General features: G+C 55.4%; 54 protein-coding genes and 1 rRNA gene (1 of these 55 running past the window's edge). 26 read left to right on the top strand and 29 right to left on the bottom strand.

The features are described 5' to 3' along the window. Positions 1–113 (top strand): 5S ribosomal RNA (gene rrf / locus WFO70_RS16110); the annotation flags it as partial. 101 nt (positions 114–214) lie between these two features. On the opposite strand, the gene WFO70_RS16115 is transcribed toward rrf, so the two are convergent. The 7 genes from WFO70_RS16115 to WFO70_RS16145 all read right to left on the bottom strand — a co-directional run bounded on the left by WFO70_RS16115 (position 215) and on the right by WFO70_RS16145 (position 9,591). Next, positions 215–973, bottom strand: coding sequence for an amino acid ABC transporter ATP-binding protein (locus WFO70_RS16115; protein WP_337017483.1), 759 nt, complete (start codon positions 971–973; stop codon positions 215–217). Positions 974–980: 7 nt separating this feature from the next. Further along, positions 981–2,084, bottom strand: a complete 1,104-nt coding sequence (locus WFO70_RS16120) for an amino acid ABC transporter permease (RefSeq protein ID WP_337017484.1) — start codon at positions 2,082–2,084, stop codon at positions 981–983. Between the two features lie 9 nt (positions 2,085–2,093). Next, on the bottom strand, positions 2,094–3,275 hold the full coding sequence (locus WFO70_RS16125) for an amino acid ABC transporter permease (RefSeq protein ID WP_337017485.1): 1,182 nt from the start codon (positions 3,273–3,275) through the stop codon (positions 2,094–2,096). A 68-nt stretch (positions 3,276–3,343) separates the two neighbouring features. Beyond that, positions 3,344–4,369, bottom strand: a complete 1,026-nt coding sequence (locus tag WFO70_RS16130; protein WP_337017486.1) for an amino acid ABC transporter substrate-binding protein — start codon at positions 4,367–4,369, stop codon at positions 3,344–3,346. Positions 4,370–4,786: 417 nt separating this feature from the next. After that, positions 4,787–5,008 carry a lipoprotein gene (locus tag WFO70_RS16135; protein ID WP_106994889.1) on the bottom strand — a complete coding sequence of 74 codons (222 nt, stop codon included), beginning with the start codon at positions 5,006–5,008 and terminating at the stop codon, positions 4,787–4,789. A gap of 319 nt (positions 5,009–5,327) precedes the next feature. After that, the gene (locus WFO70_RS16140) at positions 5,328–8,441 is read right to left on the bottom strand and encodes an efflux RND transporter permease subunit (protein ID WP_337017490.1); all 3,114 of its coding nucleotides are present in this window, start codon (positions 8,439–8,441) and stop codon (positions 5,328–5,330) included. A 10-nt stretch (positions 8,442–8,451) separates the two neighbouring features. Next, the gene (locus tag WFO70_RS16145; RefSeq protein ID WP_337017491.1) at positions 8,452–9,591 is read right to left on the bottom strand and encodes an efflux RND transporter periplasmic adaptor subunit; all 1,140 of its coding nucleotides are present in this window, start codon (positions 9,589–9,591) and stop codon (positions 8,452–8,454) included. 393 nt (positions 9,592–9,984) lie between these two features. Between WFO70_RS16145 and envR the strand changes: the two genes are divergently transcribed. Then, positions 9,985–10,632 carry an acrEF/envCD operon transcriptional regulator gene (gene envR, locus WFO70_RS16150; protein ID WP_337017493.1) on the top strand — a complete coding sequence of 216 codons (648 nt, stop codon included), beginning with the start codon at positions 9,985–9,987 and terminating at the stop codon, positions 10,630–10,632. Positions 10,633–10,646: 14 nt separating this feature from the next. Here the strand turns inward: envR and WFO70_RS16155 are convergent, their stop codons facing one another. The 14 genes from WFO70_RS16155 to acuI form a co-directional block, all read right to left on the bottom strand. Beyond that, on the bottom strand, positions 10,647–12,728 hold the full coding sequence (locus tag WFO70_RS16155) for a putative bifunctional diguanylate cyclase/phosphodiesterase (RefSeq protein ID WP_337017494.1): 2,082 nt from the start codon (positions 12,726–12,728) through the stop codon (positions 10,647–10,649). Between the two features lie 127 nt (positions 12,729–12,855). Continuing rightward, the gene (locus WFO70_RS16160; RefSeq protein ID WP_337017496.1) at positions 12,856–13,020 is read right to left on the bottom strand and encodes a DUF2556 family protein; all 165 of its coding nucleotides are present in this window, start codon (positions 13,018–13,020) and stop codon (positions 12,856–12,858) included. A 200-nt stretch (positions 13,021–13,220) separates the two neighbouring features. Further along, entirely contained in the window at positions 13,221–13,517 is a 297-nt protein-coding gene (gene fis / locus WFO70_RS16165) for a DNA-binding transcriptional regulator Fis (protein WP_000462905.1), read from the bottom strand. A 23-nt stretch (positions 13,518–13,540) separates the two neighbouring features. After that, entirely contained in the window at positions 13,541–14,506 is a 966-nt protein-coding gene (gene dusB / locus WFO70_RS16170) for a tRNA dihydrouridine synthase DusB (protein ID WP_231313580.1), read from the bottom strand. A 330-nt stretch (positions 14,507–14,836) separates the two neighbouring features. Further along, entirely contained in the window at positions 14,837–15,577 is a 741-nt protein-coding gene (locus tag WFO70_RS16175) for a carbonic anhydrase (RefSeq protein WP_337017500.1), read from the bottom strand. Positions 15,578–15,711: 134 nt separating this feature from the next. Next, entirely contained in the window at positions 15,712–16,611 is a 900-nt protein-coding gene (gene prmA, locus WFO70_RS16180) for a 50S ribosomal protein L11 methyltransferase (RefSeq protein ID WP_337017502.1), read from the bottom strand. 11 nt (positions 16,612–16,622) lie between these two features. Continuing rightward, positions 16,623–18,074 (bottom strand): sodium/pantothenate symporter, encoded by a 1,452-nt coding sequence (panF, locus tag WFO70_RS16185; protein WP_337017504.1) that lies wholly within the window; start codon positions 18,072–18,074, stop codon positions 16,623–16,625. After that, on the bottom strand, positions 18,064–18,309 hold the full coding sequence (locus tag WFO70_RS16190; RefSeq protein WP_337017506.1) for a YhdT family protein: 246 nt from the start codon (positions 18,307–18,309) through the stop codon (positions 18,064–18,066). Before WFO70_RS16190 ends, panF begins: the two co-directional genes overlap by 11 nt. Before the next feature lie 108 nt (positions 18,310–18,417). Further along, positions 18,418–19,767 carry an acetyl-CoA carboxylase biotin carboxylase subunit gene (gene accC, locus WFO70_RS16195; protein WP_337017508.1) on the bottom strand — a complete coding sequence of 450 codons (1,350 nt, stop codon included), beginning with the start codon at positions 19,765–19,767 and terminating at the stop codon, positions 18,418–18,420. A gap of 10 nt (positions 19,768–19,777) precedes the next feature. Beyond that, complete coding sequence (gene accB / locus WFO70_RS16200; protein WP_307762981.1) at positions 19,778–20,248, bottom strand: acetyl-CoA carboxylase biotin carboxyl carrier protein; 471 nt, start codon at positions 20,246–20,248, stop codon at positions 19,778–19,780. A gap of 22 nt (positions 20,249–20,270) precedes the next feature. Then, entirely contained in the window at positions 20,271–20,723 is a 453-nt protein-coding gene (aroQ, locus tag WFO70_RS16205) for a type II 3-dehydroquinate dehydratase (protein ID WP_337017511.1), read from the bottom strand. Between the two features lie 233 nt (positions 20,724–20,956). Next, the gene (gene msrQ / locus WFO70_RS16210) at positions 20,957–21,556 is read right to left on the bottom strand and encodes a protein-methionine-sulfoxide reductase heme-binding subunit MsrQ (RefSeq protein ID WP_337017513.1); all 600 of its coding nucleotides are present in this window, start codon (positions 21,554–21,556) and stop codon (positions 20,957–20,959) included. Next, positions 21,557–22,558, bottom strand: a complete 1,002-nt coding sequence (gene msrP / locus WFO70_RS16215; RefSeq protein WP_337017515.1) for a protein-methionine-sulfoxide reductase catalytic subunit MsrP — start codon at positions 22,556–22,558, stop codon at positions 21,557–21,559. It abuts the gene before it with no gap. Between the two features lie 77 nt (positions 22,559–22,635). Next, entirely contained in the window at positions 22,636–23,610 is a 975-nt protein-coding gene (gene acuI, locus WFO70_RS16220) for an acrylyl-CoA reductase (NADPH) (protein WP_337017517.1), read from the bottom strand. Between the two features lie 183 nt (positions 23,611–23,793). Here acuI and csrD point away from each other — a divergent pair, with 183 nt between their 5' ends. The 8 genes from csrD to tldD all read left to right on the top strand — a co-directional run bounded on the left by csrD (position 23,794) and on the right by tldD (position 36,057). After that, positions 23,794–25,734, top strand: coding sequence for an RNase E specificity factor CsrD (gene csrD / locus WFO70_RS16225; RefSeq protein ID WP_337017519.1), 1,941 nt, complete (start codon positions 23,794–23,796; stop codon positions 25,732–25,734). Positions 25,735–26,013: 279 nt separating this feature from the next. After that, positions 26,014–27,057 (top strand): rod shape-determining protein MreB, encoded by a 1,044-nt coding sequence (gene mreB / locus WFO70_RS16230; protein ID WP_000913396.1) that lies wholly within the window; start codon positions 26,014–26,016, stop codon positions 27,055–27,057. 62 nt (positions 27,058–27,119) lie between these two features. Further along, positions 27,120–28,136, top strand: coding sequence for a rod shape-determining protein MreC (gene mreC, locus WFO70_RS16235; RefSeq protein ID WP_337017520.1), 1,017 nt, complete (start codon positions 27,120–27,122; stop codon positions 28,134–28,136). Further along, positions 28,136–28,624, top strand: a complete 489-nt coding sequence (gene mreD / locus WFO70_RS16240) for a rod shape-determining protein MreD (protein ID WP_333853502.1) — start codon at positions 28,136–28,138, stop codon at positions 28,622–28,624. The genes mreC and mreD overlap by 1 nt, the downstream gene beginning before the upstream one ends. A gap of 9 nt (positions 28,625–28,633) precedes the next feature. After that, positions 28,634–29,227 carry a Maf family protein gene (locus WFO70_RS16245; protein WP_307762985.1) on the top strand — a complete coding sequence of 198 codons (594 nt, stop codon included), beginning with the start codon at positions 28,634–28,636 and terminating at the stop codon, positions 29,225–29,227. Further along, positions 29,217–30,686: a ribonuclease G gene (rng, locus tag WFO70_RS16250; protein ID WP_142487291.1), complete on the top strand. Its 1,470-nt coding sequence runs from the start codon at positions 29,217–29,219 to the stop codon at positions 30,684–30,686. The genes WFO70_RS16245 and rng overlap by 11 nt, the downstream gene beginning before the upstream one ends. 44 nt (positions 30,687–30,730) lie before the next feature. Further along, on the top strand, positions 30,731–34,525 hold the full coding sequence (gene yhdP / locus WFO70_RS16255; RefSeq protein ID WP_337017527.1) for an AsmA2 domain-containing protein YhdP: 3,795 nt from the start codon (positions 30,731–30,733) through the stop codon (positions 34,523–34,525). A gap of 86 nt (positions 34,526–34,611) precedes the next feature. Continuing rightward, complete coding sequence (tldD, locus tag WFO70_RS16260; RefSeq protein WP_337017529.1) at positions 34,612–36,057, top strand: metalloprotease TldD; 1,446 nt, start codon at positions 34,612–34,614, stop codon at positions 36,055–36,057. 37 nt (positions 36,058–36,094) lie between these two features. On the opposite strand, the gene aaeR is transcribed toward tldD, so the two are convergent. Continuing rightward, a complete protein-coding gene (gene aaeR, locus WFO70_RS16265) occupies positions 36,095–37,018 on the bottom strand; it encodes an HTH-type transcriptional activator AaeR (protein WP_337017531.1) in 924 nt (307 codons plus the stop codon). A 177-nt stretch (positions 37,019–37,195) separates the two neighbouring features. Here aaeR and aaeX point away from each other — a divergent pair, with 177 nt between their 5' ends. The 5 genes from aaeX (at position 37,196) to WFO70_RS16290 (ending at position 42,172) form a co-directional block, all read left to right on the top strand. Continuing rightward, a complete protein-coding gene (aaeX, locus tag WFO70_RS16270; RefSeq protein ID WP_032614553.1) occupies positions 37,196–37,399 on the top strand; it encodes a p-hydroxybenzoic acid efflux pump operon protein AaeX in 204 nt (67 codons plus the stop codon). A gap of 7 nt (positions 37,400–37,406) precedes the next feature. Then, positions 37,407–38,339, top strand: a complete 933-nt coding sequence (gene aaeA, locus WFO70_RS16275; protein ID WP_337017532.1) for a p-hydroxybenzoic acid efflux pump subunit AaeA — start codon at positions 37,407–37,409, stop codon at positions 38,337–38,339. Positions 38,340–38,344: 5 nt separating this feature from the next. Further along, entirely contained in the window at positions 38,345–40,312 is a 1,968-nt protein-coding gene (aaeB, locus tag WFO70_RS16280) for a p-hydroxybenzoic acid efflux pump subunit AaeB (protein WP_337017534.1), read from the top strand. Between the two features lie 87 nt (positions 40,313–40,399). Next, a complete protein-coding gene (locus WFO70_RS16285; RefSeq protein ID WP_337017536.1) occupies positions 40,400–41,854 on the top strand; it encodes an NAD-dependent succinate-semialdehyde dehydrogenase in 1,455 nt (484 codons plus the stop codon). Positions 41,855–41,899: 45 nt separating this feature from the next. Then, complete coding sequence (locus WFO70_RS16290) at positions 41,900–42,172, top strand: barstar family protein (protein WP_032614547.1); 273 nt, start codon at positions 41,900–41,902, stop codon at positions 42,170–42,172. A 61-nt stretch (positions 42,173–42,233) separates the two neighbouring features. Here the strand turns inward: WFO70_RS16290 and yhcN (WFO70_RS16295) are convergent, their stop codons facing one another. From yhcN (WFO70_RS16295) to argR, 3 genes are all read right to left on the bottom strand, one after another. Then, complete coding sequence (gene yhcN / locus WFO70_RS16295) at positions 42,234–42,500, bottom strand: peroxide/acid stress response protein YhcN (protein WP_032614544.1); 267 nt, start codon at positions 42,498–42,500, stop codon at positions 42,234–42,236. 117 nt (positions 42,501–42,617) lie between these two features. Beyond that, positions 42,618–42,881: a peroxide/acid stress response protein YhcN gene (gene yhcN, locus WFO70_RS16300; protein ID WP_337017538.1), complete on the bottom strand. Its 264-nt coding sequence runs from the start codon at positions 42,879–42,881 to the stop codon at positions 42,618–42,620. 377 nt (positions 42,882–43,258) lie between these two features. After that, positions 43,259–43,729 (bottom strand): transcriptional regulator ArgR, encoded by a 471-nt coding sequence (argR, locus tag WFO70_RS16305; RefSeq protein ID WP_032614540.1) that lies wholly within the window; start codon positions 43,727–43,729, stop codon positions 43,259–43,261. A gap of 404 nt (positions 43,730–44,133) precedes the next feature. Between argR and mdh the strand changes: the two genes are divergently transcribed. Beyond that, a complete protein-coding gene (gene mdh / locus WFO70_RS16310) occupies positions 44,134–45,072 on the top strand; it encodes a malate dehydrogenase (protein ID WP_032614538.1) in 939 nt (312 codons plus the stop codon). Between the two features lie 69 nt (positions 45,073–45,141). Here mdh and degS read toward each other — a convergent pair whose 3' ends face one another. The 3 genes from degS to zapG all read right to left on the bottom strand — a co-directional run bounded on the left by degS (position 45,142) and on the right by zapG (position 48,231). Continuing rightward, entirely contained in the window at positions 45,142–46,209 is a 1,068-nt protein-coding gene (gene degS, locus WFO70_RS16315; protein ID WP_337017539.1) for an outer membrane-stress sensor serine endopeptidase DegS, read from the bottom strand. Between the two features lie 88 nt (positions 46,210–46,297). Next, the gene (gene degQ / locus WFO70_RS16320) at positions 46,298–47,662 is read right to left on the bottom strand and encodes a serine endoprotease DegQ (protein WP_337017541.1); all 1,365 of its coding nucleotides are present in this window, start codon (positions 47,660–47,662) and stop codon (positions 46,298–46,300) included. A gap of 170 nt (positions 47,663–47,832) precedes the next feature. Beyond that, a complete protein-coding gene (gene zapG / locus WFO70_RS16325; RefSeq protein ID WP_337017543.1) occupies positions 47,833–48,231 on the bottom strand; it encodes a Z-ring associated protein ZapG in 399 nt (132 codons plus the stop codon). 190 nt (positions 48,232–48,421) lie between these two features. Here zapG and zapE point away from each other — a divergent pair, with 190 nt between their 5' ends. The 10 genes from zapE (at position 48,422) to WFO70_RS16375 (ending at position 57,599) form a co-directional block, all read left to right on the top strand. Then, complete coding sequence (gene zapE / locus WFO70_RS16330; protein ID WP_337017545.1) at positions 48,422–49,546, top strand: cell division protein ZapE; 1,125 nt, start codon at positions 48,422–48,424, stop codon at positions 49,544–49,546. Between the two features lie 292 nt (positions 49,547–49,838). After that, positions 49,839–50,267, top strand: coding sequence for a 50S ribosomal protein L13 (gene rplM, locus WFO70_RS16335; RefSeq protein WP_024551131.1), 429 nt, complete (start codon positions 49,839–49,841; stop codon positions 50,265–50,267). 15 nt (positions 50,268–50,282) lie between these two features. Next, positions 50,283–50,675, top strand: coding sequence for a 30S ribosomal protein S9 (gene rpsI, locus WFO70_RS16340; RefSeq protein WP_003025138.1), 393 nt, complete (start codon positions 50,283–50,285; stop codon positions 50,673–50,675). 312 nt (positions 50,676–50,987) lie between these two features. After that, positions 50,988–51,626 (top strand): stringent starvation protein SspA, encoded by a 639-nt coding sequence (gene sspA / locus WFO70_RS16345; protein WP_337017547.1) that lies wholly within the window; start codon positions 50,988–50,990, stop codon positions 51,624–51,626. 5 nt (positions 51,627–51,631) lie between these two features. After that, a complete protein-coding gene (gene sspB, locus WFO70_RS16350; protein ID WP_337017908.1) occupies positions 51,632–52,123 on the top strand; it encodes a ClpXP protease specificity-enhancing factor in 492 nt (163 codons plus the stop codon). A 327-nt stretch (positions 52,124–52,450) separates the two neighbouring features. Continuing rightward, on the top strand, positions 52,451–53,176 hold the full coding sequence (locus WFO70_RS16355) for a DUF1120 domain-containing protein (RefSeq protein ID WP_337017549.1): 726 nt from the start codon (positions 52,451–52,453) through the stop codon (positions 53,174–53,176). A gap of 126 nt (positions 53,177–53,302) precedes the next feature. After that, positions 53,303–53,974, top strand: a complete 672-nt coding sequence (locus tag WFO70_RS16360) for a fimbria/pilus chaperone family protein (protein WP_337017551.1) — start codon at positions 53,303–53,305, stop codon at positions 53,972–53,974. Between the two features lie 21 nt (positions 53,975–53,995). Continuing rightward, the gene (locus WFO70_RS16365) at positions 53,996–56,374 is read left to right on the top strand and encodes a fimbrial biogenesis usher protein (protein WP_337017553.1); all 2,379 of its coding nucleotides are present in this window, start codon (positions 53,996–53,998) and stop codon (positions 56,372–56,374) included. After that, positions 56,371–56,901 (top strand): hypothetical protein, encoded by a 531-nt coding sequence (locus WFO70_RS16370; RefSeq protein ID WP_337017555.1) that lies wholly within the window; start codon positions 56,371–56,373, stop codon positions 56,899–56,901. Before WFO70_RS16365 ends, WFO70_RS16370 begins: the two co-directional genes overlap by 4 nt. Further along, a complete protein-coding gene (locus WFO70_RS16375) occupies positions 56,898–57,599 on the top strand; it encodes a DUF1120 domain-containing protein (protein ID WP_337017557.1) in 702 nt (233 codons plus the stop codon). Before WFO70_RS16370 ends, WFO70_RS16375 begins: the two co-directional genes overlap by 4 nt. A 44-nt stretch (positions 57,600–57,643) precedes the next feature. Here WFO70_RS16375 and WFO70_RS16380 read toward each other — a convergent pair whose 3' ends face one another. After that, positions 57,644–57,671: the end of a glutamate synthase small subunit gene (locus WFO70_RS16380; RefSeq protein ID WP_337017559.1), read on the bottom strand. The gene runs 1,391 nt beyond the window's last position; only the last 28 of its 1,419 coding nucleotides appear in the window; its start codon lies off the right edge, out of view; the stop codon is at positions 57,644–57,646.

The raw sequence follows: 57,671 nt of genomic DNA on the forward strand, positions 1-57,671 counted from the left end.
GGCGGCTGTAGCGCGGTGGTCCCACCTGACCCCATGCCGAACTCAGAAGTGAAACGCCGTAGCGCCGATGGTAGTGTGGGGTCTCCCCATGCGAGAGTAGGGAACTGCCAGACATCAAACAAGTGAAAAGGCCATCCGAAAGGATGGCCTTTTTGCGTTTACGCAGCATAAAAAAGCCACACCCGGGGCGCAAAGCGCCGCCGGGTAGGTTGTTTTAGTGAATAACCTGAGATAAAAACGCGCGCGTACGTTCTGATTTCGGGCGTGAAAAGAACTCTTCCGGCGGTGCCTGCTCAACAATTTCCCCGCGATCCATAAAGATCACCCGATCCGCTACGGTTCTGGCGAAACCCATCTCATGGGTCACGCACAGCATTGTCATGCCCGATTCTGCCAGCCCTATCATGGTATCCAGAACCTCTTTCACCATCTCCGGATCCAGCGCCGAAGTCGGTTCATCGAACAGCATAATTTTAGGCTTCATGCACAGAGAGCGGGCGATTGCCACGCGCTGCTGCTGCCCACCTGAGATCTGTCCCGGAAATTTATGCGCATGTTCTGCAATGCGCACGCGTTCCAGATAATGCATGGCCAGCGCCTCCGCCTCCTTTTTCGGCATTTTACGGACCCAAATGGGGGCCAGAGTACAGTTTTGCAGAACGGTCAGATGAGGGAACAGATTGAAATGCTGGAAGACCATGCCGACTTCCTGGCGAACACGCTCCACGTTACGGATGTCATCGTTCAGCTCGATACCATCAACAACGATCCGTCCCTGCTGATGTTCTTCCAGATGGTTAATACAACGGATAGTGGTTGATTTACCCGAGCCTGAAGGGCCACACAGGACAATGCGTTCCCCCTGTTTTACCTTCAGGTTAATGTCTTTCAGAACGTGAAATTGCCCGTACCACTTATTCACGTTATCCAGGGTAATCATCGCGTCAGCGGGGGTTATAGTTATCTGGCTCATAGGTTCCTCAGTGCGGTGTACGCCCGGTGTTAAAGCGCTTTTCCAGATGCTGGCTGTAGCGCGACATGCTAAAACAGAAAATCCAGTAGATAAGTGCGGCAAAAACATAGCCTTCTGTCGACATCCCCAGCCATGCCGGGTCGACGGTAGCCTGCTGTACGCTACTGAAAAGATCGAATAATCCAATGATGATCACCAGGCTGGTGTCTTTGAACAGCGCGATAATGGTGTTCACCAGACCCGGGATCACCATCTTCAGGGCCTGCGGCAGGATCACCAATCCCTGCGTTTTCCAGTATCCCAGCGCCAGCGATTCGGCGGCTTCGTACTGGCCCTTTGGCAGCGCCTGCAACCCACCGCGCACCACCTCAGCCACATAGGCAGACTGAAACAGAATGACGCCAACCAGGGCGCGGATCAGTTTGTCGATGGTCGTGCCCTCCGCCATAAACAGCGGCAGCATCACCGAAGACATAAACAGCACGGTGATCAGCGGAACGCCACGCCAGAACTCGATAAAAATCACCGAGAGGACGCGCACGACCGGCATGGTTGAGCGGCGGCCCAGGGCCAGCAGAATGCCTAACGGCAGTGCACCGGCGATCCCCACAGAGGCGATAATTAGCGTCAGCGTTAAACCGCCCCACTGGCGCGTTTCGACGCGCTCCAGTCCCAGCATGCCGCCATAGAGTAACAACCAGACGATAAGGGGATAGATCACTGCCCAGGCGGCGATATACCGTCCCCGCTGCGGCATCCCTTTCCAGAACATGGGGATGATGGAGAGCAGCCCGACCAGCAGCGCGAGATTGATGCGCCAGCGCTGGTCATGCGGGTAGAGCCCATACATGAACTGACCGAAGCGCTGATGAATAAATACCCAGCAGGCTCCCTCTTTCGTACAATCGGCGCGGGTGGTGCCGACCCAGTTGGCCTGTAAAAACGCCCAGTTGAGCAGCGGCGGGATCAGCTCCCACATCAGCCAGATGCAGAAAAGCGTGAGTAAGCTATTGCTCCAGCTGGAGAACAAGTTTTTACGTGCCCAGCTAATGATGCGTCCGTTGCCGGTAGTAGCCGGACGCGCAGGGTGAGACAAGACGGCTTTTGTCATCATGGTTCCTTAGCGTTCAACCAGCGCGATACGACGGTTATAGATATTCATCAACAGAGAAATGGTCAGGCTGATGATCAGGTAGACCGACATCGTGATGGCGATAGTCTCGATGGCCTGGCCCGTCTGGTTGAGGACGGTGCCGGCAAACAGAGAAACCATATCGGGATAACCAATCGCGGCCGCAAGAGACGAGTTCTTCACAATATTGAGATACTGGCTGGTCAGGGGGGGAATAATGACCCGCATGGCCTGAGGGATGATGACCTGTCGCAGCGTGACCGGGTTCGGCAGACCGAGCGAGCGGGCGGCTTCATGCTGACCGTGCGGAACGGCCTGGATCCCGGCGCGAATAATCTCTGCGATAAAAGCCGAGGTGTAGATCGAGAGTGCCAGCGTCAGCGCCGCCAGCTCCGGGATCAACACCATGCCGCCGCGGAAGTTAAACCCCTGTAAATGCGGCACATCCCAGTGCATCGCCGGACCGACGGTCGCATGGGCCAGCCACGGCAGGATCACCAGCAGCGCCAGCGTGACAGGCCAGGTGCGACGCAGCTGCCCGGTTTTAATCTGATGCATGCGGTTATAGCGGAACAGACCGACCGAGATTGCCGCCACACATGCCAGCGCAGCCAGCAGCGCCAGCATCCCTTCGGCAATCTGCGGTGCCGGGATATACAAACCGCGGTTACTTAAGAAGGCCAGATCGAACGCATCCACCGCCTGGCGAGGGCCGGGCAGGTTGCGCAGTACGGCAAAATACCAGAAGAAGATCTGCAGCAGGGGCGGAATATTACGGAAGGTCTCAATATAAAAGGTGGAGAGCTTACGCAGCAGCCAGTTATCAGACAGGCGCGCGAGTCCGAGAAAAAAGCCCAGCAGGGAAGCAAAAACAATGCATAACCCGGAGACCAGCAGGGTATTCATCAGGCCGACCAGGAATACGCGACCGTAGGTATCTCCTTCATCATAATCAATTAAATGCTGAACGATGCCAAAACCCGCACTGCGGTCAAGGAAGGCAAAGCCCGAAGTAATGCCGCGTGTGCTCAGGTTGATAACGGTGTTATGAAACAAGTAGATCGCGACGGCCAGGACAGCGAGAACAGCGAGGATCTGAAACAGCCAGGCGCGAACCGCAGGATTGGAAAAGGAGAAGGCTCCTTTCAGGGCTAAGCGGCGATGGGACATAAAAAACCTCGGGTAACCATGACTCCGGACTGGGCACCGCACCGGCAGTGCCCGTTACAGCAAGCTGCTTAGCGAACTGGCGGTGCGTACTGGATGCCACCATTGTTCCAGAGGTTGTTCTGTCCACGGCTGATCTTCAGCGCGCTTTCAGAGCCCACGTTACGCTCGAAGATTTCAGCGTAGTTACCCACCTTTTTAATGATGTTGTACGCCCATTTGTTATCCAGCTTCAGATCCTTGCCGTAATCACCCTCTTTACCCAGCAGGTGGGCCATATCCGGCGTGGATGGATTGGCGGCTTTCTCATCGACGTTCTTCGAGTTCACGCCCATCTCTTCTGCGTTGAGCATGGCGAACAGCGTCCAGCGCACAATTGAGTTCCATTCCTCATCCCCGCGGCGTACCACCGGGCCCAGCGGCTCTTTAGAGATCACTTCCGGCAGAACAATCCACTCCGCCGGATTACTCAGCTTGATCCGCAGCGCATACAGCTGGGACTGATCCGATGCCAGAGTGTCACAGCGTCCCGACTCCAGCGCTTTGGCGGATTCGTCAGAGCGGTCGAAGGTCACAGGGGTATATTTCATATTGTTGGCTTTGAAATAATCCGCGACGTTCAGTTCGGTGTCAGTGCCCGCCTGAATGCATACCGTTGCGCCATCCAGCTCTTTTGCACTCTTCAGGCCCGCTTTATTGTGGGTCAGGAAGCCAATGCCATCGTAATAGGTCACGCCGGTGAAGGACATGCCCATACCGGTATCACGTGACGAGGTCCAGGTGGTATTACGCGACAGCATATCCACTTCGCCGGATTGCAGGGCGGTAAAGCGCTCTTTCGCCGTCAGCGGGGTATATTTGACTTTGGTGTCGTCGCCAAATACCGCGGCAGCAACGCCACGGCACACGTCGACATCGATACCGGAGAATTTACCGTTGGCATCTGCGTATGAGAAACCCGGCAGACCGTCGCTGATCCCACATTGCACAAAACCTTTCTGCTTAACGGCATCCAGAGTCGCACCCGCCTGAGCCTGGCCGGTAATTGCAACAAGCACACCTGCAGCGGCAAGGCTGGCCATCATCATCTTTTTCATAATGCATCCTGTGTGGCGAAAAATTATCGTTATAGTGAAGCGCTTATAAAACGCTTTAACCTGTCTGTGGCTGTGGCCGACGTTAATAAAGCAAACGCGATGCCAGTTTTTGCATTTAACGTAATAAACGATTACGCAACGCGTAAAGCTGAGTGTAGACAGTGATAATTAAATCGAGCGCCCTAAAATGGTGCGAAATGACAACCTACGCCACAAATCAGAGCAAAAGTCTGATTAAGAATCGAGGAAATTAAGCGAGTGTTTATGGTGTGAATATTGAAAGCCAGCAAGGTGTGAATAACATCACGCCGCCAGATGGAAAGGAAAATAAAACAGCAAAAAGATGTGAGCAAATTCAGGTTTAATAATTAACCTAAATTGAAAAGCAAAAGCGCGAACGAATTCGCGCTTTCTGGATTACTTAGATACGGCAATGATGCCCAGCGTCAGGCCTGCAACGGCTGCTGCGCCACCTGCTATCGCCCCTGCAGTTTCCCAGTTGTCCTGCGTGGTCCCTTTCATACAGGTATTGGTATGAACCAGTCGGCCCTGATCGTCGTATGTCGGTACGCAAGGAGAGTCGTGCGCGCAACCCGCAAGCAACGCGGTAAGGAGTGCAACCGAAATGAGTCTTTTCATGGTGTTACCTCAAAATGAAATCTAACTTTGCAATATAGTCAGTACGGTCTTCTGCAAAGCTGAGGGTTATATTACCACCCCTTAAAAACAGCTATGAAGAGTGAATAATCTCAAATTATTTGGATTGTAAAAAAGATGGAGAAATCCGTGTTAGTGCACGCGAATAATGGAGAGATTAGGGAGGCGGAATGATTAAATTCGCAAGCAAAAAATCGCAAGCAAACAATTCATTGGCGTGCTAATTAATAAGAAAATGAAATAGGTAAAACTATTTTTTGGTTAATTATCATAAATAAAGGCGCCGAAGCGCCTTTATCAATTACTCTTCGTGATGACGCGTGAATCGTCTGCGCACCACCACAAAGAAGACCGGCACAAAGAAGATGGCCAGCAGGGTGGCCGACAGCATGCCGCCCATCACCCCGGTACCAACGGCGTTTTGCGCGCCACTGCCGGCTCCGTGGCTGATGACCAGCGGCAGCACGCCGAGAATAAACGCCAGCGAGGTCATCAGGATCGGACGCAGGCGCATGCGGGAGGCCTCGAGCGTGGCTTCGATTATGCCTTTGCCCTCCTTCTCCATCAGGTCCTTGGCAAACTCGACGATCAGAATGGCATTTTTTGCCGACAGCCCGATGGTGGTGAGCAGCCCCACCTGGAAATAGACATCGTTGTTCAGCCCACGCAGGGAGGCGGCCAGCAGAGCGCCCACCACCCCTAACGGCACCACCAGCATCACCGAGAACGGAATCGACCAGCTCTCGTAGAGTGCAGCGAGGCAGAGGAATACCACCACCAGTGAGATAGCGTACAGGGCAGGTGCCTGGTTGCCTGACAGCCGCTCCTGATAGGACATACCTGTCCAGTCGAAACCGATACCCGTAGGCAGCTTCGCCGCCAGTTGCTCCATCAACACCATCGCTTCACCGGTACTTTTCCCTGGCGCGGCCTCGCCGAGGATCTCCATGGAAGGGGTACCGTTATAGCGTTCGAGGCGCGGTGAACCATAGATCCAGTGCGATTCGCTGAACGCCGAAAGCGGTACCATCTCACCATTGGCGCTGCGCACATACAGGCGATTGATATCTTCCGGCAGCATCCTGAAGGGGGCGTCCGCCTGGACATAGACTTTTTTCACCCGACCACGGTCAATGTAGTCGTTGACGTAGGTGCCCCCCAGGGCGGTGGAGATGGTCTGGTTGATATCCGACACGCTGACCCCCAGCGCCTGGGCTTTTTCCTGATCGATATCCAGCTTGAACTGCGGCGTATCTTCCAGACCATTAGGCCGCACGCGAACCAGCAGATCCGGATGGGCTTTGATCATCCCCAGCAGCTGGTTTCGGGCCTGCGTCAGCTGGTTGTGGCCCAGGTTAGCCTGGTCGATCAACTCAAAATCGAAACCTGTAGCGGTACCCAGCTCGATAATGGCGGGCAGGTTAAACGGGAACACCAGCCCATCTTTGATCTGGCTGAAGGCGCGGGTAGCGCGGCTGACGATAGCCCCGACGCTGTTGGCGGCACCGGTGCGCTCCTCCCAGGGCTTCAGGCTGATAAACGCCACCCCGGCATTTTGCCCCTGGCCACTGAAGCTGAAGCCGTTAACGGTGAAGACTGATTCGACGTTGGCTTTTTCCTTGGTGAGATAATAGTGCTCAACCTGGTCCAGTACCTGCTGGGTCCGGGTCTGCGTGGCACCCGCCGGGAGCTGCACCATGGTCATAAAGACGCCCTGGTCCTCTTCCGGCAGGAACGAAGTCGGCAGGCGCAGGAACAGCACCGCCATGCCACCGACAATCAGCACGTAGACCACCAGATAGCGGCCAGTCTTACGCAGAATATGGCTGACGCTATTGCTGTAGTGCGCCACGCTTCTGTCGAACAGGCCATTGAACCAGCCGAAGAACCCACCTTTGTGCTCATGATGCTCGTCCGGTGCCTTAAGCAGGGTAGCGCACAGCGCCGGAGTCAGGATCAGCGCCACCAGCACGGAAAGCGCCATCGCGGAGACAATCGTCAGTGAGAACTGGCGATAAATCGCCCCGGTGGAACCTCCGAAGAAGGCCATCGGGATAAACACCGCCGACAGCACCATGGCAATACCGACCAGCGCCCCCTGGATCTGCGACATCGATTTTTGCGTCGCCTCTTTTGGCGGTAGCTTCTCCTCCACCATTACGCGCTCGACGTTCTCCACCACCACGATGGCATCATCCACCAGCAAGCCTATCGCCAGCACCATGCCAAACATGGTCAGAGTGTTGATGGAGAAGCCAAACGCTGCCAGGACCGCGAAGGTGCCCAGCAACACCACCGGCACGGCGATGGTTGGGATCAGCGTGGCCCGCAGGTTTTGCAGGAACAGGTACATCACGAGGAAGACGAGAATGATGGCTTCAAACAGCGTCTTCACTACTTCATGAATGGAGATCTTCACAAACGGCGTGGTGTCGTAGGGGTAGACCACTTTCAGCCCCTGCGGGAAGAAGGCCTGCAGCTGCGCCAGTTTGCTTTTGATCGCCGCGGCGGTGTCCAGCGCGTTAGCGCCGGTAGCGAGCTTGATCCCCAGCCCGGTCGCCGCCTGGCCATTGATTTTGGTCACCATGTTGTAGTTTTCGCCGCCGGGGGCAATGCGGGCCACATCTTTCAGATGCACCATCGACCCGTCCTGGTTGACCTTCAGGGTGATGTTGCCGAACTCTTCGGCGGTTTTCAGGCGCGTCTGGGCGATGATTGAGGCGTTGAGCTGCTGGCCCGGCACCGACGGCGTACCGCCGAGCTGACCGGCAGCAATCTGGTTATTCTGGGTTTTGAGCTGATTGATCACATCCAGCGGCGTCAGCTGATAGGCATTCAGCTTATTCGCATCCAGCCAGATACGCATCGCATACTGGGCGCCAAACAGCTGCACATCGCCTACCCCGGAGGTGCGGCTGATGGCATCCTTCACGTTGGAAGCGACATAGTCAGAGATATCGTCCTGGCTCAGGCTTTTATTGTCCGAGACGAAGCCCGCCACCAGCAGGAAGCTGCTGCTCGACTTCTCCACGCCAATCCCCTGCTGCTGCACTTCCTGCGGCAGCAGCGGCATCGCCAGCTGCAGCTTGTTCTGCACCTGTACCTGGGCGATATCCGGGTCGGTACCCGACTGGAAGGTCAGGGTGATGGTCACGCTGCCCGCCGAATCGCTGGTGGAGGACATGTACATCAGGTTATCGATGCCGTTCATGTTCTGCTCGATCACCTGGGTCACCGTATCCTGCACCGTCTGGGCATCGGCACCGGGATAGGTCGCCGAGATCGCCACGGCAGGCGGGGCAATGGTGGGATACTGGGCAATCGGCAGCTTCAGGATCGCCAGCCCGCCCGCAATCATCAGGATGATGGCAAGCACCCACGCAAAAACCGGGCGCTGAATAAAGAAATTAGCCATGCTCTGTTCCTTATCCCGCTTTCTGCGCGGCGGTATCTGGCGTTGCAACTACCGCGACGCCAGGGCGGACTTTTTGCAGCCCGCTGACGATCACCCGATCGCCTTCCTGCAGGCCGTCTGTGATCAGCCATTGATCGCCAATCGCCTGAGGCGCGACGACGTTTCGTGCTTCAGCCTGATTTTTCGCATTCACCACCATCACGCTAGCCTCACCGCGCGGGGTACGCGTGACCCCCTGTTGCGGCACCAGGATGGCGTGGGGCTGAGTGCCCTCATCAATGCGTGCCCGGACAAACATGCCGGGCAGCAGGACATGCTGCGGATTAGGGAAAATTGCCCGCAGGGTAATGGAGCCCGTGCTCTCGTCCACGGTGACATCGGAGAATTGCAGCGAGCCTTTCAGCGGGTAGGGCTGACCGTTCTCCATCAGCAGCTGTACGTTGCTGGCACCATCGCCGGTCTGCAGGCTGGATTGTTTAAGGCGCATAAAGTCGTTACTGGATTGGGTAACATCGACATAAATCGGATCCAGCTGCTGCACCGTGGCCAGCGCCGAGGCCTGGCCATTCGCAACCAGCGCCCCCTCGGTGACGCTGGATTTGCCGATGCGTCCGCTGATAGGGGAGGTGACTTTGGTGTAAGCCAGATTAATGCGCGCGGTCTCGACGTCCGCCTTAGCCGCAATCACTGAAGCATCGGCCTGACGAGCGGTGGCAACGGCCTGATCGTACTCCTGCTTACTGACGTACTGGGTGCCCATCAGCGGTAAATAGCGTTTCACGGTCAGGTGGGCGATATTGGCTGCGGCCTGGGCTTTGGCCAGCTCGCCTGAAGCACTGTCAAAAGCCGCCTGATAGGTGGCCGGATCGATCTGATACAGTGATTCCCCCGCTTTTACATCGCTGCCCTCGGTAAAGTTGCGCTTCAGGACAATACCGCTCACCTGAGGGCGAACCTCTGCAACACGAAAAGCATCGGTACGTCCTGGCAGTTCGGTGGTGACAACCAGCGGCGCGCTTTTCACCACATGGACCACTACCTGCGGTGACGGTGGCTGCTGGGCTTGTTCACTGTGGTCATCACATCCCACGAGTAATGCGGCACCGATGATAAAACCGGATAAGGGTAAAAACCTGAAATGAGGCGTCATGGCTATTCCTTCAAAATCATCAACCCGCATTAACCGAAGCGGTTAAGCGTCAAGGAGAGGTAAACAGAAAACGGCGGGCGCCATAATAAAGAATGGCCGGACGGCTTTTTGATTTATAAGTGCGGAGAAACAATTGAAGAGAAAAAAAACGGGGCTGAATATGATTTAACAACGGCATAGCCTTTCAGGTCATCTGTTCCCGTCCCTTTTGCTTTAAGTGCGTGCATATGTTTAATGAATAAAATCATGTTCAAATATCATTGAGATTTATAAATTAAGCGTATTCACCTTTTTTGTTCAAAATTATTTTTCGCAGTGATGGATAATTCATGAGCTGACGACGCTCACCGTTGTTTGATAAATGTAATTAATCCGTTAAAAGAGTGACTCCCTATGGCGCGCAAAACGAAGGCCGAGGCGCAGAAGACACGCCTGTTGTTGATTGAAGCAGCGATAGAGCAGTTTGCCGCGCGGGGTGTGGCAAGCACCACGCTGACCGATATTGCTGATGCCGCCAGCCTGACCCGGGGAGCCGTGTACTGGCATTTCAGCAGTAAGACGGAATTATTTAATGCCATCTGGCAGGAGCAATGTCCGCTGCGCGAAATCATTCGTGGCCAGGTAGCAAATATGACAGACCATGATCCCTTATTTACTTTGCGTGAACTGTTTGTTACGGCTTTGCAATATATTGCCCGGGATCGTCGCCAGCGCACGTTATTGCAGATCCTCTATCACAAATGTGAATTTGAACAGGGCATGATTTCAGAATATGAAATTCGGGAGCGGATCGGCTTCAACTATGAAAACGTTCGCCAGATTCTACAGAGATGCATTGCGGCAGGGCGTATTTCCACGCAGATCAATATCGACACCACGTTAATCGTTTTTCATGGCTTTTTTTGCGGGCTGATTAAAAACTGGTTAATGAGCCCGGAGAGGCTGGATCTGTATCAACAGGCTCCGGAGCTGGTGGATAACATCCTTTCGACGTTACCAGCAGCCCCGTTGCCGCATCGGATTTACGACGCCGCCTCATAGCGGCGGCGGCCCGGTCAGATTTGCTGCGCCAGCATGGCTTGCGGATTGTGGCTCAGGGCCTTAATGGTCTGCGCCGAAACCGGTTTACCCAGCAGATAACCTTGTAGGGTGTTACATCCCAGCTCGGTCAAAAATGTCTGCTGCTCTTCGGTTTCCACCCCCTCGGCAACCACCTTCAGATTGAGGGTCTTTGCCAGTGCAACAATGGCAGAAACGATAGTGGCATCGTCACCCGCGCCGTTGAGATCCTTAACAAACGCCCGATCGATTTTCAGCTCGCAGGCCGGCAGCTTTTTCAGGTACAGCAGGCTGGAATAACCCGTCCCAAAATCATCAATGGAGGCTTTCACGCCCGCTCTGGTCAGTTCGGTCAGCACCCGCACGCTCTCATCCGGGTTATTCATGGCCGTCGTTTCGGTCACTTCCAGGATCAGGGTATGGGGTGGGATCCGGTGTCGCGCCAGGCTGCTCATCACCGTCTCCACCAGCTGGGGCTGCTCAAACTGCAGCGTGGAGAGGTTTACCGCCATCGACCACTCGGTGTGCCCTTCAAGATGCCAGACGCGCAGCTGACGGCAGGCCTCATCGATCACCCAGTTGCCAACAGGAATAATCAGCCCGCTCTTTTCCGCCAGCGGCAGGAACTGGTCAGGGGATAACAGTCCTTGCGACGGATGTTGCCAGCGCAGCAGGGCTTCGAAGCCGACGATAGGGCCAGCCGGGGCCTGGAACTTTGGCTGATAAACCAGATGCAGCTCCTGGCGCTCCTGCGCCAGCCACAGATCGTTCATCAGCTGCAGCTGTTTCTGTGCCAGGGTGTTCATCGAAGGCTGGAAGAAGTGGTAGCCGTTACGCCCCATATGCTTGGTGTGGTACATGGCCGCATCGGCGTTAAACATCAGCTCCCGCTGGTTTTTGCCATCGTGCGGATAGATAGCAATCCCCACGCTGAGGGTCACCATCAGGTCGTACAGCTCAAGGCTGAAGGGCTGATCGATGACATGCACCAGGGCGCTGGCCAGCGACGCGGCATCGTTCGGGGTATCGATCTCGGCCAGCAGCACAAACTCGTCGCCGCCAATACGGGCGAGGGTGTACTGGCCTTTCAGCGGCTGTTCCAGACGTTCGGTAACGGCAACCAGCAGCTTATCACCGGTATCATGTCCGTAGGCATCGTTGACGGCTTTGAAGCCGTCCAGATCCATAAACAGCAGCGCGAAGAGCTTTCCTTCGCGATCGGCTTTGTTAATGGCCTGATCGAGACGGTCCTCCAGCAGCACGCGGTTTGGCAGACGGGTCAGCGTGTCGTGCAGCGCCAGCTGCGCCAGTTCGCGGTTTGCTTCCGCCAGCGACGAGGCCAGAAGGGCGGTGCGGGCCTGCAGCCTGGCGTCAAACATCGACACCAGCAGCGTAATACCCAGAATAGAGAGCGCAACGACGCTTACTAGCACCGCCAGCCAGCTGCCGTTTACGCCCTGGTGATGCATATGGGCCTGCATCGGGAACTGGGCGGCCTTCATCCCCGTGTAGTGCATGCCGGCAATGGCGATGCCCATCAACATGGCGGCACCCGCGCGCATCAGTGCGACCTGGGCGGCATCGCGACGCAGCCGAAAGGTGAGCCACAGGGCGGCCAGCGAGGCGAGCAGGGCAATGACCACCGACAGCGCCACCCAGCGCATATCCCAGACGATAGCAGGCTCAACCTGCAATGCTGCCATTCCGGTGTAGTGCATCGCCACGATGCCGGTGCCCAGAATAACGGCGCCGGTGAACAGGCGACGTCTGCGTAAGTGATCCCGGCTCACCAGCCAGAGGGCGAAGAGTGAGGCACCGATGGCGATGAACATCGAGAGAGCGGTCTGCAGCAGGTTGTAGTTCAGCCGCATGGAGATATCCATCGCCAGCATGCCGATAAAATGCATAGCCCAGATGCCGATGCCCATGGCGATACCACCGCCTGTCAGCCAGACACGTGCCGCAACGCCGGTGCTGCCGACAACCCGGCCTGCCATATTCAGGGCGGTGTAGGAGGCAAGAATGGCGACAACAAAAGAGATAACCACAAGAAGTTGGTCGTATTGGCTAACCAGCATGTTCTCATCAACTCAAACGCAGGGAGGTATTACGTGATACCGGGTGAGACGGGCTGAGACATTAGCATCCAACAAAGATGCCTCAAAGGCTTTTAAGCCCGCACAATTTTCGAGGGAAAGCAGGGAATTAATCCAGATCCGCGCAGTTGATTAGCTTAAGGGGATTCACCGAATTCATGTTGCGACATTTGTCCGTTTCGGTAGACATCAACTCAATCCACTGCATTATCAGCGCATCGAAAAGGAAAACGCTAATCGCGAAGACGACTAACCACCCATACTTACGGATCATTCGGAGTTTCCCGGGACAAAGGAAAAGAGTGCAGGAAATATACACGAAAAATAGCGGCTGAGAAGTGGGCAGACCGATGTTTACGTTTCGGCTGTTAGCAGCGTGATGAGGGGAGCAAAACGGGGAAGGCGAGGGCATAAAAAAAGGCGCTTCCCCATGCCGGTTCGCGCCTTTTTAAACAAGCATTTGGCTAATCGAAATTAGTTCATGCCGTATTTTTTCAGTTTCTTACGCAGCGTACCACGGTTGATGCCCATCATCAGGGCAGCACGGGTCTGGTTACCACGGGTGTATTGCATCACCATGTCCAACAGGGGCTGTTCAACTTCAGCCAGTACCAGCTCATACAGGTCGTTAACGTCCTGACCATTCAGTTGAGCAAAATAGTTCTTCAGTGCCTGTTTAACCGAGTCACGCAGGGGCTTTTGAGTTACTTGATCCTGAGAGTTAACGGTGGAAACGGTCAGTACGTCAGAATTTACGCGTTGTTCGAACATAGTTCTGTCAGCTCTTTATTTCATTACGCAAGATTTTCGAAGTATGCCTCCAACGCCTCCAGCTGATCGCTGGCATCCTCTATGGCGTTGAATGTGCGCCGAAACTGGTCATTTGGAGCGTGCTCCTGGAGATACCAGGAGACGTGTTTACGCGCAATTCGGTACCCTTTTGTCTGACCATAAAAGTCATGCAATTCCCGAACGTGCGAACAAAGCAAGCGCTTAACCTCTGCCAGCGGCAGCGGGGCAAGCAGCTCCCCAGTGTCCAGATAATGCTGGATTTCCCGAAAGATCCAGGGTCTTCCCTGAGCCGCACGTCCTATCATCAGAGCATCAGCTCCCGTATAGTCGAGCACAGCTCTGGCTTTAAGCGGGTCAGTAATGTCGCCATTCGCGATAATCGGAATGGAAACTTTCTGCTTAACTGCCCGAATGCTGTCGTATTCAGCTTCGCCGTTGAACAAACAGGCGCGGGTGCGTCCATGTATGGTCAGGGCCTGAATGCCACAATCTTCGGCCAGTTGGGCAATCTCTACACAGTTACGGTGATCCGGCGACCAACCCGTGCGAATCTTCAACGTAACAGGAACGTCCACTGCGCTGACAACCGCCGTCAGGATGGACTTCACCTGGTCGGGGTATTGCAGAAGGGCTGAACCTGCAAGCTTGCGATTCACCTTTTTGGCCGGGCACCCCATATTGATATCAATAATCTGGGCACCACTTTCCACGTTAATACGCGCGGCGTCTGCCATCTCTTCAGGCACGCTTCCGGCGATTTGCACGGTGCGGATACCTGGTTCGTCAATGTGCACCATCCGAAGACGGGATTTATCGCTTTCCCAAACCTGCGGGTTAGACGACATCATCTCGGAAACGGTTAAGCCTGCTCCCATCTCATAGCACAGCGTCCTGAAGGGCCGGTCTGTAATACCTGCCATAGGTGCTGCGATCAGGCGATTTCTGAGCTGGTGGTTTCCGATGCGCATGAGTTAAGAAATGACCATACTGTGACTGCAAGGCGGCGTATCTTACGCATTTTTTGCACGAGATGAAAGGCCAAACTTTGAACAATCACCTGTTGCAGATCATGGAATCACCGGCAAAGATTTGACCGGAGAAATATAAGCGATACAAATCATAAAGTTAATGAATTATGGCGATTTTATCGCCGCTTACAATTTCCCAAAACTTCTCGTTTTTTCTTAATGAATGAAACCTTTGAACGGGATAATCTGCTGTTTTTATCAGCAGATTTCCCCTGTTCTTTGCGATCTGCGTCGCATTTTAGAACATGATCGTTAGGGTCGGGAGGCGCATTACTCCACCACAATCCGCCCATGCAGCGACTGTACCGGACGGTTATTAGCGTGGTGCAGCGTATGGCTAAATTTTTCCAGCTGGTCGGCAGAGAGGGTCAGCGGATGTTTGAGTACGATCCAGGTTACGCCTTCTGAACATGGCGGAGTGGTCAGAGAGCCGCTGAATCGCCAGTAGGTTTTGTTATCAGGGAGCAATCTGTTCAAATCCAGCGCGGTGGCAAGGGTGGCTGACTGCCCCGCCTGAGCAGGCATCTTACGCCAGAGCTCTTCCAGCGCCTCATTTTTTGCGCCTTGATCAAACATCACCGCGACCACGACGAGCTCCCCTTCGGCATTGCTGTGCACCAGATGCATCTCCATCGCATATTTTTTACCGTGAATGGTGTTCTCACTGGGCGCGTGGAAGTGAAACTGTTGCAGTGTCCAGGTTTTTCCATCGAGGACGATGGTGTCGCGGGTACTCTTTGCCTCGCCCGCCTGAATAGTATGGCCATTATTTATCAGCGTCGTCGGGCCATCTGTATAGTGCGTTTCCAGCGGTGTGAGATGCGCGTTGAGCGTGGAATCGATGTTTATAGGGGACTGATTCTTTCCGCTCAGGCAGGTCTTCCAGGCGTCATCGAGATTGCCCCAGTGCTCCGGAGAGCCTTCACCGTCGTAACTCCAGTGTGAGGCGCAGGCTGAGGCAGAAACAAGGCTGAGTGCCAATAGCACACCCTTATGAATGATTGTCGGCATAATATTCTTCCATTGAATAATTAATAATGAAAACAGCAGGTTAAAAATGGAAGAGACAGTTTACCGGAGAGGGTGCGTTTGCTGATGTACAAATTGCGGGGAAATCGCGTGGTCTGACGACCACGCGGCATGGATTACTTTTTACGGCCGGTAATGCGACACCACTCTTCTTTTTCAACCACCGGGTCGAGTGCAAAGAGATCGGCGTAGGCTTCGCATACGCTTTCAGCCTGGCTGGCAAGAATACCGGAAAGCCCCAGCAGACCGCCCTCAACGGGCAGACCGCCCTCAACGGGCAGGACGCTGATTAACGGTGCCAGCTCGCGTAACGGGCCGGCCAGGATGTTGGCGACCACTACATCGGCTTTCATCACTGCAGGCTGGTCATTCGGCAGGTAGAGCTCAAGACGATCGGAGACGCCGTTGCGCTGGGCGTTATCGCGGCTGGCCTGAATCGCCTGCGGATCGATGTCGATCCCGATCGCTCTCGCCGCGCCCAGCTTCAGGGCGGCGATAGCGAGGATCCCGGATCCACAGCCAAAGTCGATCACCGTTTTACCGTCCAGATCCAGACCATCCAGCCACTGCAGGCAGAGGGAGGTGGTCGGGTGGGTGCCGGTACCAAAGGCCAGGCCCGGATCGAGCATCACGTTAACGGCGTTTTCGTCCGGTACGTCGCGCCAGCTCGGGCAGATCCACAGACGCTTACCGAACTGCATCGGGTGGAAGTTATCCATCCACTCGCGCTCCCAGTCCTTGTCTTCCAGCTGCTCAATTTTGTGCGCGAAGCCGGTGCCCAGCAGCGGATGATTTTCCAGAATCGCGACCACTTCGGCCATATCGGTTTCGGCATCAAACAGGCCGATGACATCGGTGTCGCCCCACAGGCGGGTTTCACCCGGCAGCGGTTCAAACACCGGTGTGTCATGGGTGTCCTGGAAAGTAACAGAGACCGCTCCGGCCTCTACCAGCGCATCACTCAGCTCTTCGGCGTTCGCGCCGGTCGTATTCAGTTTTAGTTGGATCCACGGCATGGCAAAACTCTTTATTTATCAGTAGAAATCACGGCTGCCTGCGGCAGGGATTGACCGAAACGGTTCCCTATCACAAACGCCAGCAAACTTAGCAGTAGCGAGGGCACTATCGGGTGAAAGCCCAGGTACTGAATTTTAAAGGAGGCGAGCACGGCATACAGCACGCCACCGACGATCATCGCGCTCAGGGCACCGGCCGCGTTAGCACGCTCCCAGTACAGGCCCAGCACCAGCGGCCAGAGGAACACCGCTTCCAGACCCCCAAACGCTAGCAGGTTCAGCCAGATGATCATCTCAGGCGGCTTCCACGCGGCCAGCAGCAGCAGCGCCCCCAACACCAGGGTGATGATGGCGGACATCCGCTTCAGACGTCGCTCATTTTCCATCTGATCCGGACGCATGTTCAGGTAGAGATCTTTAATGATCGTAGCGGAACTTTGCAGCAGCTGGGCGTTAATTGTCGACATGATTGCCGCCATAGGGGCCGCAAGGAAGATCCCGGCCGCGAACGGCGGCAGCACTTTTACCATCAGGGTCGGGATGACCAGATCCGGCACGGTTAAGTCCGGGATGACTGCCCGACCCAGCGCCCCGGCCAGATGCATACCGAGCATCAGAATGGCTACGACGATGGTGCCGATGATAATCCCCCGGTGCACTGCCTTGCTGTCCTTATAGGAGATGCAGCGTACGGCCGTATGCGGCAGGCCAATCACCCCGAAACAGACCAGCACCCAGAAGGAGGTCATAAAGGTAGGAGAGAGAATGTCATCTGCGCCCTGCGGCGACACCAGCTTGGGATCGATGGTTTGCAGCGTTTCCACCGCATGGGTTAACCCGCCCGCCGCATGCACTACGCCCACCAGCAACACAATAGTGCCAATCAGCATCACCATGCCCTGCATGGTGTCATTGAGCACGCTGGCGCGGAATCCGCCAAAGGCGGTATAGAGCGCGATACTGATACCAAAAATCAGCAGCCCCGTTTCGTAAGGGATCCCGGCGGCGGTCTCAAGCAGGCGCGCGCCACCGATAAACTGCACGGTCATGGCACCGATAAAGGCGACCAGCAGGCTCAGGCTGGCCAGCCAGACCAGCAGACGGCTCTGATAGCGGGCAAACAGCATGTCGTTGAGGGTCACCGCGTTATAGCGGCGCGCCAGAATCGCGAACTTTTTCCCGAGAATACCCAGCGAGAGCCAGACGGCGGGGAGCTGGATCATCGCCAGCAGTACCCAGCCCAGCCCGTATTTATAGGCCGCACCCGGGCCGCCAATAAAGGAGCTGGCACTGATATATGTGGCGGTCAGGGTCATCGCCAGCACAATACCGCCCATCGAGCGGCTGCCGAGGAAATACTCGTTCAGGAAGGTGCCCGTCGTTCTTTTACGCATGGCGTAAACGGACAGGCCAAAAACAACAAACAGATACGCGACAAGGGGCAGGATCACTTCAAGCTGCATTATCGTCATCCTCCAGCGGAATATCGCGATAGATGAATTTCACCATCGCCCAACAGAGCAGAATAAACACCAGCGGGATCAGCAGGCAGGCCATCTCAAACCAGTGCGGCAGACCGGTGATGCCGATAGCAGAGTCAGGTATGTAAGCGGTTACTAACCACGCGGCGAGATAGAGAAGGGTTAACCACAGCGCCCAGCGCGCTTCTTTGTGGGCCTGAACAAAACGTTTGTCCATTTTTTGTCCCTTGTGGATGAAGAAAGCGGGGATTGTACATGATGGGGCTCTCCAGTCCCCAAAAATAAAAAAGGCCGGATAATCCGGCCTTTTAGCAAAGATGCTCTATTACTTCTCGTTCAGACCGAGTTTCTTCTCCAGATAGTGGATGTTGGTGCCACCATGCTGGAAGTTCTCGTCGGTCATAATACGCATCTGCAGATCGACGTTGGTTTTAATACCGTCGATGATCAGCTCCTGCAGGGCGTTCTTCATGCGGGCAATCGCCACGTCACGGGATTCGCCGTAGCAGATCAGCTTGCCGATCATGGAGTCATAGTACGGCGGTACGGTGTAACCGGCGTAGATATGGGACTCCCAGCGTACACCAAAGCCACCCGGCGCGTGGAAACGCGTGATTTTACCCGGGCTCGGCAGGAAGGTGTTCGGGTCTTCGGCGTTGATACGGCACTCTACCGCATGGCCTTTCACCACAACTTCTTCCTGCTTGATGGAGAGCGGTTGACCCGCTGCGATACGCAGCTGCTCTTTGATCAGGTCAACGCCGGTAATCATTTCGGTAACCGGGTGTTCAACCTGAATACGGGTGTTCATCTCAATGAAGTAGAACTCGCCGTTTTCGAACAGGAACTCGAAGGTACCTGCCCCGCGATAGCCGATATCGACACAGGCTTTAGAGCAACGCTCGCCGATGTAGCGACGCAGTTCCGGCGTGATGCCCGGTGCTGGTGCCTCTTCGACTACTTTCTGGTGACGACGCTGCATGGAGCAGTCACGTTCTGCCAGATAGATGGCGTTACCCTGACCGTCTGCCAGCACCTGAATTTCGATGTGGCGTGGGTTTTCCAGGTATTTTTCCATGTACACCATGTCATTGCTGAAAGCGGCTTTCGCTTCAGCTTTGGTCATGGAGATGGACTGAGCCAGTTCAGCATCGCTGCGCACAACGCGCATACCGCGACCGCCGCCGCCGCCGGACGCCTTGATGATAACCGGGTAGCCAATGCGTTTCGCATGAGCACGGTTAGCATCCATGTCGTCGGTCAGAGGGCCGTCGGAGCCCGGTACGGTTGGAACACCGGCTTTTTTCATTGCGGTGATTGCAGACACTTTGTCGCCCATCAGGCGGATGGTGTCGGCTTTCGGGCCGATGAAGATAAAGCCAGAACGTTCTACCTGTTCAGCAAAGTTGGCGTTCTCAGAGAGGAAGCCATAACCCGGGTGAATCGCTACCGCGCCAGTGATCTCAGCGGCGCTGATGATAGCCGGGATGTTCAGATAGCTTTTTACGGACGGAGCCGGGCCAATACAGACCGTCTCATCCGCCAGTAATACGTGTTTCAGATCGCGGTCCGCGCTTGAGTGCACGGCGACAGTCTTGATGCCCAGCTCTTTACAGGCACGAAGAATACGCAGAGCGATCTCGCCGCGGTTGGCGATAACAATTTTATCCAGCATGTTCGCCTCGTTACTCGATGACGACCAGCGGCTCGTCAAATTCAACCGGCTGACCACTTTCGACCAGAATCGCTTTCACAGTACCTGACTTGTCAGCTTCGATCTGGTTCATCATTTTCATGGCTTCAACGATGCACAGGGTATCGCCCGCGTTAACTTTCTGGCCCACTTCGATGAACGCTTTAGCGTCCGGGCTCGGGGTGCGGTAGAAAGTACCAACCATTGGGGAACGTACGATGTGACCACTGATTTCCGCTGCTGCTGGCGCTTCCATTGCTGGAGTAGTCGCCGGAGCGACAGCGTTAGACAGAGCTGGCTGCTGCATCATTGGAGCAGCATAGGCTTGTTGCATAACCGGGAAGCCTGCGTTTGGCGCGGCACGGCTGATGCGTACAGACTCTTCGCCTTCAGAAATTTCCAGTTCGGAGATGCCTGATTCTTCAACCAGCTCGATCAGTTTTTTAATCTTACGAATATCCATGAGTGGGTTCCGTACTCTTTGTTTAGTGTGATTGTGACAGGCGTTTTACCGCTGTCTGTAAAGCGAATGAATAACCGTCAGCCCCCAGACCACAGATAACGCCAGCGGCGATATCCGACAGGTAGGAGTGGTGGCGGAACGGCTCCCGCGCATGCACGTTGCTGAGGTGGATCTCAATAAATGGGATGCTCACTGCCAGCAGCGCGTCGCGAATAGCAACACTGGTGTGCGTAAACGCGGCCGGATTAATCAGGATATAGTCTGAGGTGTCTTTAGCCTGATGAATGCGGTCGATGAGTGCGTACTCCGCGTTTGACTGAAAATGGTCAAGTTCCACATTGAGTGCCGCCGCTTCGCTACCCAAACGGTTAACAATCTCGGTTAACGTCAGCGTGCCGTACTTCTCGGGTTCACGGGTGCCGAGCATATTCAGGTTCGGTCCGTTCAAAACTAAGATGTGAAACTTGTCAGCCATTGTGCCGCTATCTCCTGCGATTCTCCGGTAAAAAACAAAATATACCTTCGATGCGCGATTGTCACCCTTTCCGGGTCTGAAAAACCCATCGGGGAAACCAAAGTCGCACATTATAACGATTTCGTAGCATTTGGCAGCTAAATACTGGTCTTATCAGGGAAGATTATCAACAGCATTCGGATAAACACCCAGGAAGGCTAAGCGATCTGCGGGAATACGCACGTTTTCGCCCGTTATCGCCACCACTGGCGAAACTTCTTATAACGCCATGCCAGAAGCACGCCTGCCAGCACCAGATAGATGATCGGCTGCGGCGAGAGAATTTTTACTGACCAAAGGTAGTGGATGGGGGCGAGGATCGCGACAAGATAGACAAAATTATGCAGAAGTTGCCAGCGCCTTCCCAGTTTTCGCTGGGCAGACTGGGTGGAGGTGAGGGTCAACGCCAGTAAAATTATCCAGCTGATAATCCCCAGGGTCAGGTAAGGACGGGTAACCAGTTCGCGCCCCAGCAGGGCCAGATTGTTAATCCCCAGCTCCAGAAACGCATAGCTGGTGAGATGCAGCGTCGCCCAGGCGAAGCACCATAGCCCAAGCAGGCGCCGGGTGCGGATCAATAAAGGCTGTTTCGCGTAGCGTGCCAGAGGGGAGATCAGTAGGGTCGCCAGTAAAAATTTCAGCGCGGTGCGGCCGGTGAAGTGCTGAATATCTTTTGCCGGATCGGCGCTCAGGCCGCCGTGGTTAATAGCCCAGAACAGCCATATAAAAGGAAGCAACCCTGCAAGATGCAGGGCCACCTTCAGCCAGGTAATCTGTTTTGCCGTCAGACGCACTTAGAAAAACTCCTTTAAGTCGAGGCCGCGATAGAGCGACGCCACCTGGTCAGCATAGCCGTTGAACAGCAGCGTCGGCTGACGTTTGACGTCCAGCGCGCCGCCCGAACCAATAAACCGCTCGGTGGCCTGCGACCAGCGGGGGTGATCCACGTGTGGGTTCACGTTGGCGTAGAAGCCGTACTCATTCGGAGCCGCAAGGTTCCAGGTGGTGGGCGGGCGCTCGCGGGTCAGCTTGATGCTGACGATCGATTTGATGCCTTTAAAGCCATATTTCCACGGCACGGTCAGGCGGATGGGCGCACCGTTTTGCGGCGGCAGGGCTTTACCATAGACGCCCACGGTGAGCAGCGTCAGCGGGTGCATGGCCTCGTCAATACGCAATCCCTCCACGTACGGATAATCAAGCCCACCCCCGATAAAGCGGTCTTTCTGGCCGGGCATGTTGTCCGGGTCATAAAGGGTCTGGAAGGCGACATACTTCGCGTCGCTGGTGGGCTCTACCATCGCCAGCAGCTTATGCAGCGGGAAACCAATCCACGGCACCACCATCGACCAGGCCTCGACGCAGCGCATACGGTAGATACGCTCCTCCAGCGGGAAGCGGGTAGTCAAATCGTTGTAATCGAGGGTCAGGGGTTTCGCCACCTCACCGTCAATTTTCAGCGTCCAGGGATCGGTCTTCAGGCTACCGGCGTTGGCCGCCGGATCGGCTTTATCCAGACCGAACTCGTAGAAGTTGTTATAGCCTGTGACTTTCTCTTCGGGGGTTTTGGCGAGCGTGCTCTGCCACTGGGCGGGCTGGGTAAAGGTCAGGGGTTTCCCGGAGGGGGCTTTAGGACGATCGTTGCCCTTAAACCAGTCCAGCAGGTCAGCCTGGGCAAGAGGCGAGAGCGTCAGCGCCCCGGCACCGATCCCCAGCATTTTCAGGATCTGGCGGCGCTTGAGCATAAAAACGGATTCCGCGGTGATATCGGCTTCCGTCAGGGGTTTCACTTTCATGGCATCCTCCGTCATGCGTTTTTCTAAGCATGACGGAGGAGCAGGGTTAAAGCGAATATGTCACGAAAATTTGAAGATTAACCCAGCTTCACCAGCGTACGGCCCTGGATCTGGTTATTGATGATCTTCGCGGCATACTCCGGCGCCTGATCAAGGCTTATCTGGGTGGCGCTCTGGTCATAGAAGGAGGCTGGCAGATCGCGAACCAGCCGTTCCCAGGCCTGGGCGCGGCGCGCTGGCGGCGTCATCACCGAATCGACACCCTGCAAACGGACGTTACGCAGAATAAACGGCATCACGGTGGTTGGCAGGGCAAAACCACCCGCCAGACCACAGGCCGCCACGCAACCGCCGTAGTTCATCTGCGCCAGCACTTTTGCCAGCACTTTGTCGCCGACGGTATCGACGGCACCGGCCCAGCTCTGTTTCTCCAGCGGACGGGTCTCCGCGAATTCGTCGCGGCCCAGAATGCGGCTGGCACCCAGGGAGCGCAGATAGTCATGGGTGCTTTCACGGCCAGAGACCGCCACCACCTGATAGCCCAGCTTGTGCAGCAGGGCGACCGCGGTGCTGCCGACGCCGCCGCTGGCACCCGTTACCACCACCTCACCGGACTGCGGAGTGATGCCGGCCTCTTCCAGCGCCATCACGCACAGCATGGCGGTAAACCCGGCGGTACCGATGATCATCGCTTTACGGCCATCGAGTCCGTTCGGCATCGGCACCAGCCAGTCGCCGTTGACGCGTGCCTGCGCGGCCAGCCCGCCCCAGTGATTTTCGCCCACACCCCAGCCGGTGAGCAGCACCTGCTGGCCGACGTGGAAACGCGGATCTTCGCTGGTGTGCACGCGGCCCGCAAAGTCGATACCTGGAACCATTGGGAAATTGCGAACAATCTTGCCAGTGCCCGTAATGGCGAGGGCATCTTTGTAATTCAGACTGGACCAGTCGATGTCAACGGTCACGGCCCCTTCAGGCAGGCGGCTCTCTTCAATAGATTGCACTGATGCAAGAGTTTTGCCTTCCTGCTGTTCTAAGATCAAAGCCTGCATACGATTCCTTACTCAGCATGATGATTGGAAAATAATTTTTGAAGACTATACTCGCTCATTGACCTGCGATGCCGATTTAACGCAATAAATTGCCAGATACACCGGATTTGGTAGTATGCCGATGCCGTATTGCAAGTTAGTGCTCACTTGCTATCCTCATCAACTCACGGAGTAATCTCAAGGATGCGATTATCGACGAAGTTCTCAGCTTTTATCGCCTTGCTAACCGGGTTGACCATCTTTGTCATCCTGATTGGCTGCTCGCTCAGTTTTTATAATGCGATCCAGGGAAAGCTGGCGAACCGCGTCCAGTCCGTAGCGTCGGTCATTGATGCCCGTCTTGTCAGCACCCCCTTTCCAGAACTTTCCCGTCAGCTTGATGAGCTAATGGCCCCGGTTGATATCACCCGTGTAGAGATTAAGCAGGGCGGAAAAACCGTGTTCAGCCACAGCGGGCAAAAGAGCTATCGCCCGGCCGGCGCGCCACCCCAGAGTCTCGAGCTGACCGTCCCCTCCCTGAAAAACCCCGGCATGACCATAAGCCTGGCCTATCTTGACCCGATGAACAGCTATTTTCGTTCGCTGATGACTACCGCCCCGCTGACGGTGGCGGTGATCTTCGTGGTGGTGCTGATCTTTCTGGCGGTGCGCTGGCTGCGTCGCCAGCTCTCCGGGCAGGAACTGCTGGAGTCGCGCTCGGTGCGGATCCTTAACGGAGAACGTGGGGCTCAGGTGCGCGGGTCCGTCTATGAATGGCCGTCACGCACCAGCAGCGCGCTGGACGTGCTGCTGTCCGAAATTCAGTTTGCCAGCGACCAGCGCAGCCGGATAGACACGCTGATCCGCTCCTATGCGGCCCAGGACAACAAAACCGGGCTTAACAATCGTCTTTTCTTTGATAATCAGCTGGCGACTCTGCTGGAAGATCCCGAGAAGGTGGGCTCGCACGGGGTGGTGATGATTGTCCGCCTGCCGGACTTTGATCTGCTGAAAGACAACTGGGGACGGGCGGTGGCGGAGGAGCATCTGTTTATGCTCATTAATATGCTGTCCACCTTTATGATGCGCTATCCGGGGGCGCTGCTGGCGCGCTATCACCGCAGTGATTACGCCGTGCTGCTGCCGCATCGCACCCTGAAGGAGTCGGAGAGCATTGCCAGTCAGCTGTTAAAGTCGGTGGATGCGCTGCCGCCGAGCAAAATGCTCGATCGTGATGACATGGTACATATTGGCATTTGTGCCTGGCGCGGCGGCCAGAGCACCGAGCAGGTGATGGAGCACGCCGAAGCCGCCACCCGCAATGCGGTATTGCAGGGGGCCAACGGCTGGGCGGTTTATGACGACTCCCTGCCGGAAAAAGGGCGCGGCAACGTGCGCTGGCGCACCCTGATTGAACAGATGCTCACCCGCGGCGGGCCGCGGATCTATCAAAAACCCGCGGTGCTGGCTAATGGCCAGGTCCATCACCGGGAGCTGCTGTGCCGCATCTTCGATGGCAATGAAGAGGTGGTGTCGGCCGAGTATCTGCCGATGGTGCTGCAGTTTGGTCTGTCGGAGGAGTATGACCGCCAGCAAATTTCACGCTTGATACCATTTTTATCCTTCTGGCCGGAAGAGCACCTGGCGTTACAGGTGACGGTAGAGTCGTTAATCCGCTCGCGATTCCAGCGCTGGCTGCGCGATGTGCTGATGCAATGCGAAAAATCGCAGCGTAGACGGATTATTTTTGAACTTGCAGAGGCGGATGTTTGTCAACACATCAGTCGGTTACAGCCGGTCGTACGATTGATCAATGCGTTGGGGGCTCGTGTGGCGGTGACGCAGGCGGGTCTGACGCTGGTCAGCACCAGCTGGATCAAGGCGCTGGAGGTAGAGCTGTTGAAGCTGCATCCGGGGCTGGTAAGGAATATCGAAAAACGCACGGAAAACCAGCTGCTGGTACAGAGTCTGGTGGAAGCCTGCAAGGGAACGCAAACCCATGTATTTGCCACTGGCGTACGGTCACGAACCGAATGGCAGACGTTGACAGAGCGCGGAGTTACAGGGGGTCAAGGGGATTTTTTTGCAGCCTCTCAGCCGCTTGACAGCAATGTGAAAAAATATTCGCAAAGATACTCTGTTTAACCTGCTGTTTGGTGAGTTTTCACGTAGAATATCGCGCCTGTAGCGTGATGTATGACGAGCAAAATGACAGTGAGCGACCTTTAACGGGTTACAAATGAACGTGAGGAACGCTGTTTTTTCTCTGCCCTGAGGGAGTCAGGCGACGATTTGTAACAAAGGAAACGTGCTGCACAAATTTTCACCGTAGCAGGCGATTTTTGCGCCTTGTCGCTGCTGCGTGTGGTTGGTAAAGTAAGCGGATTTTGTTTTCCGCCCCAGCTTTCAGGATTATCCCTTAGTATGTTGAAAAAATTTCGTGGCATGTTTTCCAATGACCTGTCCATTGACCTGGGTACCGCGAATACCCTCATTTATGTAAAAGGACAAGGCATCGTACTGAATGAGCCTTCAGTTGTGGCCATTCGTCAGGATCGTGCTGGTTCACCGAAAAGCGTAGCGGCCGTTGGCCATGACGCTAAGCAGATGCTTGGTCGTACGCCGGGTAATATCGCTGCCATTCGTCCGATGAAAGACGGCGTTATCGCTGACTTCTTCGTGACCGAGAAAATGCTTCAGCACTTTATCAAACAGGTGCACAGCAACAGCTTTATGCGTCCAAGCCCACGTGTTCTGGTGTGTGTGCCGGTTGGCGCCACCCAGGTTGAACGTCGTGCTATTCGTGAATCCGCTCAGGGCGCTGGTGCGCGTGAAGTCTTCCTGATTGAAGAGCCAATGGCTGCTGCGATCGGTGCCGGCCTGCCGGTTTCCGAAGCGACCGGCTCCATGGTGGTGGATATCGGTGGCGGTACCACTGAAGTGGCCGTTATCTCCCTGAACGGTGTGGTTTACTCCTCTTCCGTACGTATCGGTGGTGACCGCTTCGACGAAGCCATCATCAATTACGTGCGCCGTAACTACGGCTCTCTGATCGGTGAAGCCACCGCAGAGCGTATTAAGCACGAAATCGGTTCTGCCTACCCGGGTGACGAAGTGCGCGAGATCGAAGTGCGCGGCCGTAACCTGGCAGAAGGCGTTCCACGTGGCTTTACCCTGAACTCCAACGAAATTCTCGAAGCGCTGCAGGAGCCGTTGACCGGCATCGTCAGCGCCGTCATGGTTGCCCTCGAGCAGTGCCCGCCGGAACTGGCTTCCGATATCTCCGAGCGCGGTATGGTTCTGACCGGTGGTGGTGCGCTGCTGCGTAACCTCGACCGCCTGTTGATGGAAGAGACAGGAATTCCTGTCGTAGTTGCAGAAGATCCACTGACTTGCGTAGCCCGTGGTGGCGGCAAGGCGCTGGAAATGATCGACATGCACGGCGGCGACTTGTTCAGCGAAGAGTAGTCAGGTGTGAAAGGGTAGCGGATGGCTACCCTTTCTCTCTGACGCGAGAGTACGCATAGCCTATGAAGCCAATTTTTAGCCGTGGCCCGTCGCTACAGTTTCGCCTGATCCTTGGGGTGTTAGTAGCGCTTGGTGTCATTATTGCCGATAGCCGCCTCGGTACGTTCAGCCAGATCCGAACGTACATGGATACCGCCGTCAGTCCTTTCTACTTTGTATCAAATGGTCCCCGTGAACTGCTCGACAGCGTCTCGCAAACCCTGTCCTCACGCGATCAACTCGAACTTGAAAACCGCGCGTTACGCCAGGAACTGCTGCTGAAAAACAGCGAAATACTGATGCTGGGCCAGTACAAGCAGGAGAACGCCCGCCTGCGTGAGCTGCTGGGCTCCCCGCTGCGTCAGGATGAGCAGAAGATGGTGACCCAGGTGATCTCCACCGTGAACGATCCGTACAGCGATCAGGTGGTGATCGACAAGGGCAGCGTCAATGGCGTGTACGAAGGCCAGCCGGTCATCAGCGATAAAGGCGTCGTCGGCCAGGTGGTTGCGGTCGCCAAGCTGACCAGCCGCGTGCTGCTGATCTGCGATGCCACCCATGCGCTGCCGATCCAGGTGCTGCGTAACGATATCCGCGTGATTGCGGCCGGTAACGGCTGTACGGACGATCTGCAGCTGGAACATCTGCCGGCGAATACCGATATTCGCGTGGGCGATGTGCTGGTGACGTCAGGTCTGGGCGGGCGCTTCCCGGAAGGATATCCGGTTGGGGTGGTCTCCTCTGTGAAGCTGGACACCCAGCGCGCCTATACCGTGATTCAGGCACGCCCAACGGCGGGTCTGCAACGCCTGCGCTATCTGCTGCTGTTATGGGGTGCCGATCGTAACGGAACGAACCCGATGACCCCGGAAGATGTGCATCGCGTGGCGAATGAACGTCTGATGCAGATGATGCCGCAGGTTCTGCCTGCGCCAAACTCGATGGGGCCGCCTGCGCCCGTTCCTGCGCCGGCAACCGGGCTGACCCAGCCGCTGCCTGATGCGCCACCGCCACCGCAACTCTCTTCGGGAGGGCAATAGTGGCAAGCTACCGTAGCCAGGGACGCTGGGTTATCTGGCTCTCGTTTTTAGTCGCGCTGTTGCTGCAAGTGATGCCCTGGCCGGACGACATTCTCGTTTTCCGGCCAAACTGGGTGCTGCTTATTCTGCTCTACTGGATCCTCGCTCTGCCGCACCGCGTAAATGTGGGCACAGGTTTTGTGATGGGTGCCATACTGGATCTGATTAGTGGCTCAACGCTTGGCGTACGCGCCCTGTCCATGAGTATCATCGCATACCTGGTCGCTCTGAAATTCCAGCTCTTTCGTAATCTGGCGCTCTGGCAACAGGCGCTGGTGGTGATGTTGTTATCCATGGCCGCGGATATCATTGTTTTCTGGGCAGAGTTTTTAGTGATCAACGTCTCTTTCCGTCCGGAAGTGTTCTGGAGTAGTGTAGTAAACGGTGTGCTCTGGCCATGGTTGTTCCTGCTGATGCGTAAGGTTCGCCAGCAATTTGCCGTGCAATAAAAGGTTTCTATGACGTCTTTGTATCTCGCTTCCGGCTCCCCGCGTCGTCAGGAACTCCTGACGCAGTTAGGGGTATCTTTTGAACGCATCGTTACCGGCATTGAAGAGCAACGTGCCGAGGGCGAAAGCGCACAACAGTACGTTTCCCGTCTGGCGCGGGAGAAAGCGCAGGCAGGCGTGGCGCAGGTGCCGCGTGATTTACCGGTGCTGGGCGCAGATACCATCGTGATCCTTAACGGTGAAGTCCTCGAGAAACCGCACGACGATGAGCATGCGTTTACGATGCTGCGCAAATTGTCCGGCCATACGCATCAGGTGATGACCGCCGTCGCGCTGGCAGACCGCCAGCACGTGCTGGACTGTCTGGTGGTCACCGACGTCACATTCAGAGTACTCACAGATGAGGATATCGCCGGTTATATCGCCAGCGGTGAACCAATGGATAAAGCAGGTGCATACGGTATTCAAGGGTTGGGTGGCTGTTTTGTCAGGAAGATAAATGGCAGCTATCACGCCGTAGTCGGCTTACCGCTGGTGGAAACGTATGAGTTGCTGAGCAATTTTAACTCACTGCGTGAGGGAAGGGATAATTATGACGGCTGAATTGTTGGTAAACGTAACGCCATCGGAAACCCGTGTGGCCTACATTGATGGTGGCATTCTTCAGGAAATTCATATTGAACGTGAAGCGCGGCGCGGAATAGTAGGCAATATCTACAAAGGTCGTGTCAGTCGTGTACTACCGGGTATGCAGGCGGCATTTGTAGATATTGGCCTCGATAAAGCGGCGTTCCTGCATGCTTCCGATATCATGCCGCACACCGAATGCGTAGCGGGCGAAGAGCAAAAGCAGTTTACCGTGCGTGATATCTCCGAGCTGGTGCGTCAGGGCCAGGATCTGATGGTGCAGGTGGTGAAAGATCCGCTGGGTACCAAAGGCGCGCGCCTGACCACCGACATCACCTTACCTTCCCGTTATCTGGTCTTTATGCCTGGCGCTTCTCACGTGGGCGTGTCCCAGCGTATTGAGAGCGAAAGCGAGCGCGACCGGCTCAAAAAAGTGGTCGGCGCGTACTGCGATGAGCAGGGCGGATTTATCATTCGTACCGCCGCCGAGGGGATCAGCGAAGAGGATCTGGCCTCGGATGCCGCCTACCTGAAACGCGTCTGGACCAAAGTGATGGAGCGTAAAAAGCGCAACCAGACCCGCTATCAGCTGTACGGTGAGCTGGCGCTGGCCCAGCGCGTCCTGCGCGACTTCGCCGATGCCCAGCTGGACCGCATCCGCGTCGATTCCCGTCTGACCTACGACGCGCTGCTCGAATTTACCGCCGAGTACATTCCGGAAATGCCGGGCCTGCTGGAGCACTACACCGGACGCCAGCCGATCTTCGATCTCTACGATGTGGAGAACGAAATTCAGCGCGCGCTGGAGCGTAAGGTCGAGCTCAAGTCCGGCGGCTATCTGATTATCGACCAGACCGAAGCGATGACCACCGTGGATATCAACACCGGGGCGTTTGTCGGTCACCGCAATCTGGACGACACCATTTTCAATACCAACATTGAAGCGACGCAGGCCATTGCGCGTCAGCTTCGTCTGCGCAATCTGGGTGGCATCATCATCATCGACTTTATCGATATGAGTAACGAAGACCACCGCCGCCGCGTGCTGCACTCTCTGGAGCAGGCGCTGAGCAAAGATCGCGTGAAAACCAGCATCAACGGCTTCTCCCAGCTGGGCCTGGTTGAGATGACCCGCAAGCGCACCCGTGAAAGCGTGGAGCATGTGCTGTGCAACGAGTGCCCGACCTGCCATGGCCGCGGCACGGTAAAGACGGTGGAGACGGTGTGCTACGAGATCATGCGTGAGATTGTGCGCGTGCATCACGCCTACGACTCCGACCGCTTCCTGGTCTATGCTTCTCCTTCGGTGGCGGAAGCCCTGAAAGGGGAAGAGTCCCACGCGCTGGCGGAAGTGGAAATCTTTGTCGGCAAACAGGTAAAAGTGCAGATAGAGCCGCTCTATAACCCGGAGCAGTTTGACGTGGTAATGATGTAATCCGCAGGTACTGCGAGACTAGAACGGCTGACAAGGAGAGACGCGTGAGGCGATTGCCGGGGATTTTACTGCTTACAGGGGCAACGCTGATAGTGATTGTCGCGCTGCTCGTAAGCGGGCTGCGTCTCGTATTGCCGCATCTGGACACCTGGCGTCCGCAGGTGCTGGCGAAGATTGAATCCGCGACCGGCATGCCCGTCGCGGCCAGCCAGCTCAACGCGAGCTGGCAGAATTTCGGCCCGACTCTTGAGGTGCGCGACATCAACGCGCAGCTGAAAGATGGCGGCTACCTTAAAATCAAGCGCGTCACCCTGGCGCTGGACGTATGGCAGAGCCTGCTGCACCTGCGCTGGCAGTTTCGCGATCTCACCTTTTATCAACTGCAATTTCTGACCAACACCCCGCTGAAAAGTGGCGATCAGGGCGAAGGCTTCGAGGCCAACCGCATCAGCGATCTGTTCCTGCGCCAGTTCGATCATTTCGATCTGCGCGACAGTGAAATCAGCTTTATCACCCTCTCCGGGCAGCGCGCCGAGCTGGCGATCCCCCAGCTTACCTGGCTCAACGGCAAAGAGCGGCACCGTGCGGAAGGCCAGGTCAGCCTCTCCAGCCTGAACGGACAGCATGGCGTGATGCAGGTGCGGATGGATCTGCGTGATGATAATGGCCTGCTGAATAACGGCAAAGTGTGGATGCAGGCCGATGACGTGGACGTCAAACCTTGGCTGGGTGAGTGGGTGCAGCAGAACATGCAGCTGGAAACCGCGCGCTTCAGTATTGAAGGGTGGATGACCCTCACCAACGGCCAGTTTGCCAGCGGCGATCTCTGGCTGAAGCAGGGGGGCGCCAGCTGGCCGGGAAAGGCGCGCCAGCATCAGCTTTCGGTTGATAACCTGACCGCCCACGTTACCCGCGAGAAAGAGGGCTGGCAGTTCGCCATCCCGGATACGCGCATCACCATGGACGACAAGGCGTGGCCGCGCGGAGCCCTGGCCCTGGCCTGGATCCCGGGGCAGGATGTCGGCGGTGCCAACAATAAACGCAGCGACGAGCTGCGCATTCGCGCCAGCAATCTGGAGCTGTCAGGTCTGGAAGGGCTGCGAACCATCGCGGCGAAGCTCTCCCCGTCGCTGGGCGAAGTCTGGCAGGCCACCCAGCCGGTAGGGGCCATTAACGCGCTGGCGCTGGATATTCCGCTGCAGGAGACGGAAAAAACCCGCTTCAACATCACCTGGACCGATCTCGCCTGGAAGCAGTGGGAGCTGCTGCCGGGGGCCGAGCATTTCAGCGGCACGTTGCAGGGCAGCGTGGAGGATGGCCGTCTGGTGGCCCACATGCGCGACGCGAAAATGCCTTACGAAACCGTCTTCCGCGCTCCGCTGGAGATAGAGAAAGGCACGGCCACTCTCCACTGGCTGAAGAACGAGAAAGGTTTCCAGCTCGACGGGCGTGATATCGATGTCAAAGCCAAAGCGGTGCACGCCCGGGGCGATTTCCGCTATCTGCAGCCGGCGGGCGATGAGCCCTGGCTGGGGATCCTGGCGGGCATCAGCACCGACGACGGATCCCAGGCCTGGCGCTATTTCCCTGAAAACCTGATGGGCAAAGCGCTGGTGGATTATCTCAGCGGTGCCATTCAGGGCGGGCAGGCGGATAACGCTACCCTGGCGTATGGTGGCAACCCGCACCTGTTCCCCTACAAGCACAACGAAGGCCAGTTCCAGGTTCTGGTGCCGTTACGCAACGCCACCTACGCCTTCCAGCCTGATTGGCCAGCGCTGAAAAACCTCGATATTGAGCTTAACTTCATCAACGACGGACTGTGGATGAAGACCGACGGCGTGGCGCTGGGCGGGGTGAAAGCCAGTAACCTGACCGCGGTGATCCCGGACTATTCGAAGGAAAAGCTGCTGATCGACGCCGATATTAACGGGCCGGGAAAAGCCGTGGGGCCGTACTTTGACGATACGCCGCTGGAGGATTCTCTCGGTGCCACGCTCCAGCAGCTCCAGTTGGATGGCTATGTGAATGCTCGCTTACATCTGGATATCCCGCTGGACGGCACCATGACCATCGCCAAAGGCGACGTCAGGCTGAAAAATAACAGTCTGTTCATCAAGCCGCTGGACAGCACCATTAACAATCTGAGCGGTCAGTTCAGCTTTGTGAATGGCGATCTGAAAAGCGGGCCGCTGACCGCAAGCTGGTTTAATCAGCCGGTGAATATCGACTTCTCCACCACCGAAGGCGAGAAAGCCTATCAGGTAGGGATCAATCTGGATGCCAGCTGGCAGCCTTCGCGGATGGATGTGCTGCCAAAAGCCATCAGCCAGTCGCTGGAGGGCCGTCTGCCGTGGAACGGCAAGGTCGCTATTGAGCTGCCTTATCGGGGGGATGCCCATTACAAGGTGGATATCAGTAGCGATCTGAAAAACGTCAGCAGCGACCTGCCGTCGCCGCTGGAGAAGAGCGCAGGCGAGCCGCTGCCGGTAAAACTGAACGTCGACGGCGATCTCAACAGCTTTACCCTGACGGGCAATGCCGGCAGCAAGAATCACTTTAACAGCCGCTGGCTGCTGAACCGCAAGCTGACGCTGGATCGCGCCATCTGGGCCAGCGACAGCCGAACGCTGCCGCCGCTGCCGGAGCAGGCGGGCATCGAACTCAATCTGCCGCCAATGGATGGTGCCGAGTGGTTAGCCCTGTTCCAGAGCGGCGTCGGGCAAAATGTCGATGAATCAGCCCAGTTCCCGCAGCACATTACGGTGCGCACTCCGGCCCTGACGCTGGGAGGACAACAGTGGAATAACCTGAGCATCGTCTCGCAGCCAACCTTAAACGGCTCAAAAGTCGAGGCCCAGGGACGGGAGATCAACGCCACCCTGCTGATGCGCGACACCGCGCCGTGGCAGGCGGCGATCCGCTATCTCTATTTCAACCCGGCAACCGCGACCGCCGGGAAAGGCAGCCCGGTTTCGCCGTTAGCCAGCACCACGCGGGTCAATTTCAGCGGCTGGCCTGATTTACAGCTACGCTGTGCCGAATGCTGGCTGTGGGGACAGAAGTATGGCCGTATCGACGGCGACTTCACCATTAAGGGCAATACCCTTAGCCTGGCGGGTGGGCTGATTGACACCGGCTTTGGCCGCCTGACCGCCAACGGCGAGTGGGTGAACGGCACCGAGCAGCGCACCTCGCTGAAAGGGCAAATCAAAGGCAACAAGCTGGATGCGGCCTCGAACTATTTTGGGATCACCACCCCGATTCGCGGGTCGTCGTTTGACCTCGACTACGATCTGCACTGGCGCGCTCAGCCGTGGAAGCCTGATGAAGCCTCGCTGAACGGCATCCTCAAAACCCGGCTGGGCAAGGGCGAAATTGCCGATCTGAGCACCGGTCATGCGGGACAGCTGCTGCGTCTGCTCAGCTTCGATGCCCTGCTGCGTAAGCTGCGGTTTGACTTCAGCGATACCTTTAACGAAGGGTTCTACTTCGACTCGATCCGCAGCACAGCGTGGATCAAAGAGGGTGTCCTGCATACCGATGACACCCTGGTCGACGGGCTGGAGGCGGATATCGCCATGAAAGGCTCCGTCAATCTGGTGCGTCGTGAACTGGATCTGGAAGCGGTGGTCGCCCCGGAAATATCCGCCACCGTCGGCGTGGCCGCGGCCTTTGCCGTTAACCCGATTGTAGGCGCGGCGGTGTTTGCCGCCAGTAAAGTGCTGGGGCCGCTGTGGAGCAAAGTCTCGATTCTGCGCTATCACATCACCGGCCCGGTCGATAAACCGCAGATTAACGAAGTGCTGCGCCAGCCGCGCAAAGATGCACAGCAATGATTTGACGCGGGCAATTAATTGCCTCACTCTCAATAGATAAGATCTTAGATACGTCCTGTGGACGGCAACGAACGAGTAGCAAAACGATGAGTCTGAACCTGGTAAGTGAACATCTGCTGGCAGCGAACGGCCTGAGCCATCAGGACCTGTTTTCCATTCTTGGTCAACTGACCGAACGCCGTCTCGACTACGGCGATCTCTACTTTCAGTCGAGCTATCACGAATCCTGGGTTTTAGAAGACAGCATCATCAAAGATGGTTCTTATAACATCGACCAGGGCGTGGGTGTCCGTGCCGTCAGCGGTGAGAAAACCGGTTTTGCCTATGCAGACCAGATCAGCCTCAACGCCCTGCAGCAGAGCGCGCAGGCGGCACGCACCATCGTGCGCGACAGCGGTGACGGTCGGGTGAAGACCCTGGGCGAAGTGCAGCACTCTGCGCTCTATACCAGCGTCGATCCGCTGCAAAGTATGAGTCGGGAAGAGAAGCTGGATATTCTGCGCCGGGTGGACAACGTTGCCCGTGCGGAAGACAAGCGCGTGCAGGAAGTGTCGGCCAGCCTGAGCGGCGTGTATGAGCTGATTCTGGTGGCGGCGACCGATGGCACCCTGGCCGCCGACGTGCGTCCGCTGGTCCGTCTCTCCGTCAGCGTGCTGGTGGAAGAGGACGGCAAACGCGAGCGCGGCTCCAGCGGCGGCGGCGGTCGTTTTGGTTACGAATGGTTCCTGAACCCGGTCGATGGCGAAGTGCGTGCTGACGCGTGGGCAAAAGAGGCGGTGCGAATGGCGCTGGTCAATCTCTCTGCGGTGGCGGCCCCTGCGGGCACCCTGCCGGTGGTCCTGGGCGCGGGCTGGCCTGGCGTGCTGCTGCATGAAGCGGTGGGCCACGGTCTGGAAGGCGACTTTAACCGTCGCGGCACCTCGGTCTTCAGCGGCCACATGGGCGAGCTGGTGGCCTCTGAGCTCTGCACCGTGGTGGATGACGGCACCATGACCGATCGTCGTGGTTCGGTCTCTATCGACGACGAAGGGACCCCGGGTCAGTACAACGTGCTGATCGAGAACGGGATCCTGAAAGGCTACATGCAGGACAAGCTGAATGCGCGCCTGATGGGTGTGGCCCCAACCGGTAACGGTCGTCGCGAATCCTATGCGCACCTGCCGATGCCGCGTATGACCAACACCTATATGCTGGCGGGTAAATCCACGCCGCAGGAGATCATCGAGTCGGTGGAGTATGGCATCTATGCGCCAAACTTCGGCGGCGGCCAGGTGGATATCACCTCCGGCAAATTTGTCTTCTCGACCTCAGAAGCCTATCTGATCGAGAAGGGCAAAGTGACCAAAGCGGTGAAAGGCGCGACCCTGATCGGTTCTGGTATCGAAGCGATGCAGCAGATCTCGATGGTCGGTAACGATCTGAAGCTGGATAACGGCGTCGGTGTCTGCGGCAAAGAGGGCCAGAGCCTGCCGGTGGGTGTCGGTCAGCCGACCCTGAAGGTGGATAACCTGACCGTCGGCGGTACCGCGTAATTTCCCTTCCTAAATACCCTCTCCCTCTGGGAGAGGGTTACTCCTTCCTTCCCCGCATCTCCTGAAACAGCGCCGCCACCTGCACAAAATAGTCCGTCAGATAGTTAATGCATACCTGCACCTTCAGCGGGAGTTTGTCCTTTTCGGTATAGACCGCATACACCGGGCGCGGATCCGACTGATAGCGCGGGAAGAGGATCTCCAGCTCGCCGCTGTTGATCTCGTTGATCACCCACATCAGCGGGACGTAGGCGATCCCGGCCCCGGCCACCAGCCAGCGGGAGATGGTCATCGGATCGTTGGTGACAAAGCGCCCCTGCGGCAGCAGTTTTGTTGACAGCCCTTCCGGCGCAACCAGCTCAAATTCATTATCCGGGCGCACGCTGTACTCGAGCCAGGCGTGATTACTGAGATCCGCCGGTTTCTCCGGGATCCCCGCTCGGGCGAGATACTTTTTCGCCGCGCAGACCACCATTGGCATACTGCCCAGACGGCGGGAGAAGAGGCTGGAGTCCTGCAATGCCCCGACGCGGATCACCACATCCAGCCCATCGGCAATCAGATCCGGGGCAGGAATGCCGGTGACCAGATTGACCGTCAGCCCCGGGTATTCCTGCAACATCTCGGCGGTCATTTCAGCCAGGACATTTTGTGCCATAGTTGAAGAGCAGCCGATGCGCAGAGTGCCGATGGGGGTGTTGTTAAAGGCGTAGAGTTGCTCATGCACCGCCTGGGCCTCATACAACATCCGCCGACAGCCCTGATAATAGATTTTGCCGGCTTCGGTCAGACCAAGGCTACGGGTGCTGCGGTTGAGGAGCTTCACCTGGAGGTCATCTTCCAGTTTGGCGACGGTCTGGCTGATTGACGAGACGCTCATCTGCAGTTGCCTGGCCGCGGCGGTAAAGGAGCCCAGCTCAACGACTTTGGCAAAAACTGACATCCGTTTTAGACGTTCCATTATTCACTCTGGCTTAAAAGTGATTTAGATCACATATGATAGATAACAGCATAACAGTTACGCTAATATATTATTAATACATTATAGCTACGCCACTCTCGCCCGGCTTTTCTTGCCACTTCTGCGGTGCCGTATGCTGAATAATTCTTTCGCCTGCTCGCTCTAATCAAGGTCAACATGAGTCTGTTTCCCGTTATCGTGGTGTTCGGATTGTCGTTCCCACCGATATTCTTCGAACTTCTTTTATCACTGGCGATTTTTTGGCTGGTGCGAAAGGTGCTGGCTCCGACCGGGATCTATGATTTCGTCTGGCACCCTGCATTGTTCAATTCCGCGCTGTATTGCTGCCTGTTCTATCTGGTATCGCGCCTGTTTGTTTGAGGTAGATGTGAAAACGCTAACAAGAAAAATCTCCCGTACCGCCATTACCCTGGCACTGGTTATCCTCGCGTTCATCGCTATATTTCGCGCGTGGGTTTACTACACCGAGTCGCCCTGGACGCGCGATGCGCGCTTCAGCGCCGACATCGTCGCCATTGCCCCGGACGTGGCGGGCCTGATCACGGCCGTGAATGTGCATGACAACCAGCTGGTGAAAAAGGATCAGGTGCTGTTCACCGTGGACCAGCCGCGCTATCAGAAAGCGTTGGAAGAAGCAGAAGCCGATGTCGCCTACTACCAGGCGCTGGCTGCGGAAAAACGCCGCGAGGCGGGACGTCGTAATAAGCTGGGGGTGCAGGCAATGTCGCGGGAGGAGATCGACCAGTCCAACAACCTGCTGCAAACCGTGCTGCATCAGCTGGCGAAAGCCGAGGCTACCCGCGATCTGGCGAAGCTCGATCTTGAGCGTACCGTGATCCGCGCCCCGTCCGACGGCTGGGTGACCAACCTTAACGTCTATACCGGCGAATTTATTACCCGCGGCTCCACCGCCGTGGCGCTGGTCAAACAGCACTCCTTCTACGTGCTGGCCTATATGGAAGAGACCAAGCTGGAGAACGTCCGTCCGGGCTACCGGGCTGAGATCACCCCGCTGGGCAGCAACCGGGTCATGAAAGGCACGGTCGACAGCGTGGCTGCAGGGGTGACTAACTCCAGCGCCACCCGCGACAGCAAAGGGATGGCGACCGTCGATTCCAACCTGGAGTGGGTCCGTCTGGCCCAGCGCGTGCCGGTGCGTATTCGTCTGGATGAACAGCAGGGCAACCTGTGGCCTGCGGGCACCACCGCCACCGTGGTGATCACCGGTGAGACAGATCGGGACGCCAGCCATGACTCGCTGTTCCGTAAAATTGCCCATCGCCTGCGCGAGTTTGGTTAATCGCCATGGGCATCTTCTCCATCGCCGACCAGCACCTGCGCTTTGCGATTAAGCTGGCCTTCGCCATCGTGCTGGCGCTGTTCGTCGGCTTTCACTTTCAGCTGGAAACCCCCCGCTGGGCGGTGCTGACGGCAGCGATTGTCGCCGCAGGTCCGGCGTTTGCGGCGGGTGGTGAACCTTATTCCGGGGCCATTCGCTATCGCGGGATGCTGCGTATTGTCGGCACCTTTATCGGCTGTATCGCCGCGCTGACCATCGTGATCCTGATGATCCGCACCCCGCTGCTGATGCTGATGGTGTGCTGTATCTGGGCCGGGTTCTGCACCTGGATCTCCTCTCTGGTGCGGGTGGAAAACTCCTACGCCTGGGGGCTTTCCGGCTATACCGCGCTGATCATTATCATCACCATTCAGACCAACCCCCTGCTGGCACCGCAGTTTGCCGTGGAGCGCTGCAGCGAGATCGTGATGGGGATTGTCTGTGCGATCGTGGCGGATCTGCTGTTCTCTCCTCGCTCCATTAAGCAGGAGGTAGATCGCGAATTGGATGCGCTGATCGTTGCCCAGTACCAGCTGATGCAACTGTGCATCAAGCATGGCGACAGCGAAGAGGTCGATAACGCCTGGAGTGCGCTGGTGCGTCGTACCACCGCGCTGGAAGGGATGCGCAGCAACCTCAATATGGAGTCGTCGCGCTGGTCGCGGGCTAACCGCCGCCTGAAGGCGCTCAATACCGTCTCCTTAACCCTGATCACCCAGGCCTGTGAAACCTATCTGATCCAGAATTCCCGCCCCGAGGCGATCACCGGGACCTTCCGGGAGCAGTTCGCTACTCCCGTCGCCACCGTGCAGGATGTGCATAAACAGCTCAAACGCATGCGCCGGGTCATCGCCTGGACCGGCGAGCGAGACACCCCGGTGACCATCTACACCTGGGTGGGGGCGGCGACGCGCTTCCTGCTCCTCAAACGTGGCGTGATCGGCAATACCAAAATCAGCGCCACCGAAGAGGAAGTCCTCCAAGGTGAAGTGGTGGTCAAAGCCGAGTCGGCGGAACGTCACCATGCGATGGTCAACTTCTGGCGCACCATGCTCGCCTGTATGCTCGGCACGTTATTCTGGCTGTGGACCGGCTGGACCTCCGGCAGCGGGGCGATGGTGATGATCGCCGTGGTCACCTCGCTGGCGATGCGTCTGCCCAATCCGCGAATGGTGGCGCTCGATTTTCTGTACGGTGCGCTGGCAGCGCTCCCGCTGGGTGCTTTCTATTTCCTGGTGGTTCTGCCCTCGACCCAGCAAAGTATGCTGCTACTCTGTATCAGCCTTGCGGTGATGGCCTTCTTTATTGGTATCGAGGTGCAGAAGCGACGCCTGGGTTCGCTTGGGGCGCTGGCCAGTACCATTAACATTCTGGTGCTGGATAATCCGATGACGTTCCACTTCAGCCAGTTCCTGGATAGCGCGCTGGGGCAGATTGTTGGCTGTTTCCTCGCCATGATGGTTATTTTGCTGGTGCGCGATAACTCGCAGGCCCGCACCGGACGCGTGCTGCTGAACCAGTTTGTTTCCGCTGCCGTTTCCGCGATGACCACCAACACCGCCCGACGCAAAGAGAACCATCTCCCCGCGCTCTATCAGCAGCTGTTTTTACTGCTGACCAAATTCCCGGGAGATATCGCTAAATTCCGCCTGGCCCTGACGCTGATCATCGCCCACCAGCGTCTGCGCAATGCGCCGGTGCCGGTTAATGACGACCTCTCGGCGTTCCACCGTCAGCTGCGACGCACCGCCGATCACGTCATTTCGGCCAGCAGCGACGATAAGCGGCGACGCTATTTTGCTCAGCTGCTGGAGGAGCTGGATATCTACCAGGAAAAACTGCGCATCTGGGAGGCACCTAGACAGGTAACCGAACCGGTGCAGCGGCTGGTAGGAATGCTGCATCGCTACCAGAACGCTCTCACCGACAGCTAATCCTCCTGAAAACCGACGCCGTAAGCGTCGGTTTTTTTGTGACTATACTTATTCGGGCAAGAACTTAAACCCGGAATGGGAGGATACATGACGACCCAGGCTCTACAGGACAGTGCGCTATTTCAGACAGGATATCTGGTCGATGGCGTATGGAAAACGCTCGATACCACATTTGATGTCCTTAACCCGGCCACCGGTGAGGTGATCGCTAAAGTGGCAAAAGCGGGCAGCAAAGAGACCGAAGAGGCCATCGCCGCCGCAAGCCGTGCTTTCCCGGCGTGGCGGGCCAGAACCGCAAAAGAGCGTTCGGCCATCCTCTATCGCTGGTATGAATTAATCATTGAAAACAAGCCGTGGCTTGGACAACTGATGACCACCGAGCAGGGCAAGCCGCTGAAAGAGGCGGAAGGTGAGGTCGAGTACGCGGCCAGCTTTATTCAGTGGTTCGCCGAGCAGGCCAAACGCGCCAACGGTGAGATCATTCCCCCGGTTAAACCCGGCTCCCGCATTCTGGCCACCCGCGAACCGGTTGGCGTGGTAGCGGCCATCACGCCGTGGAATTTTCCGATGGCGATGCTGACCCGCAAGCTGGGCCCGGCGCTGGCCGCAGGCTGCACCGGGGTGATCAAACCGGCCAACAACACGCCGCTCAGCGCCTTTGCCCTGCTGACCCTTGCCAAAAAAGCGGGCGTCCCGGACGGCGTACTCAACGCGGTTGCGGGCAATACCTCTGAGATAAGCGATGCCATCATGGCCAGCCCTGAGGTGCGCAAAATCTCCTTTACTGGCTCGACGGCAGTTGGCAAAACGCTGATGCGTAATGCCGCCGAGACCATGAAGAAAGTTTCGATGGAGCTGGGCGGGAATGCGCCCTATATCGTCTTTGACGACGCCGATATTGATGCCGCAGTAAAAGGGGCTATCGCCAACAAATTCCGTAATGCGGGCCAGGTCTGCGTCAGCGTCAACCGCTTCTATATTCAGGAGTCGGTGTATGACGCCTTCGTCAGCCAGCTCGCCGCCGCCGTAAACGCCTTAAAAGTGGGTAACGGCCTGGAGGAGGGCACTATTGTCGGGCCGCTGATTGAGCCTTCTGCGGTGAAAAAAGTGCGCGAGCATGTAGAGGATGCGGTCGCCAAAGGGGCGACGGTCCTGGCAGGCGGCAAGCCGCATGAGCTGGGCGGCAACTTCTGGCAGCCGACGGTGTTGGGTAACTGTCATGAAGGGATGGCACTCGCCAGCGAAGAGACCTTTGGCCCCGTTGCGGCCTGCTTCCGTTTTACCTCCGAAGAGGAGGTTATTCAGCGCGCCAATAATACGCCCTTTGGACTGGCCGCCTATTTCTATACCCAGAATCTGCAGCGGGTGTTCCGCGTCTCTCAGGCCATTGAGAGCGGGATGATCGGCATTAATGAATGTGCGGTCTCTACCGAGCTGGGGCCGTTTGGTGGGGTGAAAGAGTCAGGGCTGGGTCGTGAAGGCTCAGTACTGGGACTGGAGGAGTTCCTGGAAGTGAAAACCCTGCATATCGGGGGATTATAATCGTCAGGGCGGCATCAGCCGCCCGCCTGGACGGGGTGGCGGGAAATGAATATCTATACGTTTGATTTTGATGAAATCGACAGTCAGGAAGACTTTTACCGTGAGTTTTCACGTACCTTTGGCATTGCGCGGGAGAGCGTGACAGACCTGGATTCTCTCTGGGAGATCGTGACCGGCAACCAGCTGCCGCTACCGCTTGAAATCGAATTTACCCATTTGCCGGAGAAGCTGCGCAGGCGCTTTGGCGCATTGATCCTGCTGTTTGATGAGGCGGAAGAGGAGCTGGAAGGTCAGATCCGCTTCAACGTTCGTCCGTAAAAGGCAAAAAAAAGCCCCTGCTGCGAGGCAGGGGCAAGTCGTATTTCAATACGACGAGGGTTTATTTGTACAGCTCGGCTGTAGCATGCCAGTGGTCACCGGTATTCAGCTCGGTGATGCGGTAGCTGCTGGCGCCCGCTTTTTCAGCTTTTGCTGCCAGGGCCTGGCGAACATCCATTGGAGAACCGGCCACTTCGGTAACGCCTACGCTACCCAGGGATTGCAGACCTTGCGCTTGCTCCGCGGTAACCTGATGCACAGCGGCACTGGCACCGAATGAGAGAACGGAAGCTAAACCCAGGGTGGCGATGATTAATTTAGTGTTCATAGTCTTTACTCCTTACTTACAGGGCACGTTCAACGACCAGAAGGGTTGTACTGCTATTTTTATGCCTGGTGTCGTTGAACTGAGATAACGGGTAATTTGTTTAATGCTCGGTACGACTTATTTGTACAGCTCAGCAGTGGCATGCCAGTGGTCACCGGTACGCGCTTCGATAACGCGATAGGATGAGGCACCCTGTTCCTGCGCTTTTTTGTTCAGCATCTGATTCATATCCATCGGAGAGGTACCGACAGCACCGATGGAAACAGTACCGATAGATTCGCGGGACTGTGCCTGATCGGCGTTAATGGCATCGGCAGCAAAAGCACCGAATGACAGAACAGACAGAACGCTTAGTGTGGCTACGGTAGTTTTGATTTTCATGATTCTCTTCCTCGTCATATTCTTTACTGGGGTCTCTGTTTCGTGACCCTCATCACAAAATCAAGTATACACTAATAACGGCAAATATTAATACCATGCTAATTGTTTCTCGTGAAATTATGTATTAAGCAGAGGATGTTTTATAACAGAAGGGAATAAAAAAGCCGGGGTTAGACGCGGATTACTTGGTTATTTTCATTAAAATCATAAGGATATGACAATTTGATTATTCGTGCTATCGTCGGGCGGATCATCCACTGCATGAATGAATTGAAGCGGAAAAACGCACTATTTGTTAAATCACAGATAACAGATTGTAAGGCAAAACGAGGCGGGAGCCGAAGATTCCCCGCTGCGAGACGCAGCAGGGAAGGGGATTAGAGTTCCTGTTCGAACAGAACCAGAATGGCTTCGTAGAGGTCTTTCACCGAGAAACCATTGGCCGGGGTCGTGAAGATCGTATCGTCACCGGCGATGGTGCCGAGAATACCTTCTGCTTTCCCGAGCGAGTCGAGCAGACGCGCGATCAGCTGGGCAGCGCCCGGGCTGGTGTGGATCACCACCACGGCATCGTTATAGTCGATATCCAGTACCAGATTCTTCAGCGGGCTCGAGGTTGTCGGTACGCCGAGCTCAGCAGGCAGACAGTAAACCATCTCCATTTTGGCATTGCGGGTACGCACCGCGCCAAATTTGGTTAACATGCGGGAGACTTTCGACTGGTTGATATTTTCGAAGCCTTCTTCCTGTAAGGCCTGAACGATCTCACCCTGAGAACTAAATTTTTCTTCTTTAAGCAGCGCTTTAAACGCCTTAACCAATTCTTCTTGTTTAGAAGAGATTCGCATAAATCACCCGAAATATAGCGGTAGAAACAACATTATTATGCACATGGATGAATTTTTATGCAAACTATCTGCCCAATCTTAGGCTGAAATAATGTTATGAAAGGGAGTGATTTTATCAAAATTCGTTATCAAGGAACATGCCTGCGTCACGCCTCGCAAATAAGCTTAAAAGTAAATTAAATGTTATCAAATTGATGTTGTTTTGGTGGCTGGCGAGGGTGTATTGTAACCCCCTCTTGATTCGTTGCTTAGTTATCGCATAACGCCCGATAGCCTTCCGGCAGAAGCGAAAAGCGCGCGACCGCTAATTCTCAAGCCATGAAGATTGTAATTATTGATCTGCTGAATTAAGGTCGCCGCGACGGAGTAACAGAAAGTTAGCTCACCATAATAAGGAGTTTAGGATGAAAGTCGCAGTCCTCGGCGCTGCTGGCGGTATCGGCCAGGCGCTTGCCCTACTACTGAAAACTCAGCTGCCTGCAGGCTCAGAACTCTCTCTGTACGACATCGCCCCGGTAACCCCTGGTGTGGCGGTTGACCTGAGCCACATCCCGACGGCTGTCAAAATTAAAGGCTTCTCCGGTGAAGATGCGCGCCCGGCGCTCGAAGGCGCAGACGTTGTGCTGATCTCCGCAGGCGTAGCGCGTAAACCTGGCATGGATCGTTCTGACCTGTTCAATGTGAATGCCGGTATCGTTAAGAACCTGATTCAGCAGGTCGCGACAACCTGTCCGAAAGCCTGCATCGGTATCATCACTAACCCGGTTAACACCACTGTTGCTATCGCAGCAGAAGTGCTGAAAAAAGCGGGCGTGTATGACAAGAACAAACTGTTTGGCGTAACCACGCTGGACATCATCCGCTCCAACACCTTTGTTGCGGAACTGAAAGGCAAGCAGCCAACCGAGCTGGAAGTTCCGGTTATCGGCGGCCACTCTGGCGTGACCATTCTGCCACTGCTGTCCCAGATCCCTGGCGTGAGCTTCACCGAGCAGGAAGTGGCTGACCTGACCAAACGCATCCAGAACGCCGGCACCGAAGTGGTGGAAGCGAAGGCGGGTGGCGGTTCTGCAACCCTCTCTATGGGTCAGGCTGCGGCACGTTTCGGTCTGTCTCTGGTACGCGCCCTGCAGGGCGAGCAAGGCGTGGTGGAATGTGCGTACGTTGAAGGCGACGGCGAGCATGCACGCTTCTTCTCTCAGCCGCTGCTGCTGGGTAAAAACGGTATCGAAGAGCGTAAATCTATCGGCACCCTGAGCGCGTTCGAGCAGCAGGCAATGGCCGGCATGCTGGACACGCTGAAGAACGATATCGTCCTCGGCGAAGAGTTCGTTAACAAGTAAGCGAATCGCTTCCCGTCAGGGCAATAAAAAACCGGAGCATCGACTCCGGTTTTTTTTATGTCTGCAAACTCAGTTGGTGGCCGGGTATTCCTGAATGGTCACCTGCAGGGTCAGTTTCTTATCATCCCGCATCACTTCCACCGGAATGATCGAGCCAGGCCTGATCTCAGCTACCTGATCCATGGTCTCCAGGGCTGATATGGCCGGTTTGCCATTTACCGAGACGATAACGTCGTTAACCTTGATGCCCGCTTCCGCCGCCGGACCGCCGGAGGTCACTTCGTTCACCACGATCCCCTGGATCTGGTCGATACCGCCGCCCTGGGTATGCAGCGGTGCAATCTCACGCCCGCCAATGCCAATATAGCCGCGGATCACCCGACCGTCGCGAATGAGCTTATCCATGATCTTGTTGGCCAACTGGAACGGGATGGCGAAGCCAATGCCTTCCGGGGTTTCTCCGTCGTTGCTCTTATCAAACGAAAGGGTGTTGATGCCCATCAGTTCGCCCAGCGAGTTCACCAGCGCACCGCCGGAGTTACCGTGGTTGATAGAGGCATCCGTCTGCAGGAAGTTCTGCCGCCCGGAGGGGTTCAGGCCAATACGACCCGTCGCGCTGATAATCCCCTGGGTAATGGTCTGCCCGAGGTTATAGGGGTTACCGATCGCCAGCACCACATCGCCGATGTGCGGAGTGCGTTTACGGTTGATGGGAATAACAGGCAGCCCGCCTGTGGCATTGATTTTAAGGACCGCCAGATCCGTCAGGCTGTCAGAGCCGACCAGCAGGGCTTCAAACACGCGGCCATCCTGCAGCGCAACGATGATCTGATCGGCATCGTTGATCACATGTTTGTTGGTAATGATGTAGCCACGCTCATCCATGATCACCCCGGAGCCCAGGGTGCGGATCTCCAGCTGATTATGGCTGGTGCTGTTCAGCCCACGGTTATAGACGTTAACCACCGCAGGGGCGGCGCGGCGCACTGCCTGATTGTAACTGGCAGGTGTTTCATCTGCGCTATCAAACTGCGGCGCAGCCAGCTGATTAAACTGACGTAAAGAGGGCATCGCGGCCAGTAAAAGGCCACCTACAACCAGGCCGATGGCGACCGAACGAATGAGCTTTAAAACCATGATACGGGCGTCGTTAAGGGAAGATCGCAAGCAGCATAGCATGACTTATCCGGACATCACACGTGGTGATGTCCGGACGCGTACAGGCTTAACGCAGCAGAATATAGAGGGTGTCGTTGCCGCGCACGATCTGCAGGGCAATAACGGTGGGTTTGCCAGCCAGCACTTTGCGCATTTCGGCGATGGACTGCACGCGAACGCGGTTCACGCCGATAATCACGTCATTCTCATGGAGACCGGCCTGCGCGGCAGGGCTGCTCTTCTCGACGCTGTCGAGAGTAATGCCTTTGGTGCCGTCTTTTAACTGCCCGTCGCTTAAGGTCGCCCCTTGCAGCGCGGGAGCAATCATCTCTGCACTGGCCGATGAAGAGGTGCTTTTATCCAGCGTGACCTGCACATCCATCGGTTTGCCGTCACGCAAAATGCCGAGCTTAACCGTGGCTCCTGGCTCCGTGGTGGCGATACGCGAGCGCAGCTCGGCGAAGCTGCTTAACGGTTTGTCATTCAGGCTGACGATCACGTCCCCGGACTTCACGCCCGCTTTTGCCGAGCCGGAATTCGGTAGCACTTCACTGACGAAGGCGCCGCGCTGCACGTTCAGGTTGAACGCTTTCGCAATATCCGCGCTCATTTCGGTACCCTTAATGCCCAGCAGCCCGCGTTTCACTTCGCCGAAATCAATTAACTGCTGTGCCAGCGTGCGGGCCATGTTGCTGGGGATGGCAAAACCAATCCCCACGCTACCCCCGCCGGGTGCCAGAATGGCGGTGTTAATGCCGATCAGCTCCCCGTTCAGGTTCAGCAGCGCGCCGCCGGAGTTACCGCGGTTAATGGAGGCGTCGGTCTGGATAAAGTTTTCCAGCCCTTCTAGGTTCAGGCCACTGCGACCCAGGGCGGAGATGATCCCGGATGTGGCCGTCTGGCCCAGGCCGAAGGGGTTACCTACCGCGACGGCAAAATCTCCGACGCGCAGCTTGTCGGAATCGGCGATGGCGATTTGCGTCAGGCCGGTTGGGTTCTGAAGCTGCAGCAGGGCGATATCGCTCTGATCGTCGCCGCCAATCAACTTAGCGTCGAACTCCCGGCCATCGTTCATCTGGACGCTGATTTTATCCGCATGGCTGATGACGTGGTTATTGGTCAGGACATAGCCTTTCGCGGCATCAATCACCACGCCCGAGCCCAGCCCTTCGAAAGGCTGGGCCTGGTCAGGGGCATCATCGCCAAAATACTTTTTCAGCTCTTCCGGGATGCGCTGGCTCTGCACGGCGGTGCCTTCGACCTGCACGCTGACTACCGCGGGCAGGACTTTTTCCAGCATCGGGGCGAGGCTCGGCAGCGCCGCCTGGCCTGGAACCTGCGAAGGAATTGCCGCCACCGCCGGCCAGGATGCCGACAGCGATAATCCGATACTCAACGCTAACGCGCTCAACAGCTGATTTTTTTTGTTCATTTATGCTGGCTCTCGCAACCTGAAATGGAGGAATAACGGCCCTGAAACAGTCTGATGTTATTGAATTTTAAAACGCTGAACAATGAGGTGTTTGACTAAATAATAGCTGGGGTCGGGAAGAAAGGACGGGCGCAAGGGCTGCGCCCGTAAAATTTATTAGTGATGTGCGATTAATCGCGTTTTGCGCCACCGCGCAGCAGGCCGGATGCCCCTTCGGAGTAATCACGCGGCATCTGTACCGGCGCCTGATCGTTACTGGCTTCGGACTCCGCCAGACGGTTGCGGAACGGATTGTTTTCTGCGCTCATCTCCGGCAGCAGATTGCTGGAGCTTTTCGCCATGTGCTGATAAAGCTTGCGGTAATCATGGGCCATGTTGTCCAGCAGCTCGGCGCTCTGGGCAAAGTGGTTTACCAGCTCTTCGCGATACTCATCCAGTTCAGCTTTGTTCTTTTCCAGTTCATACTGCAACGCCTGTTGCTGGCGCAATTTGCGATTTCCAAAACGCATGGCCACGGCACCGATAGCAATGCCGACGACTAAACCAATTAGCGCATATTCCCAGGTCATGAACTTCTCCCGTTGTCTTGTGGTTCCGTAGGGTGTTGGCTCGGCTTCATGCCTGTGCCTGATTATGCCACTATAACCGCTATTTCCTTAGAAGTGGAATCCCACCGCATCATCGCGTACTGTAGAACGGCCTTTTTTTCGCCAACTGAGCAGACTGGCGGGTATTAATTGAAGGAATAACAATAAGATCATGCAAAGCCTTTCCCCGACATCGCATTACCAACAGGCCCTGAATGAGGGCTCCCATCAGCCTGATGATGTACAGCGTGAAGCGGTAAGACGTCTGGACAGCATCTGGCAGCAGTTGACCACTCAGCCGACCGAAGCTGCCCCTGCGGGAGGACTCAAGGCCGCGTTTGGACGACTGCTGGGCAAGAAAGCGCCGCAGGGCGTCACGCCGGTGCGCGGCTTATATATGTGGGGCGGGGTAGGGCGCGGCAAAACCTGGCTGATGGATCTGTTCTATCAGAGCCTGCCGGGAACGCGTAAGCAGCGCCTGCATTTTCACCGTTTTATGCTGCGGGTACATGAAGAGCTGACGGCCCTGCAGGGGCAGAGCGATCCGCTGGACATCGTGGCCGAGCGTTTCAAAGCCGAAACCGACGTGCTGTGCTTCGACGAGTTTTTTGTCTCCGATATTACTGACGCCATGCTGTTGGGCGGGCTGATGAAAGCGCTGTTTGCCCGCGGCATTACGCTGGTGGCGACCTCCAACATCCCACCGGATGAGCTCTACCGTAACGGCCTGCAACGCGCCCGCTTCCTGCCCGCTATCGATGCGATAAAAGAGCATTGCGACATCATGAATGTCGATGCTGGCGTCGACTATCGCCTGCGCACCCTGACCCAGGCCCATCTGTGGATCTCGCCGTTAAACGACGACACCCGGCAGCAGATGGACAAACTGTGGCTGGCGCTGGCAGGGGCAAAGCGTGAAAACGCCGCCGTGCTGGAGGTGAACCATCGCCCGCTGCAAACCCTGGGCGTGGTCAATCAAACCCTTGCCGTGTCGTTTGCCACGCTCTGTGTCGATGCCCGTAGCCAGCACGACTATATTGCGCTCTCGCGGCTGTTCCATACGGTGATGCTGTTCGATGTGCCGGTGATGACCACGCTGATGGAGAGCGAGGCCCGACGCTTTATCGCCCTGGTCGATGAGTTTTACGAACGCCACGTCAAACTGGTGGTGAGCGCTGCCGTCCCTTTATATGAGATCTATCAGGGGGAGCGGCTGAAGTTTGAGTTCCAGCGCTGCCTGTCGCGCCTGCAGGAGATGCAAAGCGAAGAGTACCTGAAGCGCGAACATATGCCTTAATAACAGCTACCCTCTCCCCGTGGGAGAGGGGCTGGGGGTGAGGGCACCAGACCGCACTGTCTTCACCCCGGAAAAACCCGCGTCAAATCACAATTAGGGGTCGACCTTTACCCCTGACTTCTCTATAATCTTGCGACCCCACGTTACAAGAAGGTTTTTTTCCCAAAACTTTCTCTGCGCCGGCATAGGCTATTCGAAGGGGTAGGTTTGCTGGACAATGTCGTGTGAACCTCAACTACTAAACGTTTGGGTGTTCACCAACGTGTAACTTATTTATTTGGGTAAGCTTTTAATGAAAACTTTTACAGCTAAACCAGAAACCGTAAAACGCGACTGGTATGTTGTTGACGCGACCGGTAAAACTCTGGGCCGTCTGGCTACCGAACTGGCTCGTCGCCTGCGCGGTAAGCACAAAGCGGAATACACTCCGCACGTAGATACCGGTGATTACATTATCGTTCTGAACGCTGACAAAGTTGCTGTAACCGGCAACAAGCGTACTGACAAAGTGTACTATCACCACACCGGCCACATCGGCGGTATCAAACAAGCGACCTTTGAAGAGATGATTGCCCGCCGTCCTGAGCGTGTGATTGAAATCGCGGTTAAAGGCATGCTGCCAAAAGGCCCGCTGGGTCGTGCTATGTACCGTAAACTGAAAGTTTACGCAGGTAACGAGCACAACCACGCGGCACAGCAACCGCAAGTTCTTGACATCTAATCGGGATTATAGGCAATGGCTGAAAATCAATACTACGGCACTGGTCGCCGCAAAAGCTCCGCCGCTCGCGTGTTCATCAAACCGGGCAGTGGTAAAATCGTTATCAACCAACGTTCTCTGGAACAGTACTTCGGTCGTGAAACTGCCCGCATGGTAGTTCGTCAGCCGCTGGAACTGGTCGACATGGTTGAGAAACTGGATCTGTACATCACCGTTAAAGGTGGTGGTATCTCTGGTCAGGCTGGTGCGATCCGTCACGGTATCACCCGCGCTCTGATGGAGTACGATGAGTCCCTGCGTGGCGAACTGCGTAAAGCTGGCTTCGTTACTCGTGATGCTCGTCAGGTTGAACGTAAGAAAGTCGGCCTGCGTAAAGCACGTCGTCGTCCACAGTTCTCCAAACGTTAATTGGTTTCTGCTTCGGCAGACAACAATTGGCGAAAAACCCGCTTCGGCGGGTTTTTTTATGGGTAACACTCAGGTTATCCACATGCAGGCTTCCTTTCTGACCTCTTTTTCCGCATTTCCAGAATCCCCTCACCACAAAGGTCACAAAATCTGGTAAACTATCATCCACTTTTCTGTCCAAATAACGGTGAATGCTCGATTTTTGTTCTCTTTTTGAACAAGGGTGGGAATTCCCTGGGATGGACAACAAAACATCTGGCTAGCCTGTATGGCTGGTAGCAGTAAAAATTCTGAATATACCTGGAGGTTTTCATGGCTGTCGCTGCCAACAAACGTTCGGTAATGACGCTGTTTTCTGGTCCTACTGACATTTATAGCCATCAGGTTCGTATCGTGCTGGCAGAGAAGGGTGTCAGTTTTGAGATCGAGCATGTGGAAAAGGATAACCCGCCTCAGGATCTTATCGATCTCAATCCAAGCCAGAGCGTACCAACGCTGGTGGATCGTGAACTGACCCTGTGGGAATCCCGTATCATTATGGAATATCTGGATGAGCGTTTCCCGCATCCGCCGCTGATGCCCGTTTACCCGGTTGCGCGTGGGGAAAGCCGTCTGTACATGCAGCGTATCGAGAAAGACTGGTATACGCTGATGAACGTTATCGTAAACGGTACTTCCGCAGAAGCCGATGCTGCGCGTAAACAGCTGCGAGAAGAGCTGCTGGCGATTGCACCGGTCTTCGGTCAGCGTCCATTCTTCCTGAGCGACGAGTTCAGCCTGGTGGATTGCTACCTGGCTCCGTTACTGTGGCGTCTGCCGATTCTGGGCGTTGAGTTTAGCGGCCCGGGTGCGAAAGAGCTGAAAGGCTACATGACGCGTGTCTTTGAACGCGACTCTTTCCTGGCTTCTCTGACTGAAGCTGAACGTGAAATGCGTCTCGGCCGGGGTTAATGATTGTGGAAATGTCACAGCTATCTCCACGCCGTCCGTACCTGCTGCGTGCCTTCTATGAATGGCTGCTGGATAACCAGCTCACGCCGCATCTGGTTGTGGATGTGACTTTGCCTGGCGTGCAGGTGCCTATGGAATATGCGCGTGACGGACAAATTGTTCTTAACATTGCGCCGCGTGCTGTAGGTGCGCTCGAGCTGGCAAACGATGAAGTTCGCTTCAATGCCCGCTTTGGTGGTGTACCGCGTCAGGTTTCTGTTCCGCTGGCCGCTGTACTGGCGATCTACGCCCGTGAGAACGGCGCAGGTACCATGTTTGAGCCAGAAGCGGCGTATGATGAAGACGTGGTCAGCCTGAACGATGATGAACAATCCGCTGGCAGTGAAGGCGAGCCGGTGATGTCAGTTATTGAGGGCGATAAACCCGATCATGATAACGATCCTGATGATACGCCACCGCCACGTGGTGGGCGTCCTTCATTGCGGGTTGTTAAATAACCGATTACATCGTTTTGTTAATCTGACTAAAAACCACACGTCAACAGCGTGTGGTTTTTTTTGGTTAATATAAATTGAATTTGTAGAATTTTTATATTCAGACAGAGTATCCCTTTCATTACGCTGAACTTTGTTATATTGATTGTCTTGATATTTCATTTTTAATGAACGCTGTATTAAGTAAAAATAACTACATTAAGTCATTTCCCAATGTAACAATATAGTGGCTGCATATTGCTATATATTAGCAGCGCTCTTCAAATTCTTGATGGTTGTGGTTTCACCGCAATGAAGGAATTAATCAAAATTATCACATAGGGAATGGAAATGACCAATTTCAAGAAAAAGCTTTCTACGTTAGCAATTTGTATTGCGACATTTGCAGCGGCTAATGCTAATGCAGTTGATGTGGCAACGTTATCTGTTAAAGGTTCATTTGAACCCGCAGCATGCACCCCGACTTTCAATAATAGCGGTGTCGTTGATTATGGCACCATGAATTCAACAATGATTTCCGTGATTGCGCCAGAAGCAAATAGCCTGATTCAGCTGGGCAATAAAAATATTACTCTGACAGTGAAATGCGATGCCGCAACAACCCTGGCCGTTGTGGCGCAGGATAACCGTTCCAGCTCCAAAGTAGCCTTGTCTGAGACCAGCTTTATTGATAATTACATTGGCTCCAATGATTTGACGTATGCGGGTGCCGCGTTTGGCCTCGGTACTGTTGAAGGCGGCGGTAATATTGGCTCCTACGCGCTGAGTGTTCTGCCTACAGGGGCCACTGCGGATGGTAACGCAGCCGATCTGATCGTTAAAGATACCGATGTTGCAAACTCTTCATGGGTTTCCGCGAAAAATGGTGCACCGCTGTTCCCGGATGGCTCTCGCATCGCGACGCTTGCCAAAGCAGGTGAACTGACGCCAGTCACCTTCACTGAAATGGTTCTGCCGATGGGCATATCTGCCGCGGTTCAGACCAAATCAGCTATGGGTAACCCATCTGAAGTTAAGCTGGATGGTAACGCGACGCTGAGCCTGGTTTACCTCTAACTATTATTTATTAAATTAACAGGCCCAGTAGTCAATTAATTATATATTGGGCCTGAATATAACCATTAATATGCTTTACATTTCCTCTGGCGTATATTTTATTAACTTTTTGTCCAGTGGCGTTTTATGAAAAAATTAAGTGTTCTGTGCTTGTCTCTTCTTTCGGTACAATGTCTCGCCAGCGGGATGTTACCGCAAACATCAGTTTTATTAGTCGATGAAAGCAAAGGTGAAGCCAGTATGAATATCACCAATACCGATGCTTTCCCCTCTCTGCTTTATACGAAAATAGTGGATCTGCCCGGAGGCGATAAATCCGTCCAATTGATAGTCACGCAACCTGTTGTGCGCGTCGATGCAGGTCAAATGCAAAAAATACGCTTTATTTTGCACAAGGATAAATCGCTTGTGCAGGAAGAAATGAAGCGTGTGGTATTTGAGGGCATACCGCCAAAACACAGTGGTAAGAATGAACTCAAAGTGACTATTCGTCAGGATTTGCCGGTCATTATTCATCCTGCGGGCCTTGCTGAAGATTTATCGCCATGGAAGCATCTGATCTGGCAAAAAAAGGGTGCCGACCTCGAAGTTCGCAATCCCAGCAAATATGTGGTGCGCATGGTGGCGTCGTTTAAAGGTTTGCCTTCGGGTAAAGCCGGCATCCTCACTAAAACATACCTTCAGCCAAACGGCAGTATAACGGTGAAAATGCCTGCGCCAGGCGACAGCAAAGTGGAGTTTTATCCTGCCAGCCGGTATGGATATAAAGGAGAGCGCTACACAGCCTCTATTCAATAAGTTGTTCAAGGATGAACATCAATGCTCAGGAAGGCTTTGTTAGCATGCGCTATCAGTGTGGCATGCACACCCGTCGCTAATGCGGAGAGTGCAGGAAAAGAGCCCGTAGAATTTGACCTTGAAACGCTTAAATCTTTGGGCATGGATCCCGAGATTTCACGTTATTTTTCGCGTGAAGCTCGATTTTTGCCGGGCAAGCGTTCGGTCACTTTGAAAATCAATGGCGAAACGCAGGGAAGTATTGTTGTCACCTTTGATAAAACAGGGCAGCTTTGCTTCGATAAATCCTTTATGGAACAGGCGGGTCTGCGCATCCCTGCAAAATATGAGGAGGGCTGTTACGACTATATCGCCGACTATCCCGACACACTTGTTACCTTGCTGCCAGCTCAGGGCGTGATTGAACTGGTGCTTCATCAGGATCAACTCCAGAGGCAACGTCCCGATGCGGCAGATTTTATTACCGGCGGAACGGCGGGTCTGTTCAATTACTCGATGCTGATGTCCCGCAATAATTTTGACAGCGGACATTCTGACTATGCGCAATTAACGCTGGATGGTGGCGTCAATTTCAGCGACTGGCTGTTTCGCACCCATCAACTCATTAGCCGTAGCAATGGCAATGTTAACAGCGAGAACTCCCGGAACTACCTGCAACACACTTTCATGAAGTGGAAAACCACAATGAGAGTAGGTGAGGTGAATATGAATAATCGCCTGCTGGAAGGGAGCAGTATTTATGGCATTGAGCTGGAGCCTGAAAATGCGCTTTCCGAACCAGAGAGTGCGGTACAGGTCACCGGGATCGCCAGTACCGCGCAGGCACGCGTCGAGGTACGTCAGCAAGGCATGCTGATTTACTCCACGCTGGTGCCAGCTGGTCCATTTACGTTAACCAATATCCCCTTACGCAATTTCAGCAGCGAACTTAACGTCACTGTCATCGAGACGGATGGTGTTCAGCGCAATTTTATTGTCCCTGCTTCACTGTACAGCCGACGTCTCGGGAGCCCGGCCGGATTCTCTTTTGCTGCAGGCCGCGTCAGCGATAACTACGCCAAGAGGCCCTGGGTAGCCAGCGTATCGGGTGGCTGGAGGATCGCCCCTACACATAACGTCGGGGGAGGCGTTGTCATTTCCGATGGCTATCAGGGGCTGGGCATCAGCCTGGATTCCGTGCAGATACCTGGCACATTGCTCTCACTGCAGATAAACCAGTCGGCCGATCGCGAGCATTCTCTGCAAGGGCAAAAGTATCAACTGACGGCAAATGTCGCGCTGCCAGCGGATGTAGGATTCACCGCCTCCGTAGCAAAAAAATCCAGTAACTACAGGGATTTTACGCAGTCCATTGATGACAGCGATATCACCGCTAACAAGTATGAATATTCCGCAGGCGTAAGCTGGAGCAACGCGATTGCAGGAAGTTTGAGTTCCACCTTCTACGAAACTCAGGCGTACGGTAAGGGCGGCCGTTCGCGATTTATCTCCCTGAACTGGGGGAAAAGCTTTAAGGGATTCTCCCTTTCCGCCAGCTGGCAGCGTCAGCTCAGCGCGGGCGATAAGAATAACGATAATGACGATATGATTTACGTGAACCTCTCTGTTCCGTTTAGCCGAAATTCACTCAACGCCTATTCTCGTCACAGTAATGGTCAGGATCGCTATGGTTTAACGACGGCGGGCCAGATGACGGAGAATTCAACCTATAACCTTGCCGCAGAGCGTGATGCGCAGCAGCGTGATAACAGCTTTGCCGCCGGGATAAACAGTAACTTGCATTACACCCAGCTAAGTCTGAACGCCAGCACCAACGGCAGCCATAACAACAGCTATGCCGGTTCGTTACAGGGCGGTGTCGTGGCGCACCGCAGCGGTATCACGTTCTCACCCCTGGCCGTCCATGAAACCTTTGCCATCGCACAGCTTGATAGTCCCGTCCCGGGAGTTCGACTGGACACGCCACAGGGGCCGACCTGGACCGATTTTCGGGGACAGGCGGTGATACCGGCAGTGAATGAGTGGAAAAACTCCCTGGTTGAAATCCGCACCGATACCTTGCCGCAGAACATGGATATAGGTAACGGCACGCGACTGCTCAAACAGGCGAAGGGATCTGTGGGGCAGGTGCATTTTGGTACGCTCACCAGCCGTCGGGTGCTACTGACTGTCACAACAGCTGATGGGAAACCGCTGCCGAAAAGTGTGGTGATTACCGATGTCGATGGCAATTACCTGACAACCTCGGTGGATGATGGGGTTGTCTTTTTAACTCACGCGGAAGAGGTACGGGAATTGCTGGCCAGACTGGAAAGTGGGATCTGTCGAGTGACATTTGCATTACCGCCAGAACCGGCAGCGGAGACCTTTTATGAGCGTGCCGGAGGGATATGCAAATGAAATACCGCGTAGCGCTACTGATGGCGCTGGCCTTGTCGTTTAACGTTAAAAGTGAATGCCAGCTTATGACCAGTCAACAGACTGTCTCCTATGGCACGCTCAGCGCCGCTGAACGCCAGGCGGCAAAAGAGCAGGATGTCGAACTTCCGGAAAGGCATCTGCAACTGACGGTCAACTGTGACAAACCGCAGCGTGTGCGGCTTTTTTTCAGCAGTTCGTTGCCGAAAAATAACGCCTTTGCTTTCGGGTCTGAGGGAAGGATGAAGGTCACGGCGATGAACGCAGTGGTTGATGACCGTGAGGTGTTATTAACCCCCGTGCGGTTGCCTGAGAGCGCGATTACCAACGCGGGCAACAACAGGATGGCGGTGACGCTGGATGAAGGTGCCGCATTTGTCGCAGGCGATGAAGTCAGCGGTCAGCATTTTTCCCTCACGCTTGCGGTAAGCTCTTACTTCAAAAATCAGCCGGTTACTGAAAAGATGACCTATCGCGGTAACTTACAGATACGGGTCGATGCACAATGAAAAAACTGATTTTCGGTGCGTTAAGTCTTCTGCTCAGCCTGTCGGTTTATGCCAATGACAGGGTAAGTATTCATTTCGAAGTCACGGCTGAAGCGGCCGCCTGTACCCCGACACTGAGTAATAATGGGGTTGCTGATTACGGGACGAACCATGTCTCATCGCTATTGCCGCATGCGTTTACGCAATTAGGCCCGCGCGATATCACGCTAAGTATTCAGTGTGAATCCGCCACCTCAGTAGCCATTACCGCAAGGGATTCACGCAGCAGCTCGATGGTATCGGGCAAGGACGATCGTCATGAAGAGGGGGCGCGCTTTCAGATTAATGGCGGCGGGTACGTGAGCGATAAAACACGGCTCTTTGGGCTTGGGTTTACCGCTGAAAACAAACCCATCGGCAGCTATGCCATACAGATAGTGGCGGATGGCGTTGTCGCGGTCGAGGGGGAGCAGCAGGTCAATGTCGATATTGGCGGCGCAGCCAGTAAAGAGGGGCCCTGGACGATATCCACATTGTTGCCATTACCTGCCAATCAGGACTACTTCTATACGTTTATGAAGAAGGGGACGTCTGAACCTCAACCGATAACTCACGCAAATGTTCCGCTGCAAATCAGCGCCACAGTTGCGAATAAGCTGAACAGCAGTCAGACGATTACGTTAGATGGCAGTGCGGTGATCAGTCTTGTTTATCTGTAAAAAAGCCAGCGGAGGAACCCGCTGGCTTTAAATGGTGTAAAAAATTACACCTCGAGGAAGTTCATGATCCCG

Source organism: Leclercia sp. AS011, from assembly GCF_037152535.1.
Taxonomy (GTDB): domain Bacteria; phylum Pseudomonadota; class Gammaproteobacteria; order Enterobacterales; family Enterobacteriaceae; genus Enterobacter.

Coding starts and splice junctions, on each gene's coding strand:
- WFO70_RS16140 (WP_337017490.1), bottom strand. CDS start 8,441: ATGGCTAATTTCTTTATTCAGCGCCCGGTTTTTGCGTGGGTGCTTGCC.
- rng (WP_142487291.1), top strand. CDS start 29,217: ATGACGGCTGAATTGTTGGTAAACGTAACGCCATCGGAAACCCGTGTG.
- WFO70_RS16125 (WP_337017485.1), bottom strand. CDS start 3,275: ATGTCCCATCGCCGCTTAGCCCTGAAAGGAGCCTTCTCCTTTTCCAAT.
- msrP (WP_337017515.1), bottom strand. CDS start 22,558: ATGAAAGTGAAACCCCTGACGGAAGCCGATATCACCGCGGAATCCGTT.
- tldD (WP_337017529.1), top strand. CDS start 34,612: ATGAGTCTGAACCTGGTAAGTGAACATCTGCTGGCAGCGAACGGCCTG.
- aaeX (WP_032614553.1), top strand. CDS start 37,196: ATGAGTCTGTTTCCCGTTATCGTGGTGTTCGGATTGTCGTTCCCACCG.
- WFO70_RS16245 (WP_307762985.1), top strand. CDS start 28,634: ATGACGTCTTTGTATCTCGCTTCCGGCTCCCCGCGTCGTCAGGAACTC.
- fis (WP_000462905.1), bottom strand. CDS start 13,517: ATGTTCGAACAACGCGTAAATTCTGACGTACTGACCGTTTCCACCGTT.
- WFO70_RS16360 (WP_337017551.1), top strand. CDS start 53,303: ATGAAAAAATTAAGTGTTCTGTGCTTGTCTCTTCTTTCGGTACAATGT.
- prmA (WP_337017502.1), bottom strand. CDS start 16,611: ATGCCGTGGATCCAACTAAAACTGAATACGACCGGCGCGAACGCCGAA.
- rpsI (WP_003025138.1), top strand. CDS start 50,283: ATGGCTGAAAATCAATACTACGGCACTGGTCGCCGCAAAAGCTCCGCC.
- WFO70_RS16145 (WP_337017491.1), bottom strand. CDS start 9,591: ATGACGCCTCATTTCAGGTTTTTACCCTTATCCGGTTTTATCATCGGT.
- aaeB (WP_337017534.1), top strand. CDS start 38,345: ATGGGCATCTTCTCCATCGCCGACCAGCACCTGCGCTTTGCGATTAAG.
- WFO70_RS16155 (WP_337017494.1), bottom strand. CDS start 12,728: ATGCTGGTTAGCCAATACGACCAACTTCTTGTGGTTATCTCTTTTGTT.
- yhcN (WP_032614544.1), bottom strand. CDS start 42,500: ATGAACACTAAATTAATCATCGCCACCCTGGGTTTAGCTTCCGTTCTC.
- mdh (WP_032614538.1), top strand. CDS start 44,134: ATGAAAGTCGCAGTCCTCGGCGCTGCTGGCGGTATCGGCCAGGCGCTT.
- envR (WP_337017493.1), top strand. CDS start 9,985: ATGGCGCGCAAAACGAAGGCCGAGGCGCAGAAGACACGCCTGTTGTTG.
- zapE (WP_337017545.1), top strand. CDS start 48,422: ATGCAAAGCCTTTCCCCGACATCGCATTACCAACAGGCCCTGAATGAG.
- sspA (WP_337017547.1), top strand. CDS start 50,988: ATGGCTGTCGCTGCCAACAAACGTTCGGTAATGACGCTGTTTTCTGGT.
- WFO70_RS16370 (WP_337017555.1), top strand. CDS start 56,371: ATGAAATACCGCGTAGCGCTACTGATGGCGCTGGCCTTGTCGTTTAAC.
- WFO70_RS16365 (WP_337017553.1), top strand. CDS start 53,996: ATGCTCAGGAAGGCTTTGTTAGCATGCGCTATCAGTGTGGCATGCACA.
- yhcN (WP_337017538.1), bottom strand. CDS start 42,881: ATGAAAATCAAAACTACCGTAGCCACACTAAGCGTTCTGTCTGTTCTG.
- zapG (WP_337017543.1), bottom strand. CDS start 48,231: ATGACCTGGGAATATGCGCTAATTGGTTTAGTCGTCGGCATTGCTATC.
- WFO70_RS16175 (WP_337017500.1), bottom strand. CDS start 15,577: ATGCCGACAATCATTCATAAGGGTGTGCTATTGGCACTCAGCCTTGTT.
- dusB (WP_231313580.1), bottom strand. CDS start 14,506: ATGCGCATCGGAAACCACCAGCTCAGAAATCGCCTGATCGCAGCACCT.
- WFO70_RS16120 (WP_337017484.1), bottom strand. CDS start 2,084: ATGACAAAAGCCGTCTTGTCTCACCCTGCGCGTCCGGCTACTACCGGC.
- WFO70_RS16290 (WP_032614547.1), top strand. CDS start 41,900: ATGAATATCTATACGTTTGATTTTGATGAAATCGACAGTCAGGAAGAC.
- accB (WP_307762981.1), bottom strand. CDS start 20,248: ATGGATATTCGTAAGATTAAAAAACTGATCGAGCTGGTTGAAGAATCA.
- rplM (WP_024551131.1), top strand. CDS start 49,839: ATGAAAACTTTTACAGCTAAACCAGAAACCGTAAAACGCGACTGGTAT.
- WFO70_RS16285 (WP_337017536.1), top strand. CDS start 40,400: ATGACGACCCAGGCTCTACAGGACAGTGCGCTATTTCAGACAGGATAT.
- WFO70_RS16130 (WP_337017486.1), bottom strand. CDS start 4,369: ATGAAAAAGATGATGATGGCCAGCCTTGCCGCTGCAGGTGTGCTTGTT.
- mreC (WP_337017520.1), top strand. CDS start 27,120: ATGAAGCCAATTTTTAGCCGTGGCCCGTCGCTACAGTTTCGCCTGATC.
- WFO70_RS16135 (WP_106994889.1), bottom strand. CDS start 5,008: ATGAAAAGACTCATTTCGGTTGCACTCCTTACCGCGTTGCTTGCGGGT.
- csrD (WP_337017519.1), top strand. CDS start 23,794: ATGCGATTATCGACGAAGTTCTCAGCTTTTATCGCCTTGCTAACCGGG.
- WFO70_RS16355 (WP_337017549.1), top strand. CDS start 52,451: ATGACCAATTTCAAGAAAAAGCTTTCTACGTTAGCAATTTGTATTGCG.
- degQ (WP_337017541.1), bottom strand. CDS start 47,662: ATGAACAAAAAAAATCAGCTGTTGAGCGCGTTAGCGTTGAGTATCGGA.
- panF (WP_337017504.1), bottom strand. CDS start 18,074: ATGCAGCTTGAAGTGATCCTGCCCCTTGTCGCGTATCTGTTTGTTGTT.
- acuI (WP_337017517.1), bottom strand. CDS start 23,610: ATGCAGGCTTTGATCTTAGAACAGCAGGAAGGCAAAACTCTTGCATCA.
- aroQ (WP_337017511.1), bottom strand. CDS start 20,723: ATGGCTGACAAGTTTCACATCTTAGTTTTGAACGGACCGAACCTGAAT.
- WFO70_RS16115 (WP_337017483.1), bottom strand. CDS start 973: ATGAGCCAGATAACTATAACCCCCGCTGACGCGATGATTACCCTGGAT.
- degS (WP_337017539.1), bottom strand. CDS start 46,209: ATGGTTTTAAAGCTCATTCGTTCGGTCGCCATCGGCCTGGTTGTAGGT.
- WFO70_RS16160 (WP_337017496.1), bottom strand. CDS start 13,020: ATGATCCGTAAGTATGGGTGGTTAGTCGTCTTCGCGATTAGCGTTTTC.
- aaeR (WP_337017531.1), bottom strand. CDS start 37,018: ATGGAACGTCTAAAACGGATGTCAGTTTTTGCCAAAGTCGTTGAGCTG.
- WFO70_RS16190 (WP_337017506.1), bottom strand. CDS start 18,309: ATGGACAAACGTTTTGTTCAGGCCCACAAAGAAGCGCGCTGGGCGCTG.
- argR (WP_032614540.1), bottom strand. CDS start 43,729: ATGCGAATCTCTTCTAAACAAGAAGAATTGGTTAAGGCGTTTAAAGCG.
- WFO70_RS16375 (WP_337017557.1), top strand. CDS start 56,898: ATGAAAAAACTGATTTTCGGTGCGTTAAGTCTTCTGCTCAGCCTGTCG.
- mreB (WP_000913396.1), top strand. CDS start 26,014: ATGTTGAAAAAATTTCGTGGCATGTTTTCCAATGACCTGTCCATTGAC.
- accC (WP_337017508.1), bottom strand. CDS start 19,767: ATGCTGGATAAAATTGTTATCGCCAACCGCGGCGAGATCGCTCTGCGT.